The sequence below is a fragment of the Syntrophorhabdales bacterium genome, assembly GCA_035541455.1.
Taxonomy (GTDB): Bacteria; Desulfobacterota; Syntrophorhabdia; order Syntrophorhabdales; family WCHB1-27; genus JADGQN01.
The window spans coordinates 57,672-115,342 of sequence record DATKNH010000116.1; the positions used below are offsets into that span (position 1 = coordinate 57,672).

52 protein-coding genes (2 of these 52 cut by a window edge) are annotated in these 57,671 nt (G+C 53.7%); 17 read left to right on the forward strand and 35 right to left on the reverse strand.

The window, feature by feature from the left end; genetic code table 11:
• From VMT71_12180 to VMT71_12190, 3 genes are all read left to right on the forward strand, one after another.
• On the forward strand, positions 1-537 hold the 3' portion of the coding sequence (locus VMT71_12180) for a PEP/pyruvate-binding domain-containing protein (GenBank protein HVN24722.1). Its footprint begins 420 nt before the window's first position; the window shows 537 of its 957 coding nt (coding positions 421-957); its start codon lies beyond the left edge, outside the window; it ends in the stop codon at positions 535-537.
• Between the two features lie 112 nt (positions 538-649).
• The gene (locus VMT71_12185; GenBank protein ID HVN24723.1) at positions 650-1,672 is read left to right on the forward strand and encodes an amidohydrolase family protein; all 1,023 of its coding nucleotides are present in this window, start codon (positions 650-652) and stop codon (positions 1,670-1,672) included.
• Positions 1,673-1,730: 58 nt separating this feature from the next.
• Positions 1,731-3,449 carry a PEP-utilizing enzyme gene (locus tag VMT71_12190; GenBank protein HVN24724.1) on the forward strand — a complete coding sequence of 573 codons (1,719 nt, stop codon included), beginning with the start codon at positions 1,731-1,733 and terminating at the stop codon, positions 3,447-3,449.
• 115 nt (positions 3,450-3,564) lie between these two features.
• Here VMT71_12190 and VMT71_12195 read toward each other — a convergent pair whose 3' ends face one another.
• The 6 genes from VMT71_12195 to VMT71_12220 form a co-directional block, all read right to left on the reverse strand.
• A complete protein-coding gene (locus tag VMT71_12195; protein HVN24725.1) occupies positions 3,565-4,605 on the reverse strand; it encodes a DUF4325 domain-containing protein in 1,041 nt (346 codons plus the stop codon).
• Positions 4,606-4,764: 159 nt separating this feature from the next.
• Complete coding sequence (locus VMT71_12200) at positions 4,765-6,435, reverse strand: FAD-binding protein (GenBank protein HVN24726.1); 1,671 nt, start codon at positions 6,433-6,435, stop codon at positions 4,765-4,767.
• Between the two features lie 56 nt (positions 6,436-6,491).
• Positions 6,492-6,728: a ferredoxin family protein gene (locus tag VMT71_12205; GenBank protein HVN24727.1), complete on the reverse strand. Its 237-nt coding sequence runs from the start codon at positions 6,726-6,728 to the stop codon at positions 6,492-6,494.
• A gap of 212 nt (positions 6,729-6,940) precedes the next feature.
• On the reverse strand, positions 6,941-8,230 hold the full coding sequence (locus tag VMT71_12210) for a TRAP transporter large permease (GenBank protein ID HVN24728.1): 1,290 nt from the start codon (positions 8,228-8,230) through the stop codon (positions 6,941-6,943).
• The gene (locus VMT71_12215; GenBank protein HVN24729.1) at positions 8,227-8,736 is read right to left on the reverse strand and encodes a TRAP transporter small permease; all 510 of its coding nucleotides are present in this window, start codon (positions 8,734-8,736) and stop codon (positions 8,227-8,229) included. Before VMT71_12215 ends, VMT71_12210 begins: the two co-directional genes overlap by 4 nt.
• 27 nt (positions 8,737-8,763) lie before the next feature.
• Complete coding sequence (locus VMT71_12220) at positions 8,764-9,789, reverse strand: TRAP transporter substrate-binding protein (GenBank protein HVN24730.1); 1,026 nt, start codon at positions 9,787-9,789, stop codon at positions 8,764-8,766.
• A gap of 378 nt (positions 9,790-10,167) precedes the next feature.
• Here VMT71_12220 and VMT71_12225 point away from each other — a divergent pair, with 378 nt between their 5' ends.
• From VMT71_12225 to VMT71_12240, 4 genes are read left to right on the forward strand one after another with little or no spacing between them, the layout of a single operon-like run.
• Positions 10,168-10,899, forward strand: a complete 732-nt coding sequence (locus tag VMT71_12225; GenBank protein HVN24731.1) for an ABC transporter ATP-binding protein — start codon at positions 10,168-10,170, stop codon at positions 10,897-10,899.
• Positions 10,899-11,660, forward strand: coding sequence for an ABC transporter ATP-binding protein (locus VMT71_12230; protein ID HVN24732.1), 762 nt, complete (start codon positions 10,899-10,901; stop codon positions 11,658-11,660). The genes VMT71_12225 and VMT71_12230 overlap by 1 nt, the downstream gene beginning before the upstream one ends.
• 3 nt (positions 11,661-11,663) lie before the next feature.
• Positions 11,664-12,539, forward strand: coding sequence for a branched-chain amino acid ABC transporter permease (locus tag VMT71_12235; GenBank protein ID HVN24733.1), 876 nt, complete (start codon positions 11,664-11,666; stop codon positions 12,537-12,539).
• Positions 12,540-12,545: 6 nt separating this feature from the next.
• The gene (locus VMT71_12240) at positions 12,546-13,487 is read left to right on the forward strand and encodes a branched-chain amino acid ABC transporter permease (GenBank protein HVN24734.1); all 942 of its coding nucleotides are present in this window, start codon (positions 12,546-12,548) and stop codon (positions 13,485-13,487) included.
• A gap of 117 nt (positions 13,488-13,604) precedes the next feature.
• Here VMT71_12240 and VMT71_12245 read toward each other — a convergent pair whose 3' ends face one another.
• Both VMT71_12245 and VMT71_12250 read right to left on the reverse strand, forming a co-directional pair.
• On the reverse strand, positions 13,605-14,477 hold the full coding sequence (locus VMT71_12245) for a hypothetical protein (GenBank protein HVN24735.1): 873 nt from the start codon (positions 14,475-14,477) through the stop codon (positions 13,605-13,607).
• 93 nt (positions 14,478-14,570) lie between these two features.
• Positions 14,571-15,389: a hypothetical protein gene (locus VMT71_12250; GenBank protein ID HVN24736.1), complete on the reverse strand. Its 819-nt coding sequence runs from the start codon at positions 15,387-15,389 to the stop codon at positions 14,571-14,573.
• A gap of 166 nt (positions 15,390-15,555) precedes the next feature.
• Here VMT71_12250 and VMT71_12255 point away from each other — a divergent pair, with 166 nt between their 5' ends.
• On the forward strand, positions 15,556-16,485 hold the full coding sequence (locus VMT71_12255; protein HVN24737.1) for a TIGR01777 family oxidoreductase: 930 nt from the start codon (positions 15,556-15,558) through the stop codon (positions 16,483-16,485).
• A 31-nt stretch (positions 16,486-16,516) separates the two neighbouring features.
• Here VMT71_12255 and VMT71_12260 read toward each other — a convergent pair whose 3' ends face one another.
• The 9 genes from VMT71_12260 to VMT71_12300 form a co-directional block, all read right to left on the reverse strand.
• Positions 16,517-17,203, reverse strand: coding sequence for a TVP38/TMEM64 family protein (locus tag VMT71_12260; protein ID HVN24738.1), 687 nt, complete (start codon positions 17,201-17,203; stop codon positions 16,517-16,519).
• Entirely contained in the window at positions 17,200-17,964 is a 765-nt protein-coding gene (locus VMT71_12265) for a DUF3047 domain-containing protein (GenBank protein ID HVN24739.1), read from the reverse strand. The genes VMT71_12260 and VMT71_12265 overlap by 4 nt, the downstream gene beginning before the upstream one ends.
• A 122-nt stretch (positions 17,965-18,086) precedes the next feature.
• Complete coding sequence (locus VMT71_12270; GenBank protein HVN24740.1) at positions 18,087-18,656, reverse strand: nitroreductase family protein; 570 nt, start codon at positions 18,654-18,656, stop codon at positions 18,087-18,089.
• Positions 18,657-18,899: 243 nt separating this feature from the next.
• A complete protein-coding gene (locus VMT71_12275) occupies positions 18,900-19,682 on the reverse strand; it encodes a Sir2 family NAD-dependent protein deacetylase (protein ID HVN24741.1) in 783 nt (260 codons plus the stop codon).
• Between the two features lie 66 nt (positions 19,683-19,748).
• Complete coding sequence (locus VMT71_12280) at positions 19,749-21,293, reverse strand: acetolactate synthase large subunit (protein ID HVN24742.1); 1,545 nt, start codon at positions 21,291-21,293, stop codon at positions 19,749-19,751.
• Positions 21,294-21,530: 237 nt separating this feature from the next.
• Positions 21,531-22,010, reverse strand: coding sequence for an NUDIX domain-containing protein (locus VMT71_12285; protein HVN24743.1), 480 nt, complete (start codon positions 22,008-22,010; stop codon positions 21,531-21,533).
• A gap of 14 nt (positions 22,011-22,024) precedes the next feature.
• Positions 22,025-22,762, reverse strand: coding sequence for an SDR family NAD(P)-dependent oxidoreductase (locus VMT71_12290; GenBank protein HVN24744.1), 738 nt, complete (start codon positions 22,760-22,762; stop codon positions 22,025-22,027).
• Positions 22,763-22,882: 120 nt separating this feature from the next.
• Entirely contained in the window at positions 22,883-23,899 is a 1,017-nt protein-coding gene (locus tag VMT71_12295; GenBank protein ID HVN24745.1) for a c-type cytochrome, read from the reverse strand.
• The gene (locus tag VMT71_12300; GenBank protein HVN24746.1) at positions 23,899-24,243 is read right to left on the reverse strand and encodes a DUF488 domain-containing protein; all 345 of its coding nucleotides are present in this window, start codon (positions 24,241-24,243) and stop codon (positions 23,899-23,901) included. Before VMT71_12300 ends, VMT71_12295 begins: the two co-directional genes overlap by 1 nt.
• A 210-nt stretch (positions 24,244-24,453) precedes the next feature.
• On the opposite strand from VMT71_12300, the gene VMT71_12305 reads away from it, so the two are divergent.
• A complete protein-coding gene (locus VMT71_12305; GenBank protein ID HVN24747.1) occupies positions 24,454-25,611 on the forward strand; it encodes a PatB family C-S lyase in 1,158 nt (385 codons plus the stop codon).
• On the opposite strand, the gene VMT71_12310 is transcribed toward VMT71_12305, so the two are convergent.
• Both VMT71_12310 and VMT71_12315 read right to left on the reverse strand, forming a co-directional pair.
• Positions 25,608-27,272, reverse strand: coding sequence for an FAD-binding protein (locus VMT71_12310; protein ID HVN24748.1), 1,665 nt, complete (start codon positions 27,270-27,272; stop codon positions 25,608-25,610). The genes VMT71_12305 and VMT71_12310 overlap by 4 nt on opposite strands.
• 27 nt (positions 27,273-27,299) lie before the next feature.
• Positions 27,300-27,878, reverse strand: a complete 579-nt coding sequence (locus VMT71_12315) for a phospholipase D-like domain-containing protein (GenBank protein HVN24749.1) — start codon at positions 27,876-27,878, stop codon at positions 27,300-27,302.
• A gap of 134 nt (positions 27,879-28,012) precedes the next feature.
• Here VMT71_12315 and VMT71_12320 point away from each other — a divergent pair, with 134 nt between their 5' ends.
• On the forward strand, positions 28,013-28,672 hold the full coding sequence (locus tag VMT71_12320) for a DUF3047 domain-containing protein (GenBank protein HVN24750.1): 660 nt from the start codon (positions 28,013-28,015) through the stop codon (positions 28,670-28,672).
• Between the two features lie 39 nt (positions 28,673-28,711).
• Here VMT71_12320 and VMT71_12325 read toward each other — a convergent pair whose 3' ends face one another.
• From VMT71_12325 to VMT71_12355, 7 genes are all read right to left on the reverse strand, one after another.
• Complete coding sequence (locus VMT71_12325) at positions 28,712-29,314, reverse strand: HD domain-containing protein (protein HVN24751.1); 603 nt, start codon at positions 29,312-29,314, stop codon at positions 28,712-28,714.
• Positions 29,311-29,832: a shikimate kinase gene (locus tag VMT71_12330; protein HVN24752.1), complete on the reverse strand. Its 522-nt coding sequence runs from the start codon at positions 29,830-29,832 to the stop codon at positions 29,311-29,313. The genes VMT71_12325 and VMT71_12330 overlap by 4 nt, the downstream gene beginning before the upstream one ends.
• Before the next feature lie 80 nt (positions 29,833-29,912).
• Positions 29,913-30,191 carry a hypothetical protein gene (locus VMT71_12335; protein ID HVN24753.1) on the reverse strand — a complete coding sequence of 93 codons (279 nt, stop codon included), beginning with the start codon at positions 30,189-30,191 and terminating at the stop codon, positions 29,913-29,915.
• A gap of 67 nt (positions 30,192-30,258) precedes the next feature.
• A complete protein-coding gene (locus VMT71_12340) occupies positions 30,259-31,968 on the reverse strand; it encodes a CocE/NonD family hydrolase (GenBank protein ID HVN24754.1) in 1,710 nt (569 codons plus the stop codon).
• Between the two features lie 51 nt (positions 31,969-32,019).
• Positions 32,020-33,240 carry an amino acid ABC transporter substrate-binding protein gene (locus VMT71_12345; GenBank protein HVN24755.1) on the reverse strand — a complete coding sequence of 407 codons (1,221 nt, stop codon included), beginning with the start codon at positions 33,238-33,240 and terminating at the stop codon, positions 32,020-32,022.
• A gap of 47 nt (positions 33,241-33,287) precedes the next feature.
• Positions 33,288-33,839 carry a 4Fe-4S dicluster domain-containing protein gene (locus VMT71_12350; GenBank protein ID HVN24756.1) on the reverse strand — a complete coding sequence of 184 codons (552 nt, stop codon included), beginning with the start codon at positions 33,837-33,839 and terminating at the stop codon, positions 33,288-33,290.
• Positions 33,832-36,078, reverse strand: a complete 2,247-nt coding sequence (locus VMT71_12355; protein ID HVN24757.1) for a molybdopterin-dependent oxidoreductase — start codon at positions 36,076-36,078, stop codon at positions 33,832-33,834. Before VMT71_12355 ends, VMT71_12350 begins: the two co-directional genes overlap by 8 nt.
• Positions 36,079-36,366: 288 nt before the next feature.
• Between VMT71_12355 and VMT71_12360 the strand changes: the two genes are divergently transcribed.
• From VMT71_12360 to VMT71_12380, 5 genes are all read left to right on the forward strand, one after another.
• A complete protein-coding gene (locus VMT71_12360; GenBank protein HVN24758.1) occupies positions 36,367-37,938 on the forward strand; it encodes an efflux transporter outer membrane subunit in 1,572 nt (523 codons plus the stop codon).
• Positions 37,939-38,094: 156 nt separating this feature from the next.
• Positions 38,095-39,261 (forward strand): efflux RND transporter periplasmic adaptor subunit, encoded by a 1,167-nt coding sequence (locus VMT71_12365; protein HVN24759.1) that lies wholly within the window; start codon positions 38,095-38,097, stop codon positions 39,259-39,261.
• Positions 39,258-42,383, forward strand: coding sequence for an efflux RND transporter permease subunit (locus tag VMT71_12370; protein HVN24760.1), 3,126 nt, complete (start codon positions 39,258-39,260; stop codon positions 42,381-42,383). The genes VMT71_12365 and VMT71_12370 overlap by 4 nt, the downstream gene beginning before the upstream one ends.
• A 296-nt stretch (positions 42,384-42,679) precedes the next feature.
• Entirely contained in the window at positions 42,680-44,986 is a 2,307-nt protein-coding gene (locus VMT71_12375; protein ID HVN24761.1) for a molybdopterin-dependent oxidoreductase, read from the forward strand.
• A gap of 21 nt (positions 44,987-45,007) precedes the next feature.
• Positions 45,008-45,517, forward strand: coding sequence for a 4Fe-4S dicluster domain-containing protein (locus VMT71_12380; protein HVN24762.1), 510 nt, complete (start codon positions 45,008-45,010; stop codon positions 45,515-45,517).
• Positions 45,518-45,546: 29 nt separating this feature from the next.
• Here VMT71_12380 and VMT71_12385 read toward each other — a convergent pair whose 3' ends face one another.
• The 8 genes from VMT71_12385 to VMT71_12420 form a co-directional block, all read right to left on the reverse strand.
• Positions 45,547-46,716 carry a transporter substrate-binding domain-containing protein gene (locus VMT71_12385; GenBank protein HVN24763.1) on the reverse strand — a complete coding sequence of 390 codons (1,170 nt, stop codon included), beginning with the start codon at positions 46,714-46,716 and terminating at the stop codon, positions 45,547-45,549.
• A gap of 22 nt (positions 46,717-46,738) precedes the next feature.
• Complete coding sequence (locus VMT71_12390; protein HVN24764.1) at positions 46,739-47,905, reverse strand: transporter substrate-binding domain-containing protein; 1,167 nt, start codon at positions 47,903-47,905, stop codon at positions 46,739-46,741.
• Positions 47,906-48,008: 103 nt separating this feature from the next.
• The gene (locus VMT71_12395) at positions 48,009-49,397 is read right to left on the reverse strand and encodes a M48 family metalloprotease (GenBank protein HVN24765.1); all 1,389 of its coding nucleotides are present in this window, start codon (positions 49,395-49,397) and stop codon (positions 48,009-48,011) included.
• Positions 49,394-50,338 carry a D-alanyl-D-alanine carboxypeptidase family protein gene (locus VMT71_12400; GenBank protein HVN24766.1) on the reverse strand — a complete coding sequence of 315 codons (945 nt, stop codon included), beginning with the start codon at positions 50,336-50,338 and terminating at the stop codon, positions 49,394-49,396. The genes VMT71_12395 and VMT71_12400 overlap by 4 nt, the downstream gene beginning before the upstream one ends.
• Positions 50,339-50,585: 247 nt before the next feature.
• Complete coding sequence (locus VMT71_12405) at positions 50,586-50,927, reverse strand: hypothetical protein (protein ID HVN24767.1); 342 nt, start codon at positions 50,925-50,927, stop codon at positions 50,586-50,588.
• A gap of 36 nt (positions 50,928-50,963) precedes the next feature.
• The gene (locus VMT71_12410; GenBank protein HVN24768.1) at positions 50,964-52,472 is read right to left on the reverse strand and encodes a B12-binding domain-containing radical SAM protein; all 1,509 of its coding nucleotides are present in this window, start codon (positions 52,470-52,472) and stop codon (positions 50,964-50,966) included.
• Positions 52,473-52,782: 310 nt separating this feature from the next.
• A complete protein-coding gene (locus VMT71_12415) occupies positions 52,783-53,451 on the reverse strand; it encodes a hypothetical protein (protein ID HVN24769.1) in 669 nt (222 codons plus the stop codon).
• Entirely contained in the window at positions 53,448-54,047 is a 600-nt protein-coding gene (locus tag VMT71_12420) for a hypothetical protein (protein ID HVN24770.1), read from the reverse strand. Before VMT71_12420 ends, VMT71_12415 begins: the two co-directional genes overlap by 4 nt.
• A gap of 385 nt (positions 54,048-54,432) precedes the next feature.
• Between VMT71_12420 and VMT71_12425 the strand changes: the two genes are divergently transcribed.
• Together VMT71_12425 and selB are read left to right on the forward strand one after the other, a co-directional pair.
• Positions 54,433-55,128: an FKBP-type peptidyl-prolyl cis-trans isomerase gene (locus VMT71_12425; protein ID HVN24771.1), complete on the forward strand. Its 696-nt coding sequence runs from the start codon at positions 54,433-54,435 to the stop codon at positions 55,126-55,128.
• Between the two features lie 123 nt (positions 55,129-55,251).
• Complete coding sequence (selB, locus tag VMT71_12430) at positions 55,252-57,150, forward strand: selenocysteine-specific translation elongation factor (GenBank protein HVN24772.1); 1,899 nt, start codon at positions 55,252-55,254, stop codon at positions 57,148-57,150.
• A 366-nt stretch (positions 57,151-57,516) separates the two neighbouring features.
• Here selB and VMT71_12435 read toward each other — a convergent pair whose 3' ends face one another.
• A protein-coding gene (locus VMT71_12435; GenBank protein ID HVN24773.1) for an HD domain-containing protein crosses the window boundary here: on the reverse strand, positions 57,517-57,671 show its end. Its footprint extends 1,033 nt past the window's final position; the window shows 155 of its 1,188 coding nt (coding positions 1,034-1,188); its start codon lies beyond the right edge, outside the window; its stop codon occupies positions 57,517-57,519.

Sequence of the window (57,671 nt, forward strand, 5' to 3'; positions counted from 1 at the left end):
GCGGATAACGTGGTTGAAAAGGTGAGAGAATGCTGGGCATCGGTATGGTCCGCACGAGCTGCCTTTGCCCGACGCTCAAAGGGGCTTGATTACACAAAGGCCGTCATCGCGCCCACTATCCAGCTGATGGTGGACTCCGAAGTTGCAGGAGTTCTTTTCACCGTAAATCCCATAACGGGAGCGAAAGACGAAATCGTTATCGAATCGAACTGGGGTCTTGGCGAGACAGTCGTCTGCGGCAAGTGCCAGAGCGACTTCTACGTGCTTACGAAAAGCCCGGTCAAGCTCAAGGACAAGAAAATCGCCAAGAAGTACGAGACGTACATACAGGCTGAGGGCGGTGGCGCAAAGTGGGCGGAAGTCGCAGCTGAAAAGGTTGCTCAGCCTACATTGAGCGAAGCCCAACTGGAAGAGTTGTGCCGGGTGGCTTGTCTGATAGAAAGCCACTATGGCTGCCACCAGGACATTGAGTGGGCTTTTGAACACGGCAACCTCTATGTACTTCAGGCGCGCAAAGCAAAAGCGGGAGGCGAATGAGCGCAGAAGTAAGGGGGTGGTCGGCGGAAGAAGAAGCATAGCGGTCGCGCCGAGCAAGAGACCATTCTGAAAGTGGAACATACAAGAATGCCAAGCACAGGAGGATGAAAGTATGGCGCAAAAGACTGTAGACGTGCATTGCCACTGGTTCCCTAAAGAATACATCGACTACCTGATATCGAGGGGCAAGGACAACAGCCCGTACTGCATACATGACGGAGGAACTCACTTCCGCATGTATTTCAGAGGCGTGCCCGTAGGCCATATCGACCGGGCAGGTCATTATGATCTGGAGGCGAGGATACGCGACATGGATGCGGCAGGCCTCGACGTGCAATTACTGACGGTCACCCTTCCCGGGCCTGAGACGCTCGAAAGAGACATCGGCGTCTACTGGGCTAAGAAATGCAATGATTACCTGCAGGATGCAGCGCGGAAATATCCGGGTCGCTTTTATCACATGGCGTCTTTACCCTATCAGGATGTTGATGCAGCATGCGAGGAATTGGAAAGATGCAAGAAGATGGGCGCGGTGGGCATCCAGATGTTTTCCAATATCAATGGTGAGGCTGTCTTTCTCGAGAAATTTCATCCAATCTACGCGCTTGCAGACAAGTTCGACATGCCTATGCTGTTACACCCGACTCTGCCCCTGACCGCTTCAGTCATGGATATGATGAAGCTGCCCTACCAACTCTGGGGGTACGTCCTCGACACGAGCATGGCCGTCATGAGCATGATCTTCCAGGGAGTGCTTGCAAAATTCCCGAACCTGAAAATTATCCACGGTCATTTGGGTGGAACTGTCCCCTATTTTGTCCGGAGGGTACAGGATGCTTACAAAGGGTATGGCAAGGAATGGGGTATCGAGCTGAAAGAGTCGCCCGACATCACATATAAGACCAGAGTTTACCCGGACACGACGTCCTTCTACAGCCCGGCCATGAAATGCTGTCTTGAATGGGTGGGTCCTGACCACCTGATCATGGGCACTGACTATGCACATCGGGTTGGTGATCCCGAAGGCGCGATCAAGGCTATAAAGGATACGGGGAAGGAGATGGGCTACACTCAGGATCAGGTGGATCTGATGCTGGGCAAGAATGCAGAGCGGATTTTCCATCTTAAGAAGTGAAAAATGGGGATGGAGTTTAGAAGGGGTTGTCGCATACCTGGACAGGAGGAGGGTGAGTATGTCTGAAAAATTTAACCTTGACATCCACGACCGCAGCATTTCGAGCCTGAGGACCTTACGGTTGCCTGACGATGGGGATATCTTCTGGTTCAGGGATGACCTCCACCAGCCCTACCCCATCTGCCCTTTGGGTATGACTACCATACAGAAACATCATGCGTGGGGTTACCATGTGGGGGCGGAAGTGACGAAGCTGCCACCATCGAAAGGCGGCCACGTCAAAATTTATAAAGGAAGGGCTATGCTCGGGTTCGAGACCCTCACCGATCCTGGCGAGGTAGCCAGGAGGGCAGCAGAATTCGAGAAGCTCCTGGCCTACTGCAGGCCCAACTGGGACACCTTCTACAATGGTTACATCGATGAAGTAAAGCAGGGTCTCATTTTCATGGCGTCGGTCCACGACGGTTTCGCTGATACCGACCTGCACCAGGCCCTCAGACGCAGCGAAGCCATTAACCGGAGGAATTGGGAGATCCACTTTATAACGATGTACGTGGCCGATATGCTCTACTTCGGTTTTGAGGCCTTCTGCAAGTCGCACGGTCTCGCGGAAAAGGATTTCACAATCATGCTGAAGGGCCTCGATACCATGGCCACCGAAACTGACACAGGAATGTGGGAACTCGCACGGTTGGCTGATACCTGCGGCATTGTCGAGACTATCCTCTCCGTCGATGCCAAAGCGCTCCTCCCGGTGCTGGAGAAAGAAGTAAAGGCCGAGCCCTGGCTTCAGGCCCTTCACACGTTTTTGGAGGCTTACGGGCATCGGATTACTGCAGGGCACCTCGATATAATCTTTCCCACATGGATCGAAGAGCCATCACCTGTCATCGACACGGTGAAGACCTATATTCCCAAGACACGACAGGGCTGGGACATCAAAGCAGAGCGCGAAGCTGCCATTAGAGAGGCGGATGGTGCAGCGTCCGCCTTCATGGCGACCCTGAACCCTGAAGATCAATTAGAATTCAAGAAGCAGCTCGACATCGGAAGAAAGATCTACCGTTTTCAGGAAGACCATGGATTCTACATCGACGGCGCGTCGACTGCCGGTCTTCATGACGTTGCCATGGCCTGTGGACGCAGGCTAACTCACTACGGGTTGCTCAAGGCTCCGGATGATGTCTTCTTTCTCAACTATGCCGAACTGGAAGAAGCACTTGCACTGATTGCTGAGAACAGAATTCCGGCGCTCTATCACTTCAACAGGCTTATACCACCCCTTATCGAGGAGAGAAAGGAAGGATGGAGGCAGTCTGCCGAACTCAAGGAAGCTCCGCTTACTCTCGGTAAAATACCGGAGCGGGCCGAGGACCCGATACTGGTTAAAGTCTTCGGCATGGTCGACGAGGTGCTCAAGGCGGGAAAAGTAGACGAGCTTGAGGTGATGGAGGTTTTTGAAGGCTACCCGGGTTCTCCCGGTGTTGCCGAAGGCATAGCTCGCGTGGTAACGACCTTTGACGCATTTCCCACGCTCCAGGTTGGGGAAATTCTCGTCTGCCCTTACACAGCCACTGCCTGGACACCGCTCTTTCCCAAGATCAAAGCGGTGGTCACGGACACGGGCGGCATGCTCACTCACGCGGCGATTACCGCCAGGGAATACCGCATTCCTGCAGTCGTGGGCACGTGGCGCGCCACGCGATCGATCAAAGACGGCGACTATATCAAAGTCGATGGGAATGCAGGAGTGGTGGAGATCCTGAAAAAAGCTTAATTCGATCGTGTGCGATCAAATTAAGCGCAGTAACGTTTCGAGCGCACTACAGTTTACAACTTAGGCTACTATGTGATTTACAGAGTTGTAAACAAGCTGTAACCTGTTGCGACGTTCACTTCTCACTGACGTGACGTATCATGAAGAGGACGTTGGGGCTTGCGTTCTTGGCGACAACCTTGATCCCGGGATGTTGAGATTGCCAGACGCGGAAGATTTCGTCGGCAAAACCCTGGCCGATGCTGTTTACTCCCTTAAAATCAAGCTCGATTGTTTTAAATGAGTCGAGTCCCGCAATGATTCTGCGGGCCTGAGACCTTGAAACATAATCAACTCCCGCGCGGTAGAGCTTCACCAGAACAGTTGTCTTACTGAACTCCAGTGAGTCATCCGTGTAACTCCTGAACACATCATCAAGCGCTTTACTTGAGCGAGTGGCGATAGAGAATAAAACTTTAGTGCCCGCAACCAACCTACCGTCAGTCACGTACAGGTCGTCGTTCCGGTTATCAAAAACAAGCTTCTTTTTAGAACTGCTGATAATAAGCGAGTCGGCCACCTTGGATGTAAAGAAGATCCCCTCGCCGCTGTGAAATTCGGGAGCGGTTGTCTGCTTTCCCTTGAGAAGATCCTGCACTGCCTCCAGATGATCATGAAGCCCCTTCTTTTGCATGATATTCTGAAAGATGCCGATACCGTGGTCTGAAACCACGAACTGGACTTCTAATGGAGTCTTCTTGACGACCGTGTCTATTACATCTGACTGTGAGTGTTCAATAGCGTTATTGAGCATTTCCGTGAAGGCATAGTCGAGTATCGCTGCGACATTCGGAGCCATTTTTTGGTAAATGCCGCTCTCATTCTTTATCTGCTGCAGAACAGTGTGCTCCGAAAGATTTTTGTTGCGAAGTATTCTATGCACATATAGCCTCTGCGCGTTTATGCGATCCCGCGTCAGGCCCTCGAGGAGTATATAGTGGGCCTGGTTGGCCTTCCCCACGAGGGCAATTGCCCCTTCATCTTTCAACTGCTTGAAGAAGCGCTGCACGTATATCCTTGAAAAGCCGGTCCTTGCCACAATGTCTCGGACGCTAAGGCTGCCCTTCTTGTTCAGGATGTCAAGGATAATGGCTCGCAGGTCGGGCTTCGTTTTCATGGCTCTTGTTTACAACTTCAGTATAACTCTCATTTCATGAGTTGTAAACAAGTTGTTAACAGTGATACATAGCCCAGAACCGCGAGTAAGCCTTCCGGCTCCGGGAGAGGCACTGAGGAAGTCCTCAGCGCAGGCAGAAACGCCCTCTCAAGGGCAGCCCTACCTGCGGTCGCGCCACTCGATGCGGATCTTGCCCTTCTCCTGCTTGATCGTGATGAACTTATCCTGTAGCAACGGGTTCGTAAAGGTATAATCAGACCGCACGTGAAGCGCTCTGGTTTCTTTTCTTTCCAGGGCCGTGAGAAGAATCAGTTCACCGCACTGCATCAGGTCGATGGTCTCCAGGCAGCGCATCAACGTGTGGGAATCTTCCGCTTTTAAGGTTTCAACCGCTTTCTTCTTTAAATCTCGCAGGTACTTCAACCCCGCGGAGAGCAATGTTTCAGATCTGACCGCGGTGCCTGCATAATCATTCATGATCTGCTGCAGGGCGAGGTTTGCCTCTTTCCAACCGGGGCCCTCTTCTCTGGCCATCAATTGGGAGCAGAACCGCATGCGTTCTTTCACGAGAGGGTTGTTTGTGATATCTGGACGCTGCCGTATCTTCTTTGCCCTGCCTGCAGCGCTTCCGCCTGCAATCCATCCGAACGTTGCCGCACCGGCAATGTCTGCCCGGAAATTGCCGACCGGATCTCCTGCCGCAAACAAGCCTGCGATATCGGTTTCGCCATTCAGATCAATCTCGACACCTCGCCCGATGAGGAAAGGCTCGTACTGGGCGAATTCTACCCGCCGTCTGCGAATATCGATACCATCCTCTTCCATGAACTTTAACATCGCGGTGTTGCCTTCGTGCTCCAGGCCCCTGAGCATGTATTTTAAATCGCTTTCGGCGATACCTGTGCAATCCATGTACGTGGGGCCGCGCCCTGACTTGTACATATCGGTGAACACCGAGTTCCATACGTCAGCGGTAATGTCCCCGAGTTCCTTGGTTGGTTTTGTAACAAAGGGGCCTACGGGTTCGCCCTTGGTATCATCAAGCACTCCTATCCAGGTTGCCTTACCGGCGCGCGCAAAGTATTTTGGCCCGGCATGTTTGTTCGGGAACTCCATATTGACCAGCTTTGCTCCGGCACGAAACGCTATAGCCTGTGCACCCCCGGTGCAACTCGGACAGAACGCGGTATTGAACATCCATCCCGGACTGATCGAGGGATACAGTCGGTTTGCTGTCCCTGTGGCCAGAACAACCGCTTTTGCGCGAATAAGCTTGAGCACAGGAGTTTCATCCTTAATGCTCAGACCTACGGCGCCAATCACTTCTCCGTTGTTGACAATGACGTCGATGACGGGCAAATGATTTTCTATCCGCACACCACGCTTCTTCGCCTGCGCGGTCAGCACCAGCTTCTGATTGGCCCCTTCGTATTTGAGAAAGACACGCGGACGGCCCGGGAAGGCGTGGCCGATAAATTCCCACTTCCCTGTAGGCTTCATCGAAATGCCCCAGCGTTCCCAGTCCTTCACGCGGTCGAATGAATGCTCAAGAAACTTAACAGTCATACAGTTATCATGGTAACCGCCAACAAGGCTGTTGCGGACTTCCGTGACGATAGGCGTCATATCCGGCCCATGGATCGATGGGATGTAGCAGACGAAATGGTCGTTTCCCGTGGCTCCGGAACCGCTCCGCTTCGTATTCGCTTTCTCGGCCACGACCACACGCACGCCCTGATCTGCAGCATTAATTGCTGCCATCAATCCCGCAATCCCGCCTCCCACCACCAGCACGTCCGTCTCGATTGCTTCTTTATCAATATCAATCATTTCTTCCTCCGTGAATGTGCTCAATCAACGCTTCCCGGTCAAAGATTCACCGTCAGCTATTTGCGCTTTGGAGTAGCTGCTTCTACATGAAGCATCATGGCGGGAAGTGGAAGCCGCAGTCGTATGGCGGACTTTGGGCAATCCAGGACGCAGGCGTTACAGTGCCAGCATTCCTCAGGATACTTGACCAGCGGTGAGACTCCTTTTCCCATAGATCTGTACACATGCGTGGGACAGATGTCCGCACACGTTCCGCAGGCGTTGCACTTCTTCTTATCAAGAATCGGTGGCATATTCCCTCCTATAGCAAATTGCCTTCAAGCGTATGCCTTGTTGTTGCTGTGTCACTATGGTTTAAATCCTAATATCGAATATCTAAATCCTAAACAATCTCAAATATCAAATCTCCTAAACTGAACCCGGGAAGCTGGTATTGTGTCTTGAATTTTGGTCATTCGATATTGTTTAGGATTTCGACATTAGGATTTGGAATTTGTCTTTTCATTCACCGCATGGTTTTGGGAAGCCACAGCGCAAGGTCCGGGAAGATCATCACCAGCGCGGTTGTCACGAAGATGGCGACGATTAAGACGGACGTTCCTTTGTACACCTTCATCAAATCAACATGCGCTGTGGCACTGACCACAAAAGCGATCATCCCCACAGGCGGAAAGACGAGCCCCATGGCCACCATCAAAATAGAAAGCACCCCGAACCAGACTGGATCGAAGCCCACCGACGTGACCAGCGGGAAACTCAGGGGCAACGTTAGAAGAAGCAGAGGAATTTCATCCATGAACATGCTGATGACGAAGTAGACGACCGTAATGCCGATGACGATAATCCACCGGTTGAGATGCATTTCGGTCACGTGTGCGACGACGTCTTGCGGGATCTGGCTCAGTGTCATGTAATAGCCGAAGATATTGGCGCCGATCAGGATAAGAAAGATCATTGCGGACGTCTTGATCGTTTCTTTCAGGGCCTCGATGGCTCCCTTCCATGTGAGGCGGCCCATGGCAACGCCGATTGCCGCTGCCATGAATGAGCCGACCGCGCCGACTTCCGTCGGGGTGGCAACGCCTGAGTAGAGGAGGGCCAGAACAATAACGATCAACAAAAGGCTTGGCCAGATGCGGCCGATACTCCCCCATCGCTCCCTCCAGGGTACCGACTCCGTCTTGGGAGCGTGTGAGGGACTGACGGTCACCCAGATGATAATGGACAGGGCCAGCAGGATGCCAAGGACGATCCCGGGAACCACGCCCGCCACGAGCAACTGCCCGATGGAGGTCTGCGTGGCAATGCCATAGATCACCATGGGAACACTGGGAGGAATCAGAATATCGAGTGTCGCGCCTACGCCTACCGAGCCTGCGGCCAGCTCTTCGGAATAACCGAAACGACGCATGTTCGGCATAGCGATATTCGACATGACCGCAGCCGCTGCCACACTCGCTCCGGACATAGCTCCGAAAATCCCGCAGGCAAAGACCGTCGCAATGGCAAGGCCGCCCCTGATCTGGGATAGCCAGTTGGAGGCAGCTGTGTAAAGGTCTTTAGCGAGTCCGCTCGACGATGAAAAGTAGGCCATCAAGAGGAACATGGGGATGGTTGTCAAATCATAATTGGCGACCGCGTTTACGGGAACGGTCCTCAGGAAGACCATGACGATGCCCCAGTCCCCCTTCACGAGCCAGATGCCCAGGATGCCTGCTCCGGCAAGGGAGAAGGCGATCGGGATCCCCAAAATAAGCAGTAACAGCAGCGAGATAAACGGAAGAGCAACGATCATAGGGTAGGGGTCTCATCCTGAAAGAGGGCAGACTTGCCTTCCTTTACTCGAGGAAGATCTTTTAGCATCAACAGACACATAAGGATCAATCCGATCGGGATCACGATGAGCCCCGGCCACAGAGGCATCCCCGGCAGGGAGGCCAGGGTCGTGCCATGCCGAAGCGTGCGGACCAGCTGCTGGATCGAAGCAAAGACAAGAACCGCCCCGTAAAGAATAGAAAAAATCTGACCGCAGTAGTTTATGGGAACCTTCACTTTCATGGGCATGCGATCCATCAGGATGCCTACACGGATGAAGGCCCCCCCTCGATAAGCGTAAGCAACTCCCAGGAAGATCGTAATGAGCATGAAATACTTTTCTGTGAGCTCGTACGCTCCGGTGATCGGACGGCCAAAGAAGTACCGTCCGATTGCGTCCGCCGTGGTGAGACACATCATAATAAAAATGGACAGGACGGCGACATAGGTCAGCACTCTTTCACAGTGATAAAGGAATTTCTCCATCCGGATACTCTCTTTCCGTGTGAACCGCTACTTCTTCTCCGCCATCTTGTTCAGCACGTCAAGCACTTTCTTGCCCGGCAGTTTCTTGGCCTCCAGCTCGGCGGCATACTCATTCTTGATCGGGACAAGCAGGCTCTTCCAGCGAGCCATCTCAGCGGTCGATAGCGTGATGTACTCAACACCATGCTTCGCTTTTACCTCGGCTTCAGCCTCGGTATCAAACTTGTCCCAGGCCTTGCCCGTGAAGTCGACGGCCCACTCGCCTGAAAGATCCGTAAGGACCTTTTGAACCTCGGGTGTTTGCGAATCCCAACTCTTCTGGTTCATGATGACGTAAAAGAGGTCGTGCCCCAGGTCTACATCAGTGACGTACTTGGTCACTTCGTAGAGCTTCCGTGAAATCAGGAGTTCGCTCGGACGGATAAAGCCGTCGATGGTTCCCTTCTCCATGGCCACATAAATGTCGGGAGTCGGGATGGTCACGGGTGTAAAGCCAAGGGCCTTGGCGACTTTGACCATCGTAGCTCCAGAGACGCATATCTTAAGGCCTTTCAGGTCTTCGAGGGTGCGGACGGCTTTCTTGCGGGTCATCAGTTTAGCGCCTGGTGTGGCGTGAAGCCAGAGCATCTTCACATTCGGATACTCCGCCTTCACTTCGGGGACCGTTTTGTAAAGCTGCCACATCGCCCGCGAGCAACTAATACTCGTCGGAAACCCCATCTCGGGCAACATCAGGAACTCCGTCAGCGAGAAACGGCCCGGGACGGCAAAGGTGTAGCATTCCGTGAGATCAGAGACGCCCGACACCGTGGAGTCATACATTTCACTCAGGGGAGACATCGTGTTTGAGAAATACATTTTGATCTTGATCGCCCCCTTCGTGCGTTCATCAACCATCTTGGCCCAGGGCTCGAACACATTGGTATTGCGGAGGTGCTTCGGCGGTGTCATCAGATTCAAGCTCAAATCTTTTGCCGGAAGATTGCCGGCGAAGAACGTTACCAGTGCAAAGACAAGTAATACTGCTACCCACAGCTTCTTCAGTGATCCCATGTACCCTCTCCTTTCTTCTACTCTTTTTACCATCCGGCCTGAATGCAAAGCGCGACTACAACAAATCACAAAAACAAAAAAATTCTGGTGAAAGATGCCATACCGGTTGAGAACTGTGGTTCTGACCAACCTTTATCCTTACCACTACCATCTGAGAGCGTCAAGCTATTTTCTTAATTGCACGCCTTTTCTTGCCACCCTTTTTCTGTTGACATGCCCTCCATTACTGTTAGAATCAATAGGCTCATTGCGAAAAGAAGGAGTAGTGTACGCTTTTCCTTACTGATAGGGCATCCACATACTGCTTTGTGTTGGTCAAGCTCCATGCCTGGAGATTCTGACACAGAGAAGAATTGAGGCGATCAAGAAGGCCTGACTGTGGCTGATATACTTGTCGTTGACAATCTGACAAAGTGGTTTGGCAATCTCGCCGCCGTAAGCGAACTCTCCTTCAATGTGGTGCAGGGAGAGATTCTGGGCATGATGGGTCCCAACGGCGCGGGGAAGACAACAGTGTTTAACCTCATAACCGGCGCCTACACTCCTACAAGCGGCCGCATCACGTACGAGGGCAAAGACGTCACCCATCTCTCAGCAGCGCGTCGGTGCCGTCTAGGGATTGGCCGCACCTACCAGATCCCTCGCCCCTTCGAAAACATGACCGTCCTGGAGAATCTTCTCGTCGGTGCGGAGTATGGTGGCCAGCTCAAAGGCAGGGAGGCTCGCGCGCTTTGCGCTGACGTGCTTGAGTTTACGGGTCTTACCGCCAAGAAGGATCTTTTCGCCGGGAAGTTGATGCTTCTGGATCGTAAGAGGCTCGAGCTCGCCCGCGGCCTGGCCACGAAGCCTTCCCTCCTTCTCATTGATGAAGTCGCGGCAGGATTGACTGAGGCCGAGGTTGAGAGACTTCTGGAGGTCGTTAAGACTATCCAGAAAGCCAGCGTAACCATAATCTGGGTGGAACACATCCTCATGATGATGAACAAGGGAGTGGATCGCCTCCTGGTCATCAACGCCGGACAAAGGCTCATGTGCGGTGATCCGGCGGAATGCATGGGGTCAAAGGAAGTTCAGGAAGTTTACCTGGGGGCGGAGACGGAGGAAACCTGATGGGGAAGAGCATCCTCAGGGTGGATAAGGTCGACGTCCACTACGGTGACTTTCGCGCCCTCTGGGATGTTTCGCTTGACGTGGAAGAAGCCCAGGTTGTTTCAATCATTGGTGCCAATGGAGCCGGAAAATCGACGTTGCTCAACACCATTGCGGGCGTGAAAAAACCTTCCCGCGGAACGGTTCAATTCAAGGGAAAGACAATCAACGGAGTAGCGCCCTATCAGACAGTAGTTGAGGGTATATCCCTGGTTCCGGAAGGGCGCCGGGTCTTTCCCCGTCTTACCGTGCTCGAGAACCTGGAAATCGGGTCATATACGCCTAAAGCACGAAGGCGGAAGAGGGAAGCCCTTAGCAAGATATACGAACTCTTTCCTATCCTCGACGAGCGTAAATACCAGCTCTCCAGCACGCTGAGCGGTGGCGAACAACAGATGCTCGCTATAGGACGTGCGCTGATGTCATGGCCACAGCTCATCCTCTTTGACGAACTCTCTCTGGGCCTCGCGCCGGTCGTCATCAAGCAGATCTATCAGAAGGTGAAGCAAATCAATGTCGACGGCATTACGGTGCTGCTCGTGGAACAGGATATACAGCGAAGTCTCAAGGCCGCGCACAAAGTCTACGTCATGCAATCGGGAAGAATCCGCCTGGAGGGGCGGCCTGAAACCCTTAGCCAGGAAGAGATTCGGGAGGCTTACTTCGGTTTGGGAGGTCTCAATGCGAAAGATCCATCCGGGAAGGACCCGCTGAAAGGCTGAGCAATGCTTTCCGTGCTGGCCGGCCTTAAAAATCCAATCATGAATGGCCTTCTTCTGGGGGGCTTGTATGGAATCGTGGGTATCGGCATGTCCATGATCTTTGGGATTGTGCGTGTTGTCAATCTTGCGCACGGCGACCTGGTGATCCTGGCGAGTTACTTGAGTTTTGTGATGCTTTCTATTTTCGGAGTCAGTCCCCTCCTAACGCTGGTGCTCGTCATCCCTGCCATGTTTCTCATCGGCTTCATCATCCAGTATTACCTCGTGAATCGTGTCCTGGGCAAGGATATGAACCCTCCTCTTCTTGTTGCCTTCGGACTCTCCATCATTTTGCAGAATCTCCTGCTGCTGATCTTTACACCTGATGCCCGTACCTTGCTCACAGACCTCTCGATAGCTACCCTTCCCGTCGGCGGTTTTCTCAGTATCCCGGTGGTGTATCTGGTCGACTTTGTTGTAGCGCTGGTGACCATCTTACTGCTCAGTCGTTTTTTTACCAGGACCTATCTGGGAAAGGCCATCCGCGCAGCCTCTGATGATGAAGGAGCGGCTGAGCTCATGGGAATCAACCCGAAGAGGATCTACGCATGGGCCATGGCCATTGCCGGGGGGACAGCCGCGATTGCAGGGGTACTCGTCGGCATGACGTTTACGTTTTATCCTCATACGGGTCCCGACTATCTCATTATCGCGTTTGGCGTGGTGATTGTGGGTGGGTTGGGTAGTCTGCTGGGAACGTTCCTGGGAGGATTGATCCTCGGGCTTGCGCAGCTTGTCGGCGCTCACTTTCTCGGCCCTGGATTTCAGCTCATCTCCGGTTACATTATCCTCTTGATCGTTTTGGCCCTAAAACCCACGGGACTTTTTTCTAAAGGGTAAGACTGAATGGCATCTTCGTTTCTGCAGAAACTTTTCGGCATCGTGATCGTCGCTCTGGCGCTGGCCAGTTTCCCTTTCTGGGCATCCCGTTACTGGGTCTTGATTGTACTCCTCTTCTCGTTGAACCTCGCCCTTTCGCAGATGTGGAACCTTCTTGCAGGTTACTCAGGGCTTATCTCTCTCGGTCAGCAGGCATTTGTCGGCCTCGGGGGCTACACGCTGGCGGTTTTCTCCATGTATTACGGGTTCCCCATCTGGCTGAGCGTTCTGATCGGAGGCGCGGTATCGGTTCTCTTTGCTCTTCTCATTTCCGCACCCATCTTCAGGATGCGAGGCGTCTACTTTGCTATTGGCACGTGGACCGTGGCCGAGACATTGCGGATTCTCTTCAGTAACTGGAAATATGTCGGCTACGGCATGGGGCTCTTTGTAAAACCTGCGTACACGCTCTCGTTCAACACCATCTTCTATGCAGGGCTGGGAATGGGCGTTGCCTCTGTCCTGGTTGTCTATTTTATTCTACGTTCCAAGCTGGGCCTGGGACTCATGGCCATGCGGGATGACGAGACCTCTTCGGAAACGATGGGCGTTGACATTTTTAGGACCAAACTTGCCTGCTTTGTTCTGGCAGCGGGCGTGACGGGCGTGACGTCAGGCGTTCTCTATCTTCACAACATCTTTATCCAGCCCTTCAGTGCTTTCGGGATAGACTGGACCGTCAGGCTGGTTTTTATCACCATCATCGGCGGGATAGGCACTATCGAAGGGCCGATCGTCGGCTCGCTTATTTATGTCATTCTCCAGCAATGGCTCTCAGAATATCCGAGTGTCAGTCTCCTGATTCTCGGCGTAATCGCCATTGCGGTGATCCTGGTCGCGCCCAAAGGTATCATGGGTACCATCCAGGAGCGGCTCGGCTTTGAAATCCTTTCACCCCGCAGGAAGTAGCCTTCTCTATGCGTTTATCCGGCTACTGTCCCCAACGAAGGCGCGAAAGCACCATACCGCGAAGCACCAGGTAAGCCTGGCGTCGTATCAAGGTTCTCCTCGACCATTCCAGCCGAGTCACGTTGACTGGGTGCCCTGAAAAGTCTTCACCTCCTTGAGTTTGCAGTAGAGCGTGTACAGGACGACTTTCTGAAACGGCAGATAGAACCCCAGAAACACAGCAAGGAAGCAAAAGCAAAGCATCTCCCAAAAATGGGGGCCGTAGATGCCGAACATGCCATACGGATAATGCCCGGTGAAAGAAAAGAGAAATGTCCCGAATATCCAGTAGAAGGGGAGGCCTGCGAAGATCAACCAAGGCAGTGTGAAGACAATAGTAAGGGGTAGGAATTGCATAGAGATCAACTGCCCGAATACTTTTCCCCACAAGCCCCTCACCAATTCCCTGCTTTCCCACAGAGATGAGAGAGGTGTTCCCTCCTCCCGCTGAAGGGCAAAGACAAAAGGGGTGAACTGATACCACACCCAAAAGACGGCGCCAGGGATCAAGAGCATGCCGGCATTCGAAACGATGAAGCTACGGCACAGTTCCACCCAAAAGAATCCGCGCAGTCTTTTTCGCGCTTTCTTGACCGCGTCCCAGGGGCCTATTTGATCATCGGCAAGGACATACACGTACGCCAGTTCAAGGAGGAGATACAGCGCAAGGCCGAAGACTTGAACGAGAAACCAGAGGATGAGACAGATGACTGCAGCGGCGGCGAGAAGCGCGACAATCCATTTGGGTACTACATACAGCAACCAGACAAAGAACAGACCGCTGTACTCACTCGTACCGCCTATAGATCGAAGGGCATCGGAGATGATCGACAGCGCAACGCAGGCGGCGAGAAGGAACGCGATGTGCATGGCGTGCGGCAGATAGGAGACGCAGTTCAGCATGGTCAGGGGCAGGAAACGCCTTTTATAGAGATCCCACGACCTTTTCAATAGGTCGGTACAGACCCGCATTCTCGCTGACCAGGATAAACGGCGCACATGAAAAAAGCATGGCAGCTATGGCACCGGGGACAAGGAGCATACTCATTCCCAACCGATGCACAAAGCCATCAGTGCGATAAGCCCGAAGTACGAACCAAAACGGTCTAGTGCCCTGGTCAAGCTATCTGCGAGATTGAGCTCCGAAAAAGAGAGCGCGGATACAAGAGCTGCCTGCGTGTAAACCGAGACAAAAAGGCACGCCGCGATACCCAGACCAACCACGGCAATTATTGATGAATCGAATGGATACTCCTCGGAGAAAAACTTGTGCACACCGATACCGGATGCAAAAATGCCGGTGAGCATCAGAAACAATAGTGAAATATACGTGAGTGGATAGAGAGGCCAAAATCGTTTGTAGAACGTTGTGAGCGTTCTCTTTAAGGCGCTGCAGACCCTTGGTATTCCGTTCCCCTCCTTTGTGGCCCGATGCCTGCCCGCAGCCCATAACCTCTCGAAAAATCGGCTCGCAGGCTCATTCGGTGCAAGCACTATCTGCCGTGAGGAACTGCTTTGCGTGTCCGGGGTTTCCGGTTGTTCCTCACCGGCTTCTCTGAAATGTGCGTCAATTATGTCTTTGATGTTTGCGTAACAGTGTTCACAGAGTATGACATGAAAACGAGCCTCCTGCCAGGTACCGCAATGCGGGCACATGATCTTGCTCATATCAATTTTAGCCTGCTCGGGCAGATTAAATTTCCGGTCTATAGGGAGAATAGTCGGTCTTTCTGGAGGCTGCAAGCGGAATGTGCTCAGTGTGACCTCTTTAGCTCTTATTAAAAGTTCAGTAATGAGTGTAAAGGGAAACGCCATCTTATCCCATTTGCCGAGGTCCTTATAAGGAGATGTGATCAACGGCATCGGCGTGTCACATACTACCGGGGAAGGAGACGTGAAAAACCGCGAGTTGCTTCTTATATTAAAGGGAAGAATGCAGAGGCAACCCTGTAAACATCAAGGGCTACAACCAGAAAGATCGGTCTCTGCATGGCTCAATCAAGAAAAGGGAGGATAAGGGGAGGGGCTCGTGAAAATCTTGATGACCGGTGGAACCGGATTTGTAGGCTCTTATCTTAGTGACCGGCTGATTAAAGCCGGGCATGGCGTGACGATTCTTATTCGGTCTGAAGAGGAATCAAAGGGCGCGTCTGCAGGCGTCTCTTTTCTGCAGGGCGATCCCACGCAGAGAGGGCCATGGCAGGAAGCTATCCGAAATTATGACGCGGTGATAAATCTCGCGGGTGCGTCGATATTCACCAAATGGACAGACGAGCAGAAGAAAGCGATACTCGACAGCAGGGTCAGCACGACACGCCATATCGTTGAGGGCATTGATCCGACGCGGGCTAAAGAGTTTACCCTTTTGAGTACATCCGCGGTCGGCTATTACGGTTTTCACGGAGATGAGGAGTTGGTTGAAGACTCGGCCCCGGGTAGCGATTTTCTGGCAACAGTCGCGGTCGCATGGGAAAAAGAGGCTCTTGCCGCCCGGGAGAAAGGTGCACGGGTGGTCATAACGCGCTTCGGAATCGTTCTCGGCGCCTACGGAGGCGCGCTTGGTCAGATGCTTCCACTCTTCAGGAAATTTGTGGGAGGACCCATAGGAAACGGCGCGCAATGGTTTTCATGGATTCACGTGGCGGATCTCACTGAAGCCTTTCTCTTCCTTCTGAGGCACACCGAACTTTCAGGAGCGGTCAACGTCTGCTCGCCGCAACCGGTCAGGAACAGGGATCTTGCCAGGGCCATCGGCAAGGCCCTGCATCGCCCGTCGTTCATGCCGGCCCCGGGATTCATGGTAAGGCTGGTCCTGGGAGAATTCGGCTCGGTTATCCTCAAGGGGCAGCGGGTGTTGCCCCGCCGTCTCATGGAGGCTGGTTTCGTCTTCCAGTACCCGGAGATCGGGAAAGCGGTAGAGAATGTAGTGCGCCAGGAGGAGGAGAGAAGAAGGCGCTGAGCCGGGTGAAAGTATGGTGGAACGACTGAAGTTATCGAACCCTTTTGGCGCGGATTTTCTTCAGAACCAGGGGAACAAGCGTAAGCACGGCGAGCAGCAAAAAAGCGATCACTATTCTGCCTCCCAAGAGATCCCTCACCGAATGTAGTGTCCCCAATTGACTTCCCGCGAAGGTGTAGACAATGGAGCCTGGCAGGATCCCGAGGGCCGTGGTCCAGACAAATGTCCGGAGGCCTATATTCGTGAGCCCGGAAAGCATGTTGATCAGGAAAAAGGGAAACACAGGGATGAAGCGGACGCTAAGGAGGTAGAAGTGGCCATTCTCTTCAAATTCCCGGTTAAAGCGGTGCAACTGACTTCCATATCTCTTCTGAATGGTGTTACCGAGAATGTAGCGAGAAAGCAGGAATGCACAGGTGCCACCCAGTGTAGCCCCTGTAATTACATACACGACTCCCGGGAAGAGATGGAAAAGAAAGCCTCCCGATAAGGTCAAGACCGTTGCACCAGGCATCGAAAGCGCCACGCAGACCAGATAGAGACAGATAAAAACGAAAGATGAAAAGGAGTAGTGATTGCTGATGAACTGCTCAAGCAGGTCCTTGTGCTTGCGCAGGTTCTCGACCGTGAAGTACGCGTCGACACCGGACCACCTGATCGCGATAACAATGCAGACGAGAACGCAGGCAGCTACGATCTGCGCCCGATACCTCCTCACCGATAGACCTCAACAAAACTGACGAAGGAGACTGCCTTCTCAGCGGTATTGTCAGAGTCGCTCATGATGCCCAGGCTTGCCCTTGCCGGAGGATCGGTACCGAACATTCTCCTGTAGTCCTGCAGCGCATCGACTTCTTCTTCCTGCCACGTCCCCGCTTTCAAAGTGCCGCTCTGCAGCGCCACTACTTTGACTTTGTCAGTGCGCGGGCTCGTGATAAAGGGCGTATTCCAGGTCGCGCTCGACCAGACGTAATTAATTGCACTGTGCGGAGGATATTCACCATAGATGATTCTTGCCAGTCCATACTTGATCTTATCAGCCGCCCCCGCTTTCTGCGGGTCATATTCGAAGAGAACATAAATCCTGATGGGGTAATCATCAGAGGCTTTAGTCCGCCCGTCTCCTTTGTCATATACGTTGCTTATTTTCCATCTCCAGCGGACTTTAGGGTAGTCATACACGTTAAAGCTTTCTCTGTACAGAAGACCCGAGGCTGAAGCCTGGGTTTCTGCACGCAGGTAGTGCTCGCCATCCTTTGATTCGACGCTATAAAGGCTATGTTTTTCTATTTTTGGAAAGTGAAGTGGTTTCCATTTATCGAGGTTCCTGAAATCATCATGAAGCAGTACTTTTCTCTCTTGGGCGCCTGCAGGTGGACTCCAGCAGAGATAAAGCATCGATACGAAAAAATGGGAAGCCAGCAGTGCGATTGCAAAGAACTGGAACCATGGAGACCCCCGCATTGCTATACAGCGCATATGCTCTTTCTCTTTCCTGGTGAGCCTTACAGAACTCGTGAGAGAACTGCCTGGTAAGCTTAGTGATTTCGACAATCCAAGTCAACATCCTACATACAGGAATGAGTGATGATTATAGAGATTCAGAGATCGAGGATGATCTCTGATAGACTGCGCTTGGGCACGTGATGCACGCTCTTTTCATCGCGCCAATACCGGATGTCTCCGTTTTTCACTTCCTCCAGCACCACGGTTTCATTCGGGTAGCCAAAGGCTATGGCGAGCATGATGTCGTATTTTTCCGGGATATTGAGCGCAGCCCTCAGTTTTTCTCTCTGAATGTTGGCAATCATGCATCCTTGTAATCCCAGCTCAACCGCTGCAAGCAGCATGGTCTGGGCAGCGATGCCGTCGTTGCAATAGTAATTTCGGGTGATTTCTCGGTCGCCCAGGATAATGATATAGGCAGCCGGCCGTTCGCCTTCTTCGGGCCCGGGCCATTCCTTCAAATATCCGGCCCACGCCAGGTGAGGAAAAATGAGGCTATTCTTTTCAGGTGTGCTGGAAAGAATGTACTTGAGTGGTTGTAGATTTTGCGCGGACGCTGCGTAGCGCGTCAAGTCCACAAGCTGCCTCAAGGTCTCATGCGCCACCGGTTTATCCTCCTGAAACCTCCTGTAACTCCGGTTTGCTTTGACAAGATCTGCCAGCATGATAACCTCCTGAAGGCCGACCGTCGCACATACGTGCGACTGGGAAGACCGTTCCCTCGGATCAGGTCCGGGGTCACTAGGACAACCGCCCTTTTGGGCTGGGACGCCCGTTCAGCTGCGCCGAACTAGGACGCAAATTCAAGAAGTGATCGTCTGTCGTTCATTGCATCGTCCGAGCCGAAGGCGATCGTCCATCGTCTGAGTGAGCATAGCGAACGATCGTCCCAGCGAAGCGGTCTGTCATTATGCCAGTCCCGTTCCCACTCTTTTTCTCACAATTTCCAGTGTTGCCGCCATCACCGGGCCGGCCTGTCCGCGGATTACAAGATCAGCGATATCATCCAGGGGCGTCTCGTCGCGGTTGACAATGGTAAGCTTTGATCCGCCCCGTTTTGCAACCACAGGCATGGAGGCAGCCGGCTGGACCACGAGAGATGAACCAACCACAATGAAGAGATCGCATGCGGCAGAGCGCCTGTATGCCTCTTCTGTTTCGCGTTCCGGCATGGCCTGGCCGAAGGAGATGGTCGCCGGCTTGAGCAATCCTTTGCACGAGTCGCAGCGCGGTGCCTTCTCGCCCTCGCTGATCCGCTTCTGGATCTCGTCGCGGTCGTACCGTTTCTTACAGCTCAGGCAGGAGACATACATGGCCGTGCCATGAAGCTCAATGATTTTGCTTTCTGAATTGCCCGCCTTGTGATGGAGACCGTCTATATTCTGCGTGATTACACAGTCCAGCTTGCCCAGCAATTCCAGTTCGGCGATGGCGAGGTGCGCCGCGTTGGGCTGGGCTTTCTTCATCGGTTCATACATTTCTGTTGCCATCTGCCAGTACTTCTCCCTTGAGGCTTCGCTGGCAAGAAAGTTCTGGAAGTAGAAGTCTTCCGGGTTGTAGCGATCCCACACGCCTCCCGGGCTTCTGAAATCGGGTATCCCCGATTCGGTGCTGAGGCCTGCTCCTGCAAAGACAACTACCTTTTGTGCTGCTGCAATCCATGCGGCAGCTCTATCGATCAGTTCTTTCATATCTCCCCCGATCTCGTTCTCCGGCGTCTTCATCACAGATAATTACATCTGCGACAAATATCACCGTTATGTCAATACCATTTCAATGAGCCGCGGTCCCGGCTCCGCCAGACTGATGCCGAGCGCCCTCGCGAGCGCTTCCGCTGTGTCAACGGAAACAGCAGGAACACCAAAGCCGCGCGCAAGACTTACCCAGTCTATGGGCGGTGCCTTCAGGTCCGTGAGTGCTCGTGCATTATTTCCGTAGGACGCAATGCCTGCGCGGGAAAGTTCAAGCTGTAGAATCTTGTAACTCCTGTTGGAACAGATCAAGGTAGTGACGTGCAGCCCCTCCCGCGCCTGGGTCCAGAGAGCCTGTGCCGTGTACAGAGCGCTTCCGTCCGCCTGAAGGTTGATTACCGGTCGTTCAGGGCACGCAATAGCGGCGCCTGTGGCGCACGGCATGCCGTAGCCGATAGAGCCGCCTGCAATGGTCATAAAGCTGTGCGGAGGAGAGGACACAGTGAGGGGATAATACGTGAACCCGCTGGTGATACCTTCGTCCACAATGATTGCATATTCCGGCTGGAGACTTGCAAGCGTGAGGCATGCTTTCTCCGCTGTAAGTGTACCCTCGGGCAATCCGGAGCGGTTGTTGTGTGGTTCGCTCATAGTCACGCGAGCGGGTGCATCCAGCGCAGCCGCCAGCGCAATGAGCGCCTCCACCGGGTCGGCTTTCTTGGTGCAGAGGTGGATCTTTTCCTGCGACTCGCTCAGGATATGACTTCTGACACCGGGATAGCCAAAGAATGTGACTGGCTCATGCGCAGCGACAATCACGACAACATCGTAGCCAGCCATCAGTGAGACCGCCTCTTCCGGGAAATAGGGTATACGCTGCACGTCGGGTAGACCGGAACCGCGTTCCGTGCAGGAGAAAAAGCTTGGCGCAAAAAGATCAGCTCTGCAGGCTGCGCTGATGCGCGTAGCCGCATCCAGCCCTGGTCTGCTCAGAGCCCGACCGTCAAGGAGAAGGGCGGGTTTTCTCGCAGCGCGAATGCGCTTTGCTGCTTTCTCGATAGCATCTGCGTCGATCGGATCAAAGGCAAAGCCAACGTCTTCTGGCTTTCTGTCCTCGACTTCAGCCATTTGGACATCGTGAGGAACGATGAGGCTGGATACTTGCCCAAAGAGTGACTCGTTGACCGCTTCACTCACATCGTGTGAGAGCGTCTCGACGGATCGGTTGCTGCGCACCCAACCAGACACAGCGCGGGCCAGGCTTTCTATGTCCATTGCAAGGGGTGGATCAGCACGAAGGTGCCAGGTTGCGTGCTGACCGATGACGTTGAGAACAGGTGTAGCAGCTCTTCTTGCATCGTGCAGGTTTGCAATGCCGTTGGCGAACCCCGGACCGAGATGCAGGAGCGCCATGGCAGGCCTGCCAGTCATTCTGCCGTAACCGTCAGCCGCGCCTGTGCAGACTCCTTCGAACAGCCCAAGGACAGCTCTCATGCCCTTTACCGAGTCAAGCGCCATCACGATCGGTATTTCCGTAGTGCCCGCGTTGGCGAAACAGACTTGGATGCCCCGTTCCTTGGCGGTTCTGACCAGGAGTTCTGCCCCGTTCACGACGCGCCTCCGAAGGTGTTGCAGCTGAAATGGAGAAGAGGGAAGATGGAAGACCGTCCGCCGTAACGGACTGGGAAGACCGTCACGTCTTTGGCGTGCCTAAGAAGGGTTAATCTTAACAGAGCTCCCGTTATATTCTTTCTTCCTTGCATTTATCTTCCATCTTCGCAGCCCGAAGGGCGATCTTCTCCCCTTCGGGGACTTCGCCTCTTACCAGCGAAGCGGTCTGCGGTTCAATCACGCTGCTTCCGGGGGATCGGATTCAAGATTACGGAGAAGTTCGTCCAGAAAATCGATCTGCCCTTTAGTAATCTTTTCTTTGGCGGTTTCGATGTTGAACCAGTCGGCCCGGTCAACCTCGGGAAATTCCTGTTGCTTGCCCGATTGAGGGGGCCACTCGAGCAGGAAGGTATTGCTCTTGATGTTTCTGGTGTCAAGATCCCCTTCGAAGCCCCACGCGTGAACGATTTTGCCGCTCGGCTGTTTGATGCTGCCGAGGCGTATGAAATTGCCTGTTGGCAGAAAGCCTGTTTCCTCCTCAAATTCTCGCCGAGCCGCTTTCAGCGCATCCTCATCCTCTGCAAATTCTCCTTTCGGTATCGACCAGGCGCCGAGATCTTTTTTGGCCCAGAAGGGACCTCCAGGGTGCACGAGCAGGACCTGGATGGATTGGCCTCGTTTACGATACATGAGGAGGCCTGCACTCTGCTTCACCATCTTCAGAAAACCTCTTAAATACCCCAGCCACCCGAAACTGTTATGGTTGTTCCGGTTATGTAGGATGCATCATCGGATGCAAGAAACGCTATCGTCCGGGCCACTTCTTCCGCTTCACCGATCCTGCCGAGCAATGTTTGCTCCAGGATGGGAATCTTGTACTTCTCCGGCATTTTTTCTATGGTAGGAGTCCGGATGAGCCCTGGTACCACCGCATTCACGGTCACGCCATCAGGTCCGCCCTCACGCGCCGCAGTCTTTGTCAGCCCAACGATACCGGCCTTCGCCGTGGAATAGGCCACTTCTCCCTTTGCACCGGAGAGACCGTATACGGAGCTTATGTTGATAATGCGCCCCCATTTTCGGGCCCTCATGTCAGGAAGCAACAGTTTGATGAGCATAAAGGGAACGCCCACGTGAATCCCGAGCACAGCGTTAAAACGGTTTCTGTGAGTTTTCGAGGTGACACCAGGCTTATCAAAACCCGCATTATTCACCAGGATGTCGACCGCTGTTTCTTTTTTTATGTGTTCAATCAGTGTTTCCAACCGTCTGGTATGGGTCAGGTCGATCACGTGCGCTATGACGCCACAGCCCTCTGCCCTGAGAGCTTTAGCAACGTGTGGGAGAGTATTTTTGTTCTTGTCGAGCAGCACGAGGCTTGAGCCCCTGCTGGCAAAGACTTCTGCGCAGGCTTTGCCGATTCCTTGCCCTGCTCCGGTTATCAACGCAGTGCGGCCGGTGAAGTCCATAACTCTGCCTTTCATAGGTGATGTGAATGTAGAGATGCCTGCGCCTAATTTTATCCAAAACACTCTGAAGTTACAACAAATTATCGGTGCGGTCGGGTTTGGACGGCAGCATCGATTGACCTACTGCGCGTTCAGGAAGGCGATGATATCTATGACCTCGTCATCCTTCAGTCTTTCTTTGAATGACGGCATTTGTTTGTAGGGGCACCGGAGCTGTTTGAAAATATTCCCGGGTGTTGATGGCCAATCGCCGACGGGGAAGGTTGTGCGTTTCAGCAGTCCCTTCAGGCCGGGCCCCACGATAGTCTCTGTCCCGCTTACTGTGTGACAGCGTTTGCAATTGGCCTCAAAGAGCTCTTTTCCTTTTGCGATACTTGCAGGATCAGTCTTCGGCGCGACTGCGGGAATCGTGACGTCACACGTGGGGACCTCTTTCGCCGGTCCCATTGTCTTCATTATATACTCACGCAATTCGCCGGCCTGTGTGTCTGATATTCTCGACGGAGGGAAGGGTGGCATGACGCCACGGGCGCCATTATCCATTTTAGGATCGCGTATCCATCGGATAAACGTCTGGAGGTCTTTGTAGTCGTCTGAGCCTCGCAATTCTGCATCGGGCGCGACTATGTTCGTGCCGTATGGGTGGCACCCGCTGCAATTAGCGCGGAAAAGTTTTTCTCCTACCCGGAACTCTGCAGGCGCAACAGGAACTCTGCCGGAAAAGACAAGCTCGCCCCCGAAAAAGCCGAGACCTAGTACCGTAAGCGTGCAGAGGGTGTACATGCCTGCGACACGTGCCGATGTTCTCTCGTCGGCCACCCCTGCCCGAAGCGAAATAGCGGACAAGACGAGGAGAATCGCTGCCAGCACCAGTTTAAACTTTATCGGCCTAAGCCAGCCGCCGGCGTAGAAGTGCTGCCAGTCCATGTACCCTAAGAATGCGGCGACGAACATGGAAATGAATGCGATGAGCATACAATACCGTGCAGCCCGGCCGGCAGACTGGGAGCGGAACAGAAATGATACCAGTCCCAGCAGAAAGGCTCCAATCACCAGCCCTACAGGCACATGCGTGAAGGGCGGATGCACGGGATGGAGATACCCGATGCTTTCGAGGAGTTGATAGAAATGTTCCATTATCTCGCTGCGATTATCTCTTTGAGCACAACGGCGTTGTTGTGCTCCGTATCCTTGGCTGCGTAAAGAAGCGTCAGCTGACCCCCGCGGGCCTGACGCCTGAGTTGCTCGACCAGTTCACGTTTTGTTTCCAGCTCTTTCTTGTATCTTCTCTTGAACTCGACCCATTTCGCTGGATCGTGGCTGAACCATTTCCGCAGATCATCACTGGGTGCAATCTCCTTCATCCAGTCGTCGACGACTTTCGGATCCTTCTTCACTCCTCTGGGCCAGAGGCGATCTACGAGTATTCTTTTGCCATCCTGCCGAGTAGGAACGTCATAAACTCTCTTTATCCCAACCATTGAAATCCCTTAGCACCGACTGCCGGGACCCTCCACATCCGTGCGATCTATGGTTAATTTATTTCTGTTTCCTGGTTTGTCAAGATGATACCCGTGAGAAATGTGTGTTCCTCGCTCCCGCACTAATTTGTAAAATCATCAAAGAAGAAACTGTGATAGAATTCAACCACGTGACAGGAACGAAAAGAAGATGGAGTAAGGATCTCAACGATGAAATACGATTTCGACCACGAGACAGGGCGCAAAGGCAGTGATAGCTACAAATGGCAGAAATACGGCGATGATGTCATCCCTCTGTGGGTGGCAGACATGGACTTTGTTTCGCCGCAACCCGTCATTGACGCGCTTCGTACGAGAGTTGATCACGGTGTGTTCGGCTACACGCGTGCTCCGCGTGATCTTACTCTTATCATCCAGGAACGGCTGAAACGTCTTTATGGCTGGGAGACCAGAGAAGAGGATATTGTCTACCTGCCCGGTGTGGTATCGGGGCTCAACCTTGCCTTTCAGGTCTTCGCAGGACAGCAGGATGCCGTTCTTGTCCAGCCACCCGTCTACTCTCATTTTATGCGTGATCCTCTCCTTCGCGGCCGCAATGTGATTGATCCGCCGCTGATCGAAAAGAATGATACCTACGGAATCGATTTCGACGCATTTGAAGAGTCGATCACGGATCGCACGAAGATATTTATTCTGTGCAATCCTCACAATCCGGTGGGCCGCGTCTTTACCAGGGAAGAACTCGAGAGGCTTGCCCACATCTGCCTGCGCCACAATGTGCTCATCTGTTCGGATGAGATTCATTGCGACCTCGTCTTTCCGGGGTTTCGGCACACACCCATTGCAACGCTTGGCCGCGAGGTGGAGGAGAGAACCGTGACGCTCATGGCTCCCAGCAAAACGTTCAACGTGCCGGGCCTCGGGTGCGCCTTTGCAATTATCAGGAACGAGGCCCTGCGCGGGATGTGGGTCTCGGGAAGCCAGGGGCTGATACCTCACGTGAATATCATGGGGTTTACAGCTGCTCTCGCAGCATACAGGGACGGGCAGGAATGGCTCGACCAGGTAATCTCTTACCTGGAGGGGAATAGAGATTTTCTGATGCAGTTCGTGAGGGAGAAGCTTCCCGGCCTGCGCATGAAGAGGATGGAAGCAACCTATCTCGCCTGGCTGGATTGCAGGCAGAGCGGTATTCCCGGTAACCCCTTCGACTTTTTTCTCGGAGAGGCAAAAGTGGCGTTCAACGATGGAACTGAGTACGGAAAGGGAGGCGAAGGATTCGTGAGGCTTAACTTCGCTTGCACCAGAAGAAGATTGGCTGAGGTACTCGACCGCATGACGCAGGCTCTGCAGCAGATAAAAGTCTAACTGGGTATGTCCTTCCACGCGACATGGGGGTTGCCTTCAATGTGCTTCACTGTGAGCACCTTGTTGTTATATAGCGGGTCTGTGTAGGGATAATCACTTCTCTGGAACATGCCTCTCGATTCTTTTCTTTCAAGGGCTGCGACGAAGACCAGTTCGCCAAGATCATACAGATTGCGGACCTCCAGGCAGCGGATCAATTCCCAGCGGTTTCTCGCCAGGAGAGTCTCGTCAAGCTTCTTGCGAAGCCTTCTCAGGTGCGCGAGACCGGCAGCCAGCGTCGCCTCTGATTTTATCGACCCGGCATAATCTGCCAGCGTGTGCTGCAGCGCGAGGTTTGCATCACGCCAGTCGTGTCCACGTTGCCTGGTCTGCAGTTGGGTGATCAAGTTTGCTGTTGAGTCTATCTTTTCGTTGATTGCGTTCTGCTCGGGTTGTGCAAGGGCTGAAGGATGCTGGGCGGCGTATTGGCACGCGTATTCCCCGCTGAGCCAGCCGAAGACCGCCGCACCAGAGATGCTGAAGGTGGACTCATCGCCCGCGGTGAAGAGTCCTGGTGTGCCCGTCTCTGTCCTTTCATTAGTCCAGATCCGGCCCAGGTAGCGCAGCTCGTACGTGGAGAACTCGATTGCATTCTTTCGCAGGTCGACACCCTCTTCCCTGAGGTGTTCGAGAAGCCCGATGTTCCCTTCGTTGATGAGGGCCTGCCTGAGATAGGCGAAATCACCCTCGGACAAGCCCGTACAATCCATGTAGACCGGCCCTCTGCCTGTCTGCTGGTAGCGCTCGAATATCTGCTTGTCCACCTCTATGATGATGTCGCCGAACCTAATATCCGGTTCCTGCAGATACTTGCCAATGGGCTTTCCTTGTGGGTCTCTGCAGACGCCTGCCCAGGTGCCCTGGCCGCTCCGGCAGTAATTCTTGACGCCCGCATGCCTGCTGAAAAGCTCAACATTGACCAGGTCGGCACCGGCGCGGCACGCCATGGCCCGCCCGTCCCCTGTCTCTGTGAAAGGGCGCTGATTATTGCCCATAACCTCGGGAGTGAGCCCTGGATAAAGGCGTATGGTGGAGCCGGTTCCGAGGATCACACTCTTTGCCCGGAACTCAATGAGGCGATCGTGCCTGGTATCCGCCGCAAGCGCACCGGTGACAGCTTCGGGTCCGCCGAGCAGATCAAATACCATAACTCTATCCATGATGCGGGCGCCCTTCTTTACAGCCTGCTCGAGCAGGACAGACTTCTGATTTGCGCCCTTGTACTTGAGATGCGTCATGACCCTCCCGGGAAACGAGTGGCCTGAGAAGTGCCACTCCCCGTCATGTTTCATGGGGATACCCCAGCTGTCCCAGAGCTTGACTATCTCGAACGAATGCTCGAGCCACGTGCGCACCACTCTCGGCCCGAGATTCGATGTCATGTTGCCGAGCTGCGTGATCATGCATTCTTTGATGAATGCGTTGATGTCGGGACCGTGGTACTCGGGTATGTAGCACCAGAAGTGGTCGTTGCCGATGCGTCCTGCACCGCTGTATTTCGTCGCACCTTTTTCAGCCACGATCACTCGCGCGCCCGATTCGCGGGCGCGAATGGCGGCCATGAGGCCTGCAATGCCGCCGCCTATGCACAAGACGTCGGTTTCAATCGTTTCTCTCTGCATCGGGATACCTCTTGAGGACTGTTCGCGCTACTTCAGCTCTTCGTAGGACTTAGAATCGTTCCACATTCTCTCAAATGCGTTTTTGTATTGCTCCAGAATACGTTTGTCGACGCCGGCGGGAATGACCAGGAGATTCTCTTCATCCACTATGGTGCCCAGAGGGGTACGCGTCTCGGTCGAACCGTAATCATAGCTCCCGACCACCAGGTACTCGTCGTTCACCATGCTTGCCTCCAGGCGAAGCGCGCCGGAAAAGCGATTGATCTTTATAGGGATGCCGTGCAGTTTGAGATTGTACATTGCCACCTGGTCTCGCTTGGTTTCCAGCTTTCTCCGGTCACCTATCATTCGAACGTCGACCCCACGTTGCTTCGCATCGATCAAGGCCTTCGCCAGCGCGGGGTGGGTGATAGATGAGGTCACAAGCCAGATATACCCCCCTTTTTGAGCTTCTGCGTGGAGAGAGACAAGTATCTCTTCCAGGCCGCCGTGCTCCCGTGAAAAGTAGAGCGACATCCGATCGGAAGGAGGAACTGCATTGCTTTGCGAAAGAGCGAGAAGCAAGAAAAGAACGGCGATAATTGAGGCCCTGCAGATCGAATGCACGGTGCACCTCCTTAAGCTTTGTCTGCTTTCCAACATTATAGTAAATTGGGGACGGCAAGGCAAAGACGCGCGACAACAGTCGGAATGGCTTCCAGGGCTTGCCGTCAGGCAATAGAATGCGTTACGATGTGCCCATGAAGATCTTAATGGTTACCCTGAGCGTTCTGCTCTTTTTTGCGCAAACCCTTTTTGCCCAGCCGCCCTTTCGCATAACCTTCGAACAGGACGAGGTGGGGAAATTTCCCTCAGGATGGCGTGCCAGAGACGACGAAGAAGGAGTCAAGGTATATTCTGTTCAGGCTGAGAATCAGAAGAAATTTCTGCGTGCTGACGCACGCGGATTGTCGGTACAGATCAGTTACGAGAAGAAATGGGATATGGGAGATTACCCGATAATGCGGTGGCAATGGAGAGCGGTCATCTTTCCCGAGGGATCAAATGAGCAGGTGAAAAAAGGGAACGACAGCGTGCTCGGCGTGTACGTTGTTCTCAGCGGTCTGCCTTTTGTTAAAGCCCTCAAATACATTTGGAGTGATACGTTGCCCGTGAGCACAGCCTTCAATTCTCCTTATTCAAGCGGAGCCAAGATGATTGTTATCCGGAGCGGCCGGGGCCAGGCTAACGAATGGATCACCGAGGAGCGGGATGTACTCTCAGATTATCAGCACTTCTTCGGAAACGATAAGCACCCGAAGGCCATCGGAATCGGGATTCTGACCGATGCTGACAATACGAAGTCCAGAGCAGTGGGCGATTACAGCGAGATAGCAATCCTTCCCCGCGGCGCGAAGTAACAGACTGGTTTGCCGTTACATTAATGAGGGCGGCTGACGTTATTGGCCTGCTTCCAGCCTGCGCTGTGCCAATTCTGCCCTTGCAATCTCCTTGGATACCGGCAGAAAAAACCACTCGTCGACGAGGCGCTCGAGTCTGGCAGCGCCTTCCAGGGGTGTGGAACTGAAGAAGGGTACCCAGGATGCAAGATCCTTCGCGTATCGCGTCAGCTTGTCCGCATCTCTTACGATCTGATCGTTGATCGACAGAGCAGCATGCCGGGTATCGTGGCCGTCTATGATCTGGAGAATTTCAGCTGTTTTCGATGGGTCGTAATCTACATCCCTGAGAACGCTTGCCGCTATCTTTGCGCCCTCCTGTTCGTGCATTCGCGTGATATGCCTTTCCTTTTGCGGACCCCAGGCACGTGAGATAAGCTCCTCAGAGAGTGAGTCATACCCTGTGTCGTGGAGTATAACGGCAGGGATGACGATATCTCGGTCGCCTCCTACGATCTCAAGCAGTCTCAGTGCAAAGGTTATTGCAGAGCGCGTGTGATACTCGTTATTTCGTACGGTAAGATAAGGCTTCGCGAGCTGGAATATCTTGCCCTCGGTGCCGTTCAATGTATTCTCGGCACCGGCATTCTGCTGTCTACTCATTCTTCTGTATACCTCCTCAACTCCTCCATAATACGTGCGCAGACCTCTTCGTGCGTCAGGTTCGCGCAAGATACAATGACATCAGCGTACTTTTCGTACAAAGGGCTGCGTTCTGTATAGAGGTCGGCGAGAGTCTGATCCTGCCGCTTGGCGAGTCCCCTTGTTTCAAAATCGCGAACTCGCGATACCAGCGTGGTAAGGTCTGTTTCGAGAAAGAAAACCAGTCCTTCCAGTTTCAGATGCTCCATCGCCGCCGGGCTGTATACGGCGCTGCCACCCGTGGCGATAACGTGATTGCGGCAGTCAAGGCTGAGTAGAATCTCCTGCTCTATCCGGCGCAGGGCCATGTAGCCGTCAGTGTCGACTATCCCCTGCAACGAGCGGCCCCGGGCTGTCTGAACAAGAACGTCCGTGTCGATAAACCCATGAGACGTGCGTTTCGCGAGTAGTACACCTACCGTACTCTTGCCCGAACCCGGCATGCCTATGAGAACGATGTTCGATTTTTGTCTGGTCATAAATCTTTGCGGATGGAGCTTACTACAAAGGTTGGAAAGAATTCAAACAGCAGCCCGGAGAGCCCGTGCAATGCCTCTGGTCACCTGACAGGCGCTGGTTGCGTGTACGGAGTTGGCCTTGGCGGCTGAGGGGGCTGAACACCCCGTCCATCTATCATGACAGGCATGTTTCTGAGCATATCCCATGCCCGTTCCTTATCTCTTTCCTGTGCGTCTCTGTTACTGTTATCTGAGCCTATCGTATAGACAGTCTTGTCTTTGTCCTGTTCAACCTTGATGGTGTCTTGCGCGGCGAGAGGAGAGTGCCAGCCAGACGATGACAGGAAGAGTAAGCTCAGAAGAAATATCAGTATCAGCATCAAGACTTCACGTTTTGTCATACTGTTATTATCGCCATTTACGAACTTTAACTAATACCAATTCTGCCTAAACGTAAGGTCCACCACCGGAGATGAACGTTTCAATAATGTTCCCTCTCGTGATCGGAAGGAACAGCACCGAAGAATGCTCCGCATCATGGTAAACTCTGAGGCGGGACGGAGACTGGCGTACAAGGCTTCCACTTGCAATCATTTCCAAAGGGTTTTTCGGCTGATCGTCACTGCAGCTGACCCTGAGTTTTACCCTTGAGCCAGCCTTGAAAAGATTGCCGGTGGGTACGATGGGTATTTTGAACTCGTAGATTTTGCCTGGAACCAGCGGTTCCGACTTGGTGTGGGGATGATAAGGCGCCCAGGCCTTTGATCTTTCAGGGTCGACTTCGCGATGAGAGCCTCTGAGCCAGCCCCTGGTAAGTATTCTTTCATTGTCTTGCGCATCGACTTCCCGCAGGCTTATAAACCAGAAGACTTCAGGGTCTGTGCTCGAAGCATACAGGTTGAGCACGATCGGTCCTATCACTTCCGTGTTCTCAACCAGCTTCGGCGTGGAATACTCCAGGTAGCCGCGCCCCCACGGGGAATCGTTGAATGTGTCTGAGCCTTCGTCGTCATGCGGCAAGTGCTCATGGAGCAATCCGTTTTCGTGCAGGAAGAAAGGTGTCCATTTTGTTTCGGGCAATGGCCATTCCTTAGCTTCTTTCCAGTCATTCGACCCCATAACAAAGAGCCGGATCGGCGCCTCGTCCATGATGCCCGTTTCCATGTCTTTGAGCCAATGGTCAAACCAGCGCAGCGATTCGTATTGCAGTTGGTAGAGCGGGCGATCCAGGTAGGCGGGTGGCGCGATGATCATTTTCTTTGGCACGTTCAGGTTTTCGAAGCTGCGGAATGCTCCGTTCAAGTGAAGCCCGTACATGCCCCAGCAGCAACCGATGTAGCCAGGCACCTTGATGTTTTCGCACTTGACCTTTCGCACGTCCCAGTACGGTCCATCGAAGGGATGCCTGAGAATGTCGATAACGAGGGGGTGCGTCAGCATGTCAGGATTTCTCAAGATCTGAATGAGCTCGGGCACGCCCTGGATATCTTCGTCCTGAAGAAGGCTCTTGATCTCCTCGGGTTTCGCCTTCGATTTTCCGACCCTGCAATTGTAAAGTGACCCAAGCGCCCACATCCTGCAGAACCCGTGTCCCAGTACGCCGCCGCGGTACACGAAATCGCGGTAGCAGTCCGTGGCTGCCCACGGCCCGAAGAAGCATTTCAAGTGAGGAGGGTTCAAGGCTGCTATGTACTGCTGAATCCATCCGAAGTAAGAGACGCCGAACATGCCTACATTGCCGGTACACCAAGCCTGACGGGCGATCCATTCGATGACATCATAGCCATCCTGAGCCTCTGGTTCGTCGAGAAAAGGATACTCTCCCCCTGATTTACCCGTGCCACGGATACTTGCGATCACGTATACGTATCCCCTCCGCACGTAGGCGTTGGGATCGCCCGCTTCAATGAATGCATTACCCTTTTCCTGCCCCGGAAGTTTGAAAAAGTTTGTGGAGAGCGAGTTTTTGGTTATCGGTGCTGTTTGAGCCACCTGGTCGTAAGGATGAAATCCCAAGACAGCGGGAAACTTCTCGTTGCTGTCCGGCCTGAAAATATCAGCGTTCAGCTCCACGCCGTCGCGCATGGGAATTTTCACGTTGCGCTCCACCAGCACTTTGTACTTCAGCTCAGACGTCTTCCAGTTCCTGCCGAACATGAGTAATGCCTCCTCCAAAGAATGATTGATACTACTGCGCCGCGATCTTCTTTACTTGCTCCAATTCGGCCGCGGGTAGACAAACTTCGTGGTGGCCACGCTCTTAGGCCAGATGAGCTCAATCTGCCCGTTGGTCATCTGGATCATGTAGTTAAATGCGGGCGGCAGGCCGGCCTTGTCGAATTTGACTCCTTTCATGTACGGCAGATCGAACGTGTGGCTTCTCATATAATCGCGGATTGTTTTTTGATCCAGCGTACCCGCGCCCTGCACAGCGAGTTCCAGGGTTTTCATCCAGCAGTAGCCAAGGCCGAAATAGGTGGGAGCGGACGGAAGCCCGAGCTTCGCTTTCGCGCCTGCGTTGATCGCGTCGTTGCCGGGAAATGGAAGACGCGAGCACCACCACATGTTTGCGACTACATTGTTGCCATCAGGCCCCATTTCCTTCATCCAGGCAGGTATGGTCGACGCGATCAGGTGCATAATCATCTTAGGGTTATAATTCATTGCCTTTGCTGACCGTGTCAGCATGACGCCATCATCAAAAAAGCTGAAACAGAACATGATTTCTGCGTTTCTTCCCTTGGCTTTGCTGATGAGCGGGTTCGCATCGGAAAGCGGCAGGTTGTAGACCTCGTCCACGACGACTTTGATGCCATTCTTTTCGAGCCACTGGACAACCGTGGGCCGTGTAGAAACGCCGATGACATTGTTCATTGAGAACACGGCTGCGCTCTTGGGCCACTGCGCTTTGGGGATCAGATCTTCCAGCACTCCTGCCACAGCGATGACCGTCCATTCGCTCATCAGCGGAGGGCTTGCAAAGCTGTAGGTGTACCCCTGTTCGAAGGACTTCATGTGACCGCCCTGCCCGATAAATACCTTGCCGTATTTCTCAGCAAGAGGCATGAGCGCAACATCTGTAGGCCCGGGGTAGCCGCCGAACAGAAGGTCCACTTTGTCAATCGTAATGGCGCGCTCATAATAGGTCACCGCCTTGTCGGCGCTGCTCTCATCGTCATACATTATCAGCTTGACGGGACGCCCGAGAAGACCTCCCCTTGCGTTAATATCTTCGGCCCAGTACTCGTACCCGGCCTTGATAAGTTTGGCCTGCTCGGATGCCAAACCTGTCAACGGCAGAGAACCGCCGATTTTTATCGGCTCGCCCGAGGGTGCTGCGGCTGTTTTTGCGCCTTGGCCAAACGCAAGGCTGCCAAACAAAACGACGGCAATTAGGACACACGCGGCTACTCTAAGTCCCTTTTTCATCCTCATCCCCCTTTTTTAAGCGCTGCCCAGACAGCAGCTATATGCAGCTATATACTGCTCAAGTCCGGCAGCGCCAGCTTCCATTTACTTGATACGTAACACGCCCGCCCCAGCATGAGCACATGCTCTCCTTTTGTTATCGAGGCAAGCTCTTCCGGTGTCACCCACTGCAAGGCCCCGCCTATGCAATGCTGCACGCAGGAAGGCTCCAGGCCTGCTGATCGGCGCAGTGCGCAGAGGTCGCAGTGGCCCGCCGCACGTGTTGTGTTGTTGTAAGCCATGGCGCCATAGGGGCACCCATAGACACAGAGTTGGCAGCCGGTGCATGCCTCCTCGTCGACCAGCACAGTACCGTCTTCCTGCTTGGCTATGGCATCAACCGGGCAGAGCGCAGCACACACCGGATTATCGCAGTGGAAACACATCACGGGGACGAAATCCAGATAAAGCCGATCCCCGGCTTTTCTCGGTCCTATGGTTTCAATCCGGCACCATCTGGGGCCTCCTTCAAAAGCCAGCCCGTGCTCTTCACGACAGGCAACCTCGCACGCGTGACAGCGAACACAGTTGTCGAGATCGATGAGAAGGATGCTATCCAAGAGGCCCTTCTTCTTTCCTGCGTATCCTGCATAGCTGGCAGCGGAGTTGAGCGCTTCCTATGATCGGCGCGCAGGTTTTGTTGTCGGTCAGCAGATTCACATTGTTCTTGCCCGGCCAATGGCTCGCTACCTGGATCACTCTCGGGTCTATGCCTTCGGTAAGAGATGCCCTTGCCTCCATCTGCCCTCGCGGCGATTCGATGATGATCGCGTCCCCGTCAGCGATGCTGAGCCGGCGCGCTGTTTCCGGATTAATGGTTGCGAGCAGCTCCGGCACAATCTCCCGCAATGCAGGTATGTTGCGGAGCTCTGAATGACGGAAAACAGGAGCCCTGCCGCCCGTAGTGAATATCAGGGGATATTCCCGGGCGAGTTCCGGGGTGCTTACGGGACTTTCCGTGGGCTCGCGAAAGCCGGGCAGGGGATCAAAACCCATCTCCTCCAGGCGAGGATCATACAGCTGGACTTTTCCGGAAGGCGTATTGAAGCCCTTTGCCTCGTATTTCTTGAACGCGTCAGGAATGGTGATGCGACCTTTCTTTTTGAACTCCTGATACGTCACTCCCGAAGGTTGAAGGAGGAAATCGAAGTAGGCATCGTCGCTCGGGAACATGCGCTCGCCAAAGCCGAGCTTCGCGGCAAGCTCATTCAGAACCGTGTAATCGGTGCGGCACTCGCCCAACTGCACAACTTTCTGCTGAAGGTGGATTCCGTTGAAGGAAGTCTGATCGTGGCACGCGACGCCGCCTCGTTCCATCCAGCTTCCGCAGGGGAGCAGGATGTCTGCAATGCGTGCGGTTTCCGTCATGAAGAGATCAGCCACCACAAAGAAATCGAGGCTCATCAAGGCTTCAGCGACCATGGGCGTGTTGGGATACGCAACCAGCATGTTATTACCGTGGCAATAGACTGCACGCACCGGGTACGGTTTGCCGGTCAGCACTGCTTGCCAGACAGTATGGTTGTGGGCGGAGGGCGACGGCATGACGCACGCTTCGCCAGCGAGTAACGGATATTCTTTGCTGCCCAGTCGTTTTTCGTGATGTTCTCTGGTCAAATAGTCAAGGCCTGATTCTGCCTTCCTTCCGTGCAGTTTTTTCGGCATGCTGATCACGTTGCCGCCAGGCACGTCGATGTTGCCGGTGATGGCAGCGAGAATGGTGAGGGCGCGCGTTGTGGAGATGGTATCGGCGTTTTGATCTATGGAGAGACACTCCGTGATTGAAGCCGGCTTTGTCGTCGCGTACAACCTGGCCGCTTCCCTGATGAGATGCTCTGGGACCCACGTGATCTGCGCCACTCGTTCCGGAGGATACTCGCTTACCCGTTTTTTAAACTGATCCCATCCGGAGCACCAGCGCTCAACAAATTTCCTGTCGTAGAGCCCCTCTTCGATAATGACGTGGAGCATGCCGAGAGCGAGAGCTGCATCGGTCCCGGGCCGTAGCTGGAGCCACAGATCTGCTTTTGAGGCTGTCTCACAGAGCAGAGGGTCCACTACAATCATCTTGGCTCCCTGCGAGCGTGCATCCATCATGCCTACAGCTTTGACCGGCCACGTCGCTGTGGGATTGACACCCCATACGAGGAGGCACTTCGAGCCTTCGTAGTAGGGATTCTCGAGCGCAGGGGTTCCAAGCGTGAGTATGCCCGCGGTCATTCTCGGGAACCAGCACTGGGCGATGCCCGGCCCCATACACTGTTTGCCGTATGCGTTGGCAAAGCGCGAGAAGTAACCGACCCATCCGCGGTTTGTGCCTGTGGCGAGCAGGACGCTGTTAGGGCCATACGTCTTTTCAACCGACCTCAAGTTCTTGACGATGCTATCGTACGCTTCGTCCCAGGAGATTCTTTCCCATTTGCCTTCGCCACGCTCTCCTGCTCTCTTCATGGGGTAGAGCAGGCGATCGGGATGATAGAGTATGCCCTTTGATGCAAGGCCTTTGGCGCAGAGCGTGCCTTTCGTCACGGGCGAGCTCGTATCGCCCTCTACGAGCACTACGCTTCCATCTTTCACGTGGACACGCGCATCGCATCCCTGGTTGCAGATGAAACATTCAGTCTTGTAGGCTGTTGTTCCGCGCAGGTGGTCCTGTTTCACCGTCTCAATTGCATCCTGTCTGCGCTTCGCCGCGTGCCTGACCGGTTCAATCGGCTCAAGTCGTTCACCCAGCAATTCTCGGGCGAATCTTTGCCGTCTGCACGCAGGGCAGAGGAGCCGGAAGACACGCTCGGCCATGCCTTTCTCTTTTGCAATCGATGCTATTTTCTCGAATGTCCGGAGAGGGAGTACGGGCTTTCCACAGAGCTGACAGGAACCTTGCTGCATAACGAGGGGTCTTGCTCCTCGGAGTAGTTAGCTGTGATGTACCTGCAACGTTACCAGAAGGGGACTCGGAGTGTCAAGATATATCCGGTTTTTATGAATCGAGAGTCCGAGAATTGTGTTGACACCCCCCGCCGCGCGATATAGATTTGCTCAAGTATTCCGCTGTTCGTTGCACTCGGCGAAGAGAGAAATTTTGAAATGTGGATGAATAGAGCCCTCTTTCTGCTGATTCTGCTGTTGATGGTCGGATGTGCTAAGGTAGGGCCGAACTATACGCGGCCTGAGACAGCCGTGTTGCCGAACTGGATAGAGGCCGGCGACAAACGTCTTACGAATGAGCCTGCAGATTATCGCTCGTGGTGGAAGGTATTCAATGATCCTGTGCTCGACCGGCTCATCGACACGGCGTACCGGCAGAACCTGCCTCTGAGGGTGGCCGGTATCAGAGTGCTCGAAGCCCGTGCGCAGCTCGGGATTGCCGTCGGTTCACTCTATCCCCAGACGCAGCAGGGTATCGGGTCGCTTCAGTACAATCGATTGAGTGAGCATTCCACGCTCGCCGCCTTCTCGAGCCAGCTCGAGAGCTACTGGCAGGATCAGATCGGTGTGACAGCCTCGTGGGAGATTGATTTCTGGGGAAGGTTCAGGAGGGCTATTGAATCGGCTGACGCGACATTGCTTGCGAGCGTTGCCGATTACGACAATACGCTGGTGAGCCTTGTTTCGGATGTGGCAACCAACTATATCGCGATAAAGACGCTCGAAAAAAGGATCGACATAGCGAAGGAAAACAGTGTTATCCAACGTGAGAACCTTGAATTAGCCGAAGCCAAGTACACATACGGTACAGCCTCGCAGAGGGACGTTCAGCAAGCGAAGACGATCCTCATGAATACGGAGGCCGCTGTGCCCGCCCTCCAGATACAGCTCGAACAGACGAAGCATGCTGTCAGCACGTTGCTCGGCCTTCCGCCGGGGGGCCTCGCAGAGATCCTGGCTGGCTCTCCGGGGATACCCGTTCCTCCTCCGCAGGTAGCGCTGGGGATCCCTGCGGATCTACTGCGGCGGCGGCCCGACGTGCGCAGGGCAGAATACCAGGCGATGGCTCAAGCTTCACAGATCGGTGTGGCCAAGGCCGACCTCTATCCTGCTTTCTCACTGACAGGAACGTTCAGTCTCATCTCAACGGACTTAGGCAACTCGACACTGGCCGACATGGTGAACTGGCACAGCAGAAATGTCGTTGCGGGTCCTGGGTTCACATGGAATCTTTTTAACTACGGCCGGTTCACGAATAACGTACGGTTGCAGGACGCGAAGTTTCAGGAGCTTCTCACGGCGTACCAGAACGTTGTGCTTCAGGCGCAGCAGAATGTGGAAGACGGACTGGTAGGGTTTCTGAAATCGCAGGAGCGGGCGGAGATGCTTGCAGAGAGCACCGATGCCGCACGACAGGCGCTCGATCTCGCTGTTGAGCAATATCGCGGAGGGATCACCGACTTTACCACGGTGATAACCAGCGAGCAGTCTCTGCTGAGCGCACAGGATACGTTTGTGAGTAACCTGGGAAGCGTTGCAAGTAATCTGGTGGCCATTTACCGGGGTCTCGGAGGCGGCTGGCAGATCAGGGAAGGGATGGATCTCGTGCCTCCTGAGATAAAAGAAGCGATGACGAAGCGCACGAACTGGGGAAATTTGCTGGAGCCGGCAGCCTACATGCCGCCTGCATCGGAAGAACCCCGATCCTTGATCCGAAGCCCGGACTGGTGAGAAAGGAGCAAATTACAAATCACAATGTCTAAATTCCAAACAATGTCAAAATTCCAATATTCAAAACAGAGGCGTCCGTACTTGACGTCATTAATATTTGGGCTGATTAGATATTGTTTGGAATTTGGTGCTTGGAATTTGAGATTTAGGCGAGGGGTGTACCTTCTGCTCATTCTCTTAACCCTCGCCTTAGCGGCTTGCCACGAGAATCCCAAAGCCGGTCCGCCGCCTCCACCTCAAGTGACAGTTGCGCAGCCGCTTGAACGTTCGGTCACCGATTATCTCGAATTAACAGGCAGTACGCAGGCCATCATGACCGTGCAGTTGCGCGCCCGTGTGGCGGGTTATCTGGAGAAGGTTCTTTTCCAGGACGGACAATTCGTGAGTGAAAATCAACTGCTTTTCGTCATACAGCAGAATACGTACAAGGACAGCTTACGGCAGGCGGAAGCCGCAATCGCGCTGCAGAAGGCGCAGCTCGAGTACGCTTCGGCGCAATTCATTCGGTACACCGAGTTGTTCCAGCGAAAGGCAGCGGCTCAATCGGACGTGGACAACTGGCGCTTCCAGAGGGATGCGGCCCGCGCGAACCTGGCGAACGCCGAGGCCAGCCGTGATCTTGCGAAGCTCAACCTTGACTACACGGAAGTAAGAGCGCCGTTTGACGGCCGCATAGACCGCAGGCTCGTTGACCCGGGTAATCTCGTGGGATCGGGGGAGAACACGGTGCTTGTGTCGCTCAACAAGATCAATCCCATCTATGTCTACTTTACGATCAGCGATTCCGATCTCGCCCGGCTTACGAAAGAGGCGAAGTGGAGCGCGAGAAAAGTGGAGTCGCAGAAATGGCCGGTCTTCATGAGCGTCCTCAACGAAAAGGATTACTCTCACCGCGGCGTTCTTGACTTTGCGTCGATCGCAATTACTTCAACAACAGGGACCCTGCAATTGAGAGGGATCTTCGAGAACCCCGACGGGGAGATCGTCCCCGGTGTTTACGCCTCCATCCGCGTCCCCGTGAAAACGAGAGTAGCCGCGCTCGTCCCGCAAGATGCGGTGGGCAATGATCAGCGCGGCACGTTCCTGATAGTTGTGAACCAATCGAATGTGGTAGAGAGACGAGGTGTAAAGACGGGTCATCTTGAGGGGCAGTTCCGCGTGATTGATGAGGGCATTACGAACAAAGACTGGGTCGTGATAAAGGGACTCCAGAAGGCTGTTCCCGGCCGTACAGTAACTCCCCTGAAACAGGAGCTGCGAGACTCTCCCGCGGCCACCTCCAGCAATTCAAAATCTACCAGCGCCCCTACCGGCAATCGATGAACATATCAAAGTTTTTCATCGAACGTCCCATCCTTGCCAACGTTCTCGCTGCTATCACGATCATCATCGGCGCTATCAGCTACTCCCGTCTGCCTGTTGAGCAATATCCCCCGATCACGCCTCCCACAATTCAGGTGACATCGAGATATCCGGGCGCGAGCGCCGCGGTTGTGGCAGCAACAATCGGCGTGCCGCTCGAACAGGCAGTTAACGGTGTGGAGCGCATGATATATATGTCATCCACCAGCTCAAGTGACGGCTCCTATACGCTCACCATCAGCTTCGATGTGGGGACTGACCTTGACAAGTCCCTTGCACTCGTGCAGAACCTGGTAAACAGCTCGACCGCTTTGCTCCCCAGCGGCGCTCAGGTCCAGGGCGTCAATGTAAGAAAAGTCTCAACTAATATTCTGTTACTGGTCAGCATGTATTCCGATGACGACCGGTTCGACGAAGCTTTTCTCTCCAACTACGGCCTTATCAATATGCAATATCCCTTGTCACGGATTCCCGGAGTAGGGCAGGTTAGAGTCTTTGGCGCGGGCCAGTACAGCATGCGGGTCTGGCTTGATCCCAACAGGCTCAAGCAGTTCAATCTGACAACCACGGACGTTTTGACCGCCATCTCCAATCAGAACTTCCAGGTGGTTTCCGGCCAGCTCGGCGCGCCGCCCATGCCTGCAGGCCAGCCCTTCCAGTTTACGATCAACAGCCTGGGAAGGCTGTCTGACGAGAATGAATTCGAAAATATCATTGTGAAGAGTAATACCGGGCCGAGCGCTCAGATCGTGCGCATCCGCGATATAGCGAGAGTCGATCTCGGGCAGCAGAGCTATGCGAACTATGCAAATCTCAAGGGCCTCCGCTCCGCTCAGCTTGTCGTCTGGGCTCTGCCGGAGGCAAATTCTATCGAGGTAGCCGATAGTGTTTACAAGGCCGTAGACGAGATGGCTAGAAAATTCCCTGAGGGCATGAAGCATGCCATCCACTTCGACACCACCACCTTTGTGCGGCAGTCGGTGTCGAAAGTGTATGAAACGCTCTTTCTGGCGGCCATTCTTGTACTCGTGGTGATAATGATCTTCCTGCAGAACTTCCGTGCCCTTCTTGTGCCCGCGACCACGGTACCTGTGACTATCATCGGAGCCTTCGGGGCGATGATCGCGCTCGGCTTCACCATCAACCTCATGACCCTTTTTGCACTGGTTCTCTCTATCGGTATTGTTGTCGACGATGCGATTGTCATTGTGGAGAACAGCGTACATTACATAGAGCAGGGCTTGCCGCCGACGGAGGCGGCAATCAAAGCCATGCAGGAGCTTACGGGCCCGATTATGGGCATTACGCTGGCGCTGGTCTCCGTGTTCCTGCCCGCTGCTTTCCTGCCGGGCATTACCGGACAAATCTTCCGCCAGTTCGCCCTGGTAATTGCTGCGACAGCCGTGATCAGTGCGATCAATGCGATGACATTGAAACCTGCACAGTGTGCCTTGTGGCTCCGGCAGAGAAAGCAGAAAGAGCCCAACTGGTTTTACCGGGGCTTTAACAGAGTGTACGAAGCCATGAAAAGGCCGTATATGGGCCTGGTCCGGCTCATGGTGGAGCATGCCGGGCTCATGGTTATCGTCTTTATTGTGGTCATCGCTCTCACCGGCTGGGAGTTTGTGCGGCGACCGACCGGTTTTTTGCCTACGGAAGACCAGGGGTACGGCCTTCTTTTCGCCAAACTGCCGGATGGTGCATCGCTCTCTCGCGCGCGCGAGGTATCCGACGAGATCGACGCAGTATTGAAAAAGACAGCCGGTATCTCGGCGTGGGTGACGGTCGGAGGCTATTCTTTTCTCGACTCGGCGAATGTGCCGAATATTGTCACCGTGTTTGTTGTATACGAAGACTGGAAGAAAAGGGGCTCCGCGTTGACACAGGAGAAGATCGTCGCCAACATCAACCGCGATCTTTCCCGCGTCCAGGACGCCATAGGCTTTGTCGTGGTTCCGCCGGCCATCAGGGGTCTCGGGCAGTCAGGGGGCTTTCAGATGATGGTCGAGGACCGAACCGGCAATGATCTTGAGGCGCTGGAAGAGGCAACCAATCAGCTGGTCAAGGCGGGTAATTCTGACCCCCTTCTTCAAGGTCTGGCCACTACGTTCAACGCCCACAGCCCTCAGCTGTACCTGGACATAGACAGAACAAAAAGCGAATCCCTTCAGGTGCCGATTACCAACGTGTTTGAGACCCTTCGGGGCTATCTCGGCTCGTCTTTTGTTAACCTCTTCAACAAATTCAATCAGATATACCAGGTCTATATCCAGGCCAATTACCCGTACCGCGGAAGGGTGGAGGATATAAAGAATCTCTACACCCGGAATATACAGAATGAGATGGTTCCCCTGGGGAGCCTTCTTGAAGTCAAGCGCATGCAGGGCCCGGAATTGATCACCCGTTACAACCTCTATCCTGCTGCTGCTATTTTCGGCTCCGCTGCTCCTGGACACAGCTCGGGCGAGGCTCTCGCGACTATGGAGAAACTGGCGGCTGGTACTCTGCCTCAGGGAATGGGCTTTGACTGGACGACCACCAGTTACCAGGAGAAGAAGGTGGGCCATCAGGCATATTTCATTTACGCGCTGGCAGTCACGCTCGTCTTCATGGTCTTGGCGGCGCTCTACGAGAGCTGGACATCGCCGGCAGCGGTTATTTTTGCTGTGCCCATGGCTCTTGTCGGCGTGCTGCTCGCTCTCATTTTTCGAAGCTACGACAATAACCTGTACACGCAGATCGGGCTGGTCCTCATGATCGCACTCGCATGCAAGAACGCCATACTGATCGTGGAGTTCGCGCGTGACCTGCAACGTGAGGGCATGAGCGCCGCAGAAGCGGCTATCGAAGCGACGAGCCGCAGATTCCGTCCCATTGTCATGACTTCACTCGCCTTTATCTTCGGTGTGGTGCCTCTACTCTTTGCCACGGGCGCAGGCGCAGCCGGGCAGCGCGCGATCGGTACGGTGGTCTTCGGGGGTATGCTTTCTTCAACACTGCTCGCGATACCGTTCGTCCCCGTATTTTACGTCTTCATTCAGAAGCATGGGGGAGGGCGGCGCATGAGAAAGAAGACGACGTAGGACGTCCGTCCGCTAGGGGCGGACTCGGACGACCGCTTCCCCCCGCATCGGGGACCTGGAGGGCCAGGGCGATGGAAGAAAGCGGAAAATCTATCTTGCAAAGCAGCGCACTCATGCTACAATGGGCTTAGAGCGGAGGGAAGATAACGCTGAAAAACAAAGTCTTGGGCTTCCCAGGTACACCAAAGGCGTGCCGGTCTTCCTAGCCCGCCAGGGCGGTCGTCCTAACGAATAAAATGAGTGATCTTCCTAGTCCGCCTCGGCGGACGGTCGTATCTAGTACAAGGGAGGAAATGATGAGCAAAGGGAAAACGGAGTCGCGCTTCTCGCTGGATCGGCGAACATTTCTTAAAGCGGCAGGACTGGGAATTGCCGGTGCTGCCATCGGCAAATTCCCGTTTCAATCCTTCACCCTTGACGAGGCCATGGCTGCCGCAGCCAAGGACGGGGCAACGGTTGTACCGACTATTTGCGCCATGTGCGGGCCTGCCGCGAACTGCGGGGTCTATGCCTTCACGAAGAACGGCCGGTTCACCAAGGTCGCGGGCATGAAGGAGTCGCCGGTAAACGCAGGCGCAGTCTGTCCGAAGGGCCAGGCAGCGCCGCAGTGGGTCTATTCGCCTGAAAGACTTAAATACCCGATGAAGAGGGTAGGGAAGAAAGGCGAGGGCAAATTCCAGAGGATTACCTGGGACGAGGCCATAACCATCATTGCAGAGACGCTAAAGAAGCAGAAGGAAAAGTACGGGCCCGAATCGCTCGGCTCGCTCTCTCCCGCCAGGCGCACATACAGCGACTACATCCAGCGGTTCCTGATAGCCCATGGAAGCCCGAACTACGGACACAGCGGCATATGCGCGATGCAGATGTCTTTCGGTTTCCATTACACGGTCGGAGATTGGCCGAGAGCGGTTGACTACGCAAACAGCGATCTCGTGCTCATCTGGGGTAAACAGCCCATCTATTCTGCGCCCGCACAGGATGGCGCTAAGGCCTATGTGAATGCGAAAATACGTGGCGCAAAACTCATCGCGATCAAACCCTCTATGGAACCTGATGTGGGACTCGCAGACCAATGGGTACCGATCAGGCCCGGAACAGACGCGGCTCTCGCTCTTGCCATGCTTCATGTCGTAGTCAATGAAAGTCTGATCGACAAGCCGTTCGTGGATCAATGGTGTTACGGATACGATGAACTGAAAGAGCACGTGCAGAAATATCCACCTGCGTGGGCTGAAATGATCACCGGAATACCGGCTGCACGCATTACAGAGATCGCGCGACTCTTTGCCACGACAAAACGTGCAGGCATCGATCTGGGTAATGGCGTCGAGCATGTGCCGTCTTCAAATGACGCGATCAGGGCAGTAGCGATCCTGATAGCGATCACTGGCCACCTCGACAGGCCCGGCGGAAACATATTCGGCGCCGCGAGCACAATGCCCAGGCTTAAGGCCGTCAACCTGCCCGAACGATACACGCAGGCATGGGTGGACAAGCTGGTCTATCCTGAATTTCCCAGACCCTTTCAGCCTTTCGTCGAAGGCACATCATCTGCCTACTTCGGACTCTTCGATAGCGTGCTCACAGAAAAACCGTACCCAATACGCGCCATTATTGCTCCGGGCTCACAGGCGCTTGTCAGTACGCGCGGTGGAAAACGAGTGGTAGAGGCGCTCAAAAAACTTGAGTTCTACGTGATCGCCGATGTGGCGCGGACGGCTGATATGCCCTATGCGGACATCGTGGTACCGCTCGCAACTCCCTACGAGATCGATCATCCATTCGAGGTGAGAGGCAACTGGATCATTGCGCGCAACAGAGTGATCGAGCCGCTTGCCGACTACAAATCGATCTTTGAGTTTTTCTGTGACCTCGGTGTTAAGATGGGCTACGGCGACGATTTCTGGGGTGGCAGCATGACAGCGTCGATGAACGATCAATTGAAGCCTCTCAATATGACGATCGACGATCTTCGCAAGCAGCCGACCGGTATTAAGTATGAGATGCTCCCGAGAAAATATGAAAACTACGAAACGGTGTTCAAGCGGAAGAGCCCGCGGATTTCGAAAGCGCCTTTTCTGCCGCAGGCAAAGGTTGCGATCTACAACACGTCCTTCAAGGAAGCTGGCTACAGCCCGCTCCCTGAATGGAAAGAGCCCCCTGAGAGCATAACCGGTACACCGGAGTTGACCAAGAAGTATCCCCTGATCCTCTCAGATTACCATACGTCCAATGTCTACACTGCTTCATGGCAGAGGAACGTTCCCTACTTGAGAGAGATTCAGCCATATCCTGCTCTTCATATTCATCCCGACGCCGCGAGAGAGCGGGGGATAAAGGATGGTGACTGGGTACGCGTGGAGTCGCCGCACGGCTGGATGAAAGTTAAAGCGGAGTTCTTTCCCGGTATTCGCCCTGATACGGTAATGGTTCTCCACGGATGGTGGCAAGGTTGTAAAGAACTGGGATTTGAAGATTTCCCTTTGCTGGACGGTGGGGCAAACGTGAACATCATGTACAGCGTCGACGCAAAGAAGGCATTCGACCCTGTAGTGACCGCTATGTCGAGCCAGACGCTGGTTCAGATAACCAAAATGTAGTTAAAGAAAGGAGAAGTGATCATGCCGAACGAATACGCCTTTTCTTTTGCGAAGGATAAATGTACGCAGTGTTTTGGGTGCGAGGTAGCGTGTAAGGAGTGGCGAGACGGAGACTTAGGGGTCAGATGGAGAAGGGTTTACAAGATCTGGACAGGCCGCTATCCTGACGTGAAACTCGCATCAGCGTCTGTGTCATGCATGCACTGTGCTGATCCGGCCTGCGTCAAGGCTTGCCCGGTACAGGCGATACAGAAAAGGCCGGAGGATGGTATCGTTGTCGCTGATAGAGGTAAGTGTATCGGATGCAGAACCTGCGAAAAAGAGTGTGCGTTCGGTGCGCCGCAATTCGGAAAAGACGGAAAGATGCAGAAGTGCGACCTGTGCCTGAATCAGCTGGACTTGAACAAGGATTCGCCGCCCTGCGTCGACACGTGTCCCACAAAGGCGCTGCAGCTAGCGAAGCTTGACCCAAAAGAAAAAAAATCAGGGGAAGAGCAGATACAAAAATTGATTAAAGCAGCAAACGCCTGACGCTGAAATATGTGGCGCGCAATCTGATGCTACTTGTTGGCTGCCTTCCTGGACGCGAGCCCTTGCTGTATCGAGGGTCTCTCCAGTCCGTAGCGATCCAGGAGGGATTCCCATACGCCATCGTCGGTGAGCCTCAGTATGGCAAGGTTTATAGGTTTGCGTAACGGGCTCTGCTTCGGCATCGAAAGAGCGTAAAGATGAGTCCTCAATTTTGTGGGGTAGACAGAGATTCTGCCGCTGTAATCATGATTCGCATAATAGATCGCTCTCGTCTCAAAACAGAGATACCCATCGACCTGACCCGTCAGCACTGCGTTGAGTGCCTCCTCATCAGTATCGAAAAGAGTGTAATAGCCGCCTGCCTCTTTCAGCATATCCACCTGAACCGATCCTTTCTTGACTCCCAGATGCATGTAGCGAATGTCTTCATCCTCCAGCACTTGCATCTGCTGCATCTGGTCAGTGAGTGAGTGCGTGAGCGACGCTATGACCGCGCTCAACGCAAGTCCACAGGTTATCATCCACGTCAAGGCGAGGATGCGGCCCGGCAGCGTCCTCGGATAAATACCGAAACACAAACCCGAGGCCAGGGTTGAGCCGGCCCAGTAAATGCCGGCAGCGATGCCTCTGCTCCTGGTGGGGCCAAAGTCTCCGGGATTGTTTTTCTTCTCTATGAGCCAGATCGAGACGCCCAGCAAGAAAAGCATAGCCATGAGTATGAGAATCACCGTGAGAGTCCCCGTAGTAAAAAAGACTGAGACGGCAGCAAGCCACGGATGCTCATGTGTCGGCTGATAGACTGTCACGACCGCGTGGTGTCCCTCGCCCAGTGCTGTGGAGAAATCGAACCGTTCTTCCCTCTCCGCATTGATGAAGGTAGTCATAGCTGCCACGTCGATCGTGCTTTCTTCAAGGGCGCTTATGATGCTGTTTAAGGGCATCTCCCGAAAGACGTAGGGTCTCTTCAAATACATCGCAATAAGCTTCCAGAAGTCTACCATCGGTCCGGTCCAATTCCCCTGCTTGTCTTTACTGGTGTAAGTTTGATCAAGCTGGATTGCAACCACCAATGGTTTCTCCGGGGGATTTTCGTGTGCGATGGGTAGTCCTGTTGCCCAAACCAGGCCTGTCGTTCCCACGAAGAAAAGGACCGTCATAATCGCCTTCAACAAAAGAAGATGACGACTGCCCTTTTTCATGCGGTAAGAGAGCCTCTGTGAACTACCGTTTTCCACGTCCGGCTCCATATCGTCTCTTTTCTTCCATCGGATTGAGCGTCCCCGTCTTGAGGTACTGGCTCAAGTCAAGTTGGTTAATGACCCCCTCGCCCATCGGACGTTCGGCGATCCTCAAGAGCGCCACGTTAAATGGCTTGCGCAGAGGGCTGTCCTTGGGCATTGCAAAGGCTCTCCTGTACGGTTTCAACTCTGTCTCGTACACGGAGAGTTTCCCCCGGTAGCGAGTTTCAGAAAGATAGCGCAGATAACCCTCATCATAGAGGAAGCCGTCGATCTTTCCGCGCGTGAGGGCACCTATGCATTCATCGGTGTTTTCGCAGGCGGTATATCGAATTCCCATTTTTTCCAGCATCTGGACCTGAACCGAGGTGCTGAATACGCCGATGTGCATCCCTTTCAAGCGGGCGGTGTCGATTACCCAGCCTGAATAGTGCTGACTGCTCAGGTAGAAGGTGAGCGACGCGATGACCGCGCCAAACGTAATAACACAGACGACCATCCAGAATAAACCCAGGATGCGCCCCAGGCCTGTTTTCATGCTGATGCCCAAGCATATGCCTGATGCCAGCGTAGAACCTGCCCAAAAAATGCCTGTTCCGATCCCTCTCAGAGCACCCTGCCCGAAGTACTCCTCATTCTCCTTTCTCTCGATCAGCCACGCGATGGCGCCGATCACGACAAGGGCTGCCAGCAGGATGAGCACCACCTTCACGGTAGTCCACGAAAGGAAAATTTGGATGAGTGACAACCATGGATGGTCCCAGACCCGGTATCGCATTGCTATACCTACCTGTCCTGAACCTAGAGGTGTGGAGAGATCGAATTGTTCCTCGCGCGAAACGGAGACGATTATTGGAACAGCTGTGATGTCGATAGCCCCTTCTTGAAGCGCTTTGAGAATCTCATTAAAGGGCATCGCCTTAAAGACGTAGGGTCGCTTCAATTCCTGCGCCACAAGATCCCAGAAATCAATGTAGCTTTTCAGCCACCGGGGATTCTCTCGTTTCGCGACATCGAGGGAAGAGGTGGAAAAGCCGACGATTAAAGGCTTGCCGGGGTATGCCTTTCTGCTCTGGTCAGTCTGTGCTATGGCCCATCCGGCCCCAAGAACAGACCATATCAAAAGAATCACTGCGCAGACGCGTTTCATGTCGGCCTTCTTCTCAAAGCTTACCAACAGGAGCCGGCGAGTGACAACTATTATTTTTTGATTATTGTCTGAAGATTGTCCGCCAGGAATTACTCCAGGAATGCTATTGCTTTTTCCCTTTGTTCTGAGGATCGTCCTTTGATTTTCCATCCTTCCCGTCAGGTTTCTTTTCCATAGTTTCCTCGAGAAGGATTTCCACTTCCTTCGCTTCCTGGGTGTTGCGCCCGTATTTCGCAGCGGCTTTTTCGAAATTGATCCGGGCTGCGGGCATCCTGCCAATTTCAAGGTAGTACCTGCCCAAATACTCGTAACCGATGGCTTCGTAGCCTAATCGCCCGACAACCATAGCGTACTTCTGATAAATGGAGGGGAGATTTTCTTTGTAAGGGAATAGGCTTTTCAATGCCTCCGCTGCGCCTTCGAGATCACCGTTTCCTTCGAGTGCCGATGCGAGAAAATACGTGGCGATGGGGTCTGTCTGATCGCGCAGCACGTCAATTGCTTCTTTGAATCTCTGGGTTCTGACATAGATCTCACCGAGAAAAAGTTTTCTGTAGGGGGAGTTCATGCCTTGAATCAGCTCTTCGGCTTTTGCATTGTTGCCCTTCAGCGTGTAGAGAAGGGCCACTCCGTACGCAGCAACCGGATCTTTGGGGTCTCTCTGGTACCTTCCCATCCACGTATCCTCTATGGCCGGGCCGAGAGGTTTATTCAGGATTTTCAGCCTTGCCTGGACGTAAGGGAAAAAATCTGTATTCACCTTGGTCTTGGGCAGGTGAATCCTGCTTTCAATTCTCGATGCTCGAACGTCAGAGTACGGGTGAGTGAGGAGATATTGAGGAATGCTTCTTTCTGACTCCGTGGCGCGAATTTTTTTCAGGAAATCTGAAAGGCCGTGACCGCTGTAACCTGACGCTTCCGCCGTTTCCAGGCCGTACCTGTCTGCCTCGTCCTCGTCTTCCCGGGAATACTTGAGAGAGACTGTTTGAGCGGCTGCCATGGTGCCGGTCATCAGGGCCGGGCCAAGAGCACCTGCACCGGGGACCATCGCTCCCAGCGTCCCCAGCAGGACCCCGGCAAGGGTTGCCCAACTCAGAGGCTTTTCTTTTTCCATCCTTTTGGCGACATGCCGCCTTCCCACGTGGGCGAGCTCGTGAGACAGCACGCCTGCCACCTCTTCTTCCCTGTCAGCCATTTCGATGAGACCAGTGGTGACATACGTGTACCCGCCCATAGTTGCGAACGCGTTGGGAACCGTTGACTCAACTACCGTCATTCTGACAGGAAAGGGAACCCCAGCATTTGGTTCCAGCCGTTTTGCAATCTCTGCCATGTAAAGACAGACGTAAGGGTCAGTGTTGAGTCTGAACATCCTCAACACTTCCATGTGGATCTCTTTACCTTGTTTTGCCTCTTCTGTAAGCGTCAGAGAAAACGTGGTAAGGGGGAAACAGACAAGCAGGACTGCGGCCGTGAAGGCTTTAAATGTCATCGGTTATTCTTTGCCATGCGGTGGTGTTTGGTTCGTTTTGTCTTCTTCCTGGCCGATTTCTTGGCCGGAGCAGGGTTGTCTGCAGGAACCTTGTATGAAGAAAGCGTGATCGCTGACGCTCTGGCCAGTGTCAACTCCGTCCTTGTGGGAACCTTTTCATAAAGCTGCGCCAGAATTTGGACCGCATCACCCCAGAGGTTTTTGCTTCCCAGAAGTGCAAGGATGTAAATATGACCATCCTTTTCGAAAGCTCCTACGTAGCAATGTTTTGATACCCGTGTAAAACCCGTCTTTCCGCCGACCGATGGCTCGAAACAGAAGAGAAGCCGGTTGTGGTTGGCGTAACGTATATCCTGCCTTCCCGCTTTGAAGAAGAAATACTTCTGGGAAATAATCTCCCGGAACTGCTCGTTGCCTAAGGCGTATCTAAAGATGAGCGCCAGGTCCCAGCAGGTGCTGTAATGTCCCGGGACATAAAGACCGGACGCGTTTTTGAAGTGGGTGTTTATTGCGCCTATCTCGCGCGCCTTCTCATTCATCATGGTTGCGAAATCTTCTTCGCTTCCCGCAATAGCAAGACCCAGAGTATAGGCCGCATCATTCGCCGATTCAACCATCGTACCACTGATGAGATCTGCGGCGGTGTAGGATTTTCCCGGCGAAAGGTTCAGCTTCGAAGCTGGTATCCTGCGCACACTCGCTGTCGCGGTAATCGGGGTTGAGCCGTCCAGCCTTTCGAGGGCGAGTATTGTGGTCATCACCTTTGTCGTGCTCGCGGGAGGGAGTTCTTCGTGATAATTCTTTCCCGCAAGTACGGCCATGCTTTCCTTTTCTACCAGCAGGTACGAGCGCGCGGAAATCTCGTCGGCTGCAAGCGCTCCGGAATAAAGAAGAGCGATGATGATCATGACAACGGGAACGACCAAAGATTTATGCGTCATCACACCCCCTATAATGTATAGCTGTATCCTCTATTTGTATTGCAGTATATATGCCACCGCTGCCTTTTTCAAGGTCCGAATGAATGAATGTCGCGTGTAAATCGTGTTCACACCGAGACGTCATACCAGTTCGGATTCAAGATGGAGACCGAGGCGGCAGCGAGGAGCTTGCCGGAGGCGTACTCTAGTACGTCGAGGAAAAGCGACGCAGCGACAACGAAAGTATACGCTTGAATCCGAACTGGTATCACTTTTCGAGAGGTTTGACTGCAAAGTTCAGCACAACAGCCTGCACAATATCAAAGAGGATTTCGTCCGAAGAGTCTACGTTCTGCCTTTGGAAATAGGAGGCCGCGGCGGAACGGATGTCGTTGAAGACCTTGAGACAATCCTGCTTCCAGAATGACCTGTCCTCAGCCATGTTTCTCACGGCATCTATGGTCCACTGAGCCGCTTCGGTGTGGGCGGGCGTGACAAACCCATCCATCACATCGCACAATTGGTTGGCAATCTGGCCGGCAGAATACTCTTTGGCATAGTAGTCCACGAGTGCTTTGAATGTGCGGTGTTTTGAGGGATCGCTCAGCATAGCATTGCTCCTCTCAGGGGCTGTGGGGGACCTGCATCAATTCAGGAAGCCGATATTGTCACAACTGACTTTCCTGAAATGAAAACCGCAGATCGCCAGGCCGATAGCAAGGGGCATGAGACGGGGACGTCTGAAGAGTGACCAGATGAGAAGTTTCCAGTACTGATAGCGCTCCTTTTCGGCTATCCCGAGGACAAATACAGATCTCACGAAAGCGACGACGTGACTCAGACGAAAATGGAACAGCTTCTCCTGAGAGGGCGCGTAGTCAGCAAGGAATCCCCTGATGCGCGCATAATAGCATTTCGGAGAATAGATCGTATCGAGGATCTTCTGGTATCCATTGACAAGCAGTTCACGGTTCATCTTAGGAACGAAATTCATCGAGAGATCCATATGATCGCCTGAAATATCATGAAGCAGACGACCCTCCTTCACAAGTCTGTCGTACAACTTTGTCCCGCGCGGCGCATTGAGCAAGCCCACCATTGCAGTGACGATGCCGCTCTCCTGGATGAACTTGGTGAGCCGGTCAAAAATCGATGGCGGATCATTGTCGAAGCCGAGAATAAACCCTGCCTGCACCTGCAACCCCGATTTCTGTATGGTTTTTACGCATGCCATGAGATTGCGGTTCTTGTTCTGGAACTTATTGCACTCGGCGAGACTGGCTTCGTGTGGCGTTTCTATACCGACAAAGACGGTGTCAAACCCTGCGCGCACCATGAGCCGCATCAGCTGCTGGTCATCCGCGAGATTGATCGAGGCTTCCGTTGCAAACGCAAAGGGATAGCCCTTTTCTTTCATCCACGCGCACATGGCAGGCAGTACATCCTTCTTCAGCTTTGCTTTGTTCCCGATAAAGTTGTCATCAACAAAAAAGACGCTCCCCCTCCAGCCGGTCTCGTAGAGACGATCTAATTCCGCGATAATCTGATCCGTACCTTTGGTTCTCGGTTTCTGACCATACAGCACCGTAATGTTACAGAACTCACAGTTGAAGGGGCAGCCGCGAGAATACTGCACGTTCATGGAAGCATAGTTCTTGAGGTTGACCAGCTCCCAGCGCGGTATCGGCGTCTTTTCGATGTCAGCCCAGTCGCCCGATGTGTAGGTGCGCCGGGGTGAGCCTTTTTCAAGGTCTTCCAGGAACAATGGAAGGGTTATCTCGGCCTCATTGAGGACGAGGTGATCGACGTCGGGAAAATCCTCAGGCATTGCCGTAAAGAGAGGCCCGCCCGCAACAGTCTTAACTCCAAGGGCCTTACACCGGGAGATGACCTGCTGAACCGACTCTTTCTGAATACACATTGCGCTGATAAAGACATAATCTGCCCAGCGCAGGTCTTTGTCCTCCAGGAGTCTTGTCTGCATATCGATAAGTCTTGTTTCCCAGTTGCGCGGGAGCAAACCTGCTACCGTGAGTAAGCCGAGCGGCGGTGAGCTGGCCTTTTTTGAGATGAACCTCAGCGCGTATTTGTACGACCAGAATGTGTCGGGATGCTCTGGATAAACCAGCAAAACTTTCTTGCCTGTCATTGCCATGCTCTGTCGTCCTCCAGCAAAACCGGTTTTCAGGCTGTTGTTATAAACCGTGCAGCCCGGAAAGTCCATTATCTTAACCAATGAGAGAGGAAACCAGAAGACGGGGCATTGGACTCGTCGGCTTCGAATAAGTATAGCAGCCTTCAGTCCCTATTTGCACCCTTTTTTTTAAGGCAGGCGGTGACATGCAAAAAATAACGTTCTTCTTGCTGCTGACATTCTGCTTGGTGATGGAAAGATGGAGCAAAGGCGGGAATGGCGCCTCTGCTCCTCATTGTCAATCTACACCGGCAAAACGCCGGCTCTGTTATCAAGGAGAAGATGATGGAGCATACGGACCGGGTTGAGCCGGCGGCGGTGGACTAGGAGCGGGACCTGTGCCTGCCTGCACCTGTACCTTATGTTCGGGTACCCATTTACCATTTACGTATTGACCGGGAACGACTACCCATGTACCCCCTTGAGACTGACTGTGATATTCCGTTGGCGGTGGCGGTGGGGGTGCTGCGTAGGTTCGTCTCGCGGGTGCAGAACCGGGAATCTGATTACCCTTGGCATACATGCATTGCTGATACGCAATATCGTATCGCCTCTGGAGTTGGTACTCAGAGTTCGCGCCGGCGTTACTGCCCATGGCGGTTCCGCCGAGGAGACCCGCTCCACCGCCGATGGCAGCGCCAGCACCCGCGGCGGCCGAGTTGCCTCCTGTGGCGGCGCCAATGGCTAACCCCATCGCAGCCCCGACAGCTGTTCCCACTATTGCTCCTGTGGCCGTATTCTTGTTAGCGGTTTCGCTGGGTGATGCTCCGCCGATGGACTGCTGGGCCCACTGGCGGCACACGGCGTCATCCGCCATGAATACCTCGAAGGGTTTTCCCGGACCCGGAAGCACTGCGACGGTCGGACCTGTGGGCATGGTAGCGCATCCTGAGAGCATTGCGAGAGAACAGATAAGCAGCAAACCTCGTTTCCAGTTCATCGTGTTGTATCCTCCTTTCCCGATTGTGGAGGCGGTGTAGGGATCACTTGCTGCCATCCACCCGGGCAACTGCCGACGTAAGGGTAATAACCTTGAGGGTTCTGACAGTAGTACCAATAGGTCGGCTGTGGTTCGCTCGGGGCGGGAAGTTGATTATCCGGATACGCCGAGTACGGATAGGCGTAAGGATAAGAGTACGGATAGGAATAGTAGGGATAGCCGTAGTAGGGGTAACCCCATCCCCACCAGGGATAGCCGTACCAGCCATAGTATCCCCACCACGGTCCGCCGCCATACCAGCCATAATAACCCCAGGGGCGGTAGCCATACCATCCGTAAGGGCGATAATAGCCGCCATACCAGCCATACCCCCGGTACCCGTAGTGGCCGCCGCCGTAATAGCCTCCGTGGTAGGCTCCCCCGTAATAGGCGCCTCCACGATACGAACCACCGGAATATCCCCCGTGGTATCCGCCTCCGGAATAGCCACCGGCATGACCTCCCCCGCCGTGTCCACCACCGGCAGCGTTAGCCACTCCTGAAAAAAGCAGAATCGACAAAAAAATCGCCGATAAAACACAAGCATTAAGCTTCATCTGGTTATCGTTCCTTCTCTTCAAAGGATAAACCCCAGGGATGTGCATGTCAACAGCACTATCCCGCAAGAAAACCCTTGATACCCATCGACAACCATCAGCACAAACCATGCCAGATGCACTGCCCTGGTTGCAGGTGAGTTCTGTCTGTCATTCTCTTAAATTTCGCCTGTTTGGGACATGAGCAGCCGATGCGGGAGTCGCACGGATTCCGGCTGTAGCGACATTACTGTCGAACAAGTATTTATCATTTCGACATTTATGGCATGGTGTGGCGAGAAGCGCTCACATCGTTGTGGTAACTTCTGCTTTTATGGCCATTGTTTTTCAGCCGCGTCGGCGTTAGAGTATGACGAAAATAGAAATGGCAAAAGGAGGTTCCCTCATGAAATTGTGCACAGGTGCCCTCGTAGTTATGACGACCCTGCTGCTGGCCGGGATTGCCTGCGGCGCTGACGAGCAAATGCTGAGGACGGAAAAGGAAAAGACGAGCTATGCGATAGGCGCGCAGACAGGCGCCGATATGCGCCATTTCGGCGTGGATGTTGATCCCGACCTTGTGGCGAGGGGCTTCCGGGATGCCTATTCAGGCAGGCAGCTTCTTCTCAACGACCAGCAGATGTCGGAAACAATCGGCAATATCAGCAGAACGATCTCTGCAAGGGGCAACGAGATGATGAAGCAGGATGCGGAGAAGAACAAAAAAGAAGGTGAGGCGTTTCTCGCCCAGAACATGCGGAAGGAAGGAGTGAAAACCTTGTCTGACGGTTTGCAATACAAGGTGCTCAGGGAGGGCACTGGTGCCGCCCCCAGAGTGACGGATACTGCTACGGTGAATTATCGTGGTACCTTTATCGATGGCACCGAGTTTGACAGCTCGTATCGCAGAGGACAACCATTTACGTTCCAGGTGAATAAGATGATAAAGGGATGGGTTGAGGCTTTGCCAATGATGAGGGTCGGCTCAAAATGGCAGCTCTTCATACCGCCCCAGCTTGCTTACGGCGAACAGGGAGCGCCCCCGGCGATAGGTCCAAACGCCACACTCATTTACGAAGTGGAGCTGCTTTCAATCAAATAGAAGGCTGGACAGCTAGTCGGCTAGCAAGCCAAGAAGCTAGTCAGCTAGTCAGCTTTCAGGCTTGCCAGCCTGTGAACCCCTTAGCTTGCTAGCTTGCCGGCTAACCAGTATACTATATCCTCCATGAAGCAGATTGTTATCGGCACCGCAGGCCACATAGACCACGGGAAAACAGCGCTGGTCAAAGCACTCACCGGCATTGACTGTGACAGGCTCAAAGAAGAAAAAGAACGGGGCATAACCATCGAACTCGGGTTTGCCCACTACCGTTTCGGGGATGATCTCCTCGCAGGCATTGTCGATGTCCCAGGGCACGAGCGCTTTGTCAAGCACATGGTAGCGGGCGCGTGGGGTATCGACATGGTACTCTTTGTAGTCGCGGCCGATGAATCGGTGATGCCGCAGACGAGGGAGCATCTCGATATCTGTGAACTGCTGGGCATCAAGAGAGGCATTGTCGCCATCACCAAAAAAGACCTCGTGGAGCCTGACATGGTGGAGCTGGTCAAGGAGGAGATAACCGATCTCGTCAAAGGTCGATTTCTCGAAGGCGCGCCGATCGTAGCTGTTTCATCGACCACGGGTGAAAACATCGACCTCCTCAAAGAACAGATCCGAAAAGTAGCTGATGAAATCCAGGAGCGCTCCAAAGCCGGCATCTTCAGATTGCCTGTTGACCGGGTCTTTACGATCAAGGGTTTCGGCACCATCATCACCGGCACCTGTATATCCGGCCAGGTGCATGTGGGTGAGGAGGTAGAAATCTACCCGACGGGAAGAAGGGCGAGAATAAGAAACCTGCAGGCCTACCATGAAGATGCGAGCGAGGCATCTGCCGGGCAGCGGGTGGCGCTTAACTTACAGGGGGTGGAGAAGCAGGAGATTGAGCGGGGAACGCTCATCGGCAGGCCGGAAAGCCTGATGCTGACCAGTCGCATTGACGCAACATTCCGCTATCTCAAGCTCCCGTTCAAAGGTATAAAGAACGGGAGCATTCTTCGTTTCCATGTCGCGACGACACAAGTGGAAGCCCGGCTTATCCTTCTCGACCGAAAGAGTATAGAGCCCGGAGAGGAGGTATTCGCGCAGTTCATATTCATGGAACCGGTAGTTTTGCTGCCAGGAGACCGATTCATCCTGCGGGGATCGTATAGCGTGCAGACGCTCGGCGGAGGCACTGTTCTTGACATCATGCCCAGGAGACACGCTAGAAAGACAGGCGAGCTTGAAAGGACTCACGCTCTGCTCCGCGAAAGCAGTCTCGTCGAACGGGGCGAGTACCATATTCTGAAGGGAGCTTACGAAGGTATACGCAAAGAGACACTGGCCGTGCTGCTGGGGACCGAGGAAAAGGCCATTGAAAAAGCGATTGCCGAATTGGCCCAGAACCGGAAGGCAAGCCTGATCGGTAGAACGCTCGTCCACTCGACGTATTTCTCAGATTACAAAACCAGGCTGCAAGCTCTCCTTGCGGACTTTTACGCGAAGAACCCTCTCAAGGTCGGCATCTCAAAAGAAGAACTTCGGACCAGGCTGCCCAAGGTTGAATCTCACGTATTCCAGGTTGCCCTTGAGGAGCTCAGCAAAGCGGGTCAGCTGGAGCTGGAGAAGGACAAGGTGCTCTTGAAGGGGGTAACCCGGACGGCTGACAAGTCAGTCCAACAGGGAGAGGAACAGATCCTGAAAAAACTTCAGAGGTCTGGGCTGACTCCTCCGATCTTGGGCGAATTGGCAGCCGATCTGAATCTGAAGGAATCCAATCTTCGCGACATGCTCGGAAAACTTGCGCACGAAGGCAAAGTGGCAAGGATCAAGGGTGACATGTACTTTGATGCGGACGTGATTGAATCGCTGAAAAAGAAGGTAATTGATCATCTGGAGAAGCACAAGGAGATGATGCCTTCTGATTTCAAGAATATGACGGGTGTTTCCAGAAAGTATATGATTCCGCTGCTTGAGTACTTTGACGAAACAAGGCTGACGATACGCAGCGGCGATAAACGCCTGCTCCGCACCGCGTAATTTCGGGTTGAATTTCGCGCCTATCTTCGTTGCCCTTCGCCGGCATCTCGCTCGACGTACTCCAGTACGCCTTCGCTCGTGTCAGCTCGGAGCGCCTCGATATCCATCGAAATTCAACCCGAAATTAGCAGTCAGACCTTATTAATCTCATTTATTATGACGGGCAGTCTCTAGCTTTATGACACAGCGCCAATTCTGACCATACTAATTCACCTCGCGAGAGTGTTGCGCTCCGCGCAGCGGATCGGGGTTGACCGGCTGTGGCGTTATGTCACACAGGCGGTCAAGAGATAAACTATCCGCAGTTATCATCAGTTGCCTTTATCCGCTCTTATCTGTGGCGAAAATGATTCTGAGTTTTTGGTGCTAATCGAAGTCGGAATAGATCTCGCCGAAGCGGAGGCCGGCGATGGTTTTACCCAGGTAGTCCTGTCTTAATCCAGTTTTTGTCTTTTCGAAATCCTGAGCCTTTACCCCATTGACGAGCGCCAGGTATGCTTCACAAAAGGCGGCGAGATGGT

Coding starts and splice junctions, on each gene's coding strand:
- VMT71_12190 (HVN24724.1), top strand. CDS start 1,731: ATGTCTGAAAAATTTAACCTTGACATCCACGACCGCAGCATTTCGAGC.
- VMT71_12195 (HVN24725.1), bottom strand. CDS start 4,605: ATGAAAACGAAGCCCGACCTGCGAGCCATTATCCTTGACATCCTGAAC.
- VMT71_12265 (HVN24739.1), bottom strand. CDS start 17,964: ATGCGCTGTATAGCAATGCGGGGGTCTCCATGGTTCCAGTTCTTTGCA.
- VMT71_12360 (HVN24758.1), top strand. CDS start 36,367: ATGTGGATGAATAGAGCCCTCTTTCTGCTGATTCTGCTGTTGATGGTC.
- VMT71_12420 (HVN24770.1), bottom strand. CDS start 54,047: ATGAAGCTTAATGCTTGTGTTTTATCGGCGATTTTTTTGTCGATTCTG.
- VMT71_12250 (HVN24736.1), bottom strand. CDS start 15,389: ATGCCGTTGATCACATCTCCTTATAAGGACCTCGGCAAATGGGATAAG.
- VMT71_12185 (HVN24723.1), top strand. CDS start 650: ATGGCGCAAAAGACTGTAGACGTGCATTGCCACTGGTTCCCTAAAGAA.
- VMT71_12230 (HVN24732.1), top strand. CDS start 10,899: ATGGGGAAGAGCATCCTCAGGGTGGATAAGGTCGACGTCCACTACGGT.
- VMT71_12235 (HVN24733.1), top strand. CDS start 11,664: ATGCTTTCCGTGCTGGCCGGCCTTAAAAATCCAATCATGAATGGCCTT.
- VMT71_12335 (HVN24753.1), bottom strand. CDS start 30,191: ATGCTGATACTGATATTTCTTCTGAGCTTACTCTTCCTGTCATCGTCT.
- VMT71_12215 (HVN24729.1), bottom strand. CDS start 8,736: ATGGAGAAATTCCTTTATCACTGTGAAAGAGTGCTGACCTATGTCGCC.
- VMT71_12310 (HVN24748.1), bottom strand. CDS start 27,272: ATGCAGAGAGAAACGATTGAAACCGACGTCTTGTGCATAGGCGGCGGC.
- VMT71_12370 (HVN24760.1), top strand. CDS start 39,258: ATGAACATATCAAAGTTTTTCATCGAACGTCCCATCCTTGCCAACGTT.
- VMT71_12290 (HVN24744.1), bottom strand. CDS start 22,762: ATGGACTTCACCGGCCGCACTGCGTTGATAACCGGAGCAGGGCAAGGA.
- VMT71_12295 (HVN24745.1), bottom strand. CDS start 23,899: ATGGAACATTTCTATCAACTCCTCGAAAGCATCGGGTATCTCCATCCC.
- VMT71_12355 (HVN24757.1), bottom strand. CDS start 36,078: ATGGCCGAGCGTGTCTTCCGGCTCCTCTGCCCTGCGTGCAGACGGCAA.
- selB (HVN24772.1), top strand. CDS start 55,252: ATGAAGCAGATTGTTATCGGCACCGCAGGCCACATAGACCACGGGAAA.
- VMT71_12270 (HVN24740.1), bottom strand. CDS start 18,656: ATGCTGGCAGATCTTGTCAAAGCAAACCGGAGTTACAGGAGGTTTCAG.
- VMT71_12390 (HVN24764.1), bottom strand. CDS start 47,905: ATGAAACGCGTCTGCGCAGTGATTCTTTTGATATGGTCTGTTCTTGGG.
- VMT71_12220 (HVN24730.1), bottom strand. CDS start 9,789: ATGGGATCACTGAAGAAGCTGTGGGTAGCAGTATTACTTGTCTTTGCA.
- VMT71_12385 (HVN24763.1), bottom strand. CDS start 46,716: ATGAAAAAGGGCAGTCGTCATCTTCTTTTGTTGAAGGCGATTATGACG.
- VMT71_12275 (HVN24741.1), bottom strand. CDS start 19,682: ATGAAAGAACTGATCGATAGAGCTGCCGCATGGATTGCAGCAGCACAA.
- VMT71_12325 (HVN24751.1), bottom strand. CDS start 29,314: ATGAGTAGACAGCAGAATGCCGGTGCCGAGAATACATTGAACGGCACC.
- VMT71_12395 (HVN24765.1), bottom strand. CDS start 49,397: ATGACATTTAAAGCCTTCACGGCCGCAGTCCTGCTTGTCTGTTTCCCC.
- VMT71_12300 (HVN24746.1), bottom strand. CDS start 24,243: ATGGTTGGGATAAAGAGAGTTTATGACGTTCCTACTCGGCAGGATGGC.
- VMT71_12410 (HVN24768.1), bottom strand. CDS start 52,472: ATGGCAATGACAGGCAAGAAAGTTTTGCTGGTTTATCCAGAGCATCCC.
- VMT71_12330 (HVN24752.1), bottom strand. CDS start 29,832: ATGACCAGACAAAAATCGAACATCGTTCTCATAGGCATGCCGGGTTCG.
- VMT71_12305 (HVN24747.1), top strand. CDS start 24,454: ATGAAATACGATTTCGACCACGAGACAGGGCGCAAAGGCAGTGATAGC.
- VMT71_12345 (HVN24755.1), bottom strand. CDS start 33,240: ATGAAAAAGGGACTTAGAGTAGCCGCGTGTGTCCTAATTGCCGTCGTT.
- VMT71_12375 (HVN24761.1), top strand. CDS start 42,680: ATGAGCAAAGGGAAAACGGAGTCGCGCTTCTCGCTGGATCGGCGAACA.
- VMT71_12425 (HVN24771.1), top strand. CDS start 54,433: ATGAAATTGTGCACAGGTGCCCTCGTAGTTATGACGACCCTGCTGCTG.
- VMT71_12415 (HVN24769.1), bottom strand. CDS start 53,451: ATGAACTGGAAACGAGGTTTGCTGCTTATCTGTTCTCTCGCAATGCTC.
- VMT71_12380 (HVN24762.1), top strand. CDS start 45,008: ATGCCGAACGAATACGCCTTTTCTTTTGCGAAGGATAAATGTACGCAG.
- VMT71_12205 (HVN24727.1), bottom strand. CDS start 6,728: ATGCCACCGATTCTTGATAAGAAGAAGTGCAACGCCTGCGGAACGTGT.
- VMT71_12285 (HVN24743.1), bottom strand. CDS start 22,010: ATGGTGAAGCAGAGTGCAGGCCTCCTCATGTATCGTAAACGAGGCCAA.
- VMT71_12340 (HVN24754.1), bottom strand. CDS start 31,968: ATGTTCGGCAGGAACTGGAAGACGTCTGAGCTGAAGTACAAAGTGCTG.
- VMT71_12405 (HVN24767.1), bottom strand. CDS start 50,927: ATGCTGAGCGATCCCTCAAAACACCGCACATTCAAAGCACTCGTGGAC.
- VMT71_12210 (HVN24728.1), bottom strand. CDS start 8,230: ATGATCGTTGCTCTTCCGTTTATCTCGCTGCTGTTACTGCTTATTTTG.
- VMT71_12200 (HVN24726.1), bottom strand. CDS start 6,435: ATGATTGATATTGATAAAGAAGCAATCGAGACGGACGTGCTGGTGGTG.
- VMT71_12320 (HVN24750.1), top strand. CDS start 28,013: ATGAAGATCTTAATGGTTACCCTGAGCGTTCTGCTCTTTTTTGCGCAA.
- VMT71_12240 (HVN24734.1), top strand. CDS start 12,546: ATGGCATCTTCGTTTCTGCAGAAACTTTTCGGCATCGTGATCGTCGCT.
- VMT71_12400 (HVN24766.1), bottom strand. CDS start 50,338: ATGACGCATAAATCTTTGGTCGTTCCCGTTGTCATGATCATCATCGCT.